Source organism: Streptomyces sp. NPDC027189 (assembly GCF_055566975.1).
On the sequence record NZ_JBVHRI010000015.1, the window covers coordinates 111,058 to 165,810 of the forward strand.

53 protein-coding genes and 3 pseudogenes (1 of these 56 only partly in view) are annotated in these 54,753 nt (G+C 70.3%); 22 read left to right on the forward strand and 34 right to left on the reverse strand.

Annotation, left to right across the window (positions count from 1 at the left end):
* Together ACZ4RZ_RS31025 and ACZ4RZ_RS31030 are read right to left on the reverse strand one after the other, a co-directional pair.
* Positions 1 to 2,562, reverse strand: the 5' portion of a protein-coding gene (locus ACZ4RZ_RS31025) for an FtsK/SpoIIIE domain-containing protein (protein WP_467749581.1). The gene continues 1,902 nt to the left of window position 1, outside the view; only the first 2,562 of its 4,464 coding nucleotides appear in the window; it begins with the start codon at positions 2,560 to 2,562; its stop codon lies beyond the left edge, outside the window.
* Positions 2,563 to 2,606: 44 nt separating this feature from the next.
* Positions 2,607 to 3,059: a hypothetical protein gene (locus tag ACZ4RZ_RS31030; RefSeq protein WP_467749583.1), complete on the reverse strand. Its 453-nt coding sequence runs from the start codon at positions 3,057 to 3,059 to the stop codon at positions 2,607 to 2,609.
* Positions 3,060 to 3,498: 439 nt separating this feature from the next.
* Between ACZ4RZ_RS31030 and ACZ4RZ_RS31035 the strand changes: the two genes are divergently transcribed.
* On the forward strand, positions 3,499 to 3,684 hold the full coding sequence (locus ACZ4RZ_RS31035; protein WP_467749585.1) for a hypothetical protein: 186 nt from the start codon (positions 3,499 to 3,501) through the stop codon (positions 3,682 to 3,684).
* Here the strand turns inward: ACZ4RZ_RS31035 and ACZ4RZ_RS31040 are convergent.
* A pseudogene (locus ACZ4RZ_RS31040) lies at positions 3,663 to 3,890 on the reverse strand (transposase); the annotation flags it as partial. The gene ACZ4RZ_RS31035 and the pseudogene ACZ4RZ_RS31040 overlap by 22 nt on opposite strands.
* A 211-nt stretch (positions 3,891 to 4,101) precedes the next feature.
* On the opposite strand from ACZ4RZ_RS31040, the gene ACZ4RZ_RS31045 reads away from it, so the two are divergent.
* Positions 4,102 to 5,103 (forward strand): DUF8017 domain-containing protein, encoded by a 1,002-nt coding sequence (locus ACZ4RZ_RS31045; RefSeq protein WP_467749586.1) that lies wholly within the window; start codon positions 4,102 to 4,104, stop codon positions 5,101 to 5,103.
* A gap of 38 nt (positions 5,104 to 5,141) precedes the next feature.
* Here ACZ4RZ_RS31045 and ACZ4RZ_RS31050 read toward each other — a convergent pair whose 3' ends face one another.
* Both ACZ4RZ_RS31050 and ACZ4RZ_RS31055 read right to left on the reverse strand, forming a co-directional pair.
* The gene (locus tag ACZ4RZ_RS31050) at positions 5,142 to 6,971 is read right to left on the reverse strand and encodes a serine/threonine-protein kinase (RefSeq protein WP_467749801.1); all 1,830 of its coding nucleotides are present in this window, start codon (positions 6,969 to 6,971) and stop codon (positions 5,142 to 5,144) included.
* A gap of 107 nt (positions 6,972 to 7,078) precedes the next feature.
* Positions 7,079 to 7,927, reverse strand: coding sequence for a menaquinone biosynthetic enzyme MqnA/MqnD family protein (locus tag ACZ4RZ_RS31055; RefSeq protein ID WP_467749588.1), 849 nt, complete (start codon positions 7,925 to 7,927; stop codon positions 7,079 to 7,081).
* A gap of 332 nt (positions 7,928 to 8,259) precedes the next feature.
* Between ACZ4RZ_RS31055 and ACZ4RZ_RS31060 the strand changes: the two genes are divergently transcribed.
* The gene (locus ACZ4RZ_RS31060; protein ID WP_010986243.1) at positions 8,260 to 8,463 is read left to right on the forward strand and encodes a cold-shock protein; all 204 of its coding nucleotides are present in this window, start codon (positions 8,260 to 8,262) and stop codon (positions 8,461 to 8,463) included.
* Positions 8,464 to 8,559: 96 nt separating this feature from the next.
* Here ACZ4RZ_RS31060 and ACZ4RZ_RS31065 read toward each other — a convergent pair whose 3' ends face one another.
* Positions 8,560 to 9,135, reverse strand: coding sequence for a helix-turn-helix domain-containing protein (locus ACZ4RZ_RS31065; protein ID WP_467749590.1), 576 nt, complete (start codon positions 9,133 to 9,135; stop codon positions 8,560 to 8,562).
* 68 nt (positions 9,136 to 9,203) lie between these two features.
* On the opposite strand from ACZ4RZ_RS31065, the gene ACZ4RZ_RS31070 reads away from it, so the two are divergent.
* From ACZ4RZ_RS31070 to ACZ4RZ_RS31080, 3 genes are all read left to right on the forward strand, one after another.
* A complete protein-coding gene (locus ACZ4RZ_RS31070; protein WP_467749591.1) occupies positions 9,204 to 9,884 on the forward strand; it encodes an AzlC family ABC transporter permease in 681 nt (226 codons plus the stop codon).
* Positions 9,881 to 10,195 carry an AzlD domain-containing protein gene (locus tag ACZ4RZ_RS31075; protein ID WP_467749593.1) on the forward strand — a complete coding sequence of 105 codons (315 nt, stop codon included), beginning with the start codon at positions 9,881 to 9,883 and terminating at the stop codon, positions 10,193 to 10,195. Before ACZ4RZ_RS31070 ends, ACZ4RZ_RS31075 begins: the two co-directional genes overlap by 4 nt.
* Positions 10,196 to 10,348: 153 nt before the next feature.
* Complete coding sequence (locus tag ACZ4RZ_RS31080) at positions 10,349 to 10,753, forward strand: DUF397 domain-containing protein (protein ID WP_467749803.1); 405 nt, start codon at positions 10,349 to 10,351, stop codon at positions 10,751 to 10,753.
* Here the strand turns inward: ACZ4RZ_RS31080 and ACZ4RZ_RS31085 are convergent.
* The 3 genes from ACZ4RZ_RS31085 to ACZ4RZ_RS31095 all read right to left on the reverse strand — a co-directional run bounded on the left by ACZ4RZ_RS31085 (position 10,730) and on the right by ACZ4RZ_RS31095 (position 14,977).
* Entirely contained in the window at positions 10,730 to 11,935 is a 1,206-nt protein-coding gene (locus tag ACZ4RZ_RS31085) for a cytochrome P450 (protein ID WP_467749594.1), read from the reverse strand. The genes ACZ4RZ_RS31080 and ACZ4RZ_RS31085 overlap by 24 nt on opposite strands.
* Complete coding sequence (locus ACZ4RZ_RS31090) at positions 11,935 to 12,933, reverse strand: DUF1259 domain-containing protein (RefSeq protein WP_467749596.1); 999 nt, start codon at positions 12,931 to 12,933, stop codon at positions 11,935 to 11,937. Before ACZ4RZ_RS31090 ends, ACZ4RZ_RS31085 begins: the two co-directional genes overlap by 1 nt.
* 94 nt (positions 12,934 to 13,027) lie before the next feature.
* Positions 13,028 to 14,977: an AMP-dependent synthetase/ligase gene (locus tag ACZ4RZ_RS31095; RefSeq protein ID WP_467749598.1), complete on the reverse strand. Its 1,950-nt coding sequence runs from the start codon at positions 14,975 to 14,977 to the stop codon at positions 13,028 to 13,030.
* Between the two features lie 390 nt (positions 14,978 to 15,367).
* Between ACZ4RZ_RS31095 and ACZ4RZ_RS31100 the strand changes: the two genes are divergently transcribed.
* The 4 genes from ACZ4RZ_RS31100 to ACZ4RZ_RS31115 all read left to right on the forward strand — a co-directional run bounded on the left by ACZ4RZ_RS31100 (position 15,368) and on the right by ACZ4RZ_RS31115 (position 19,451).
* A complete protein-coding gene (locus ACZ4RZ_RS31100; protein WP_467749599.1) occupies positions 15,368 to 16,678 on the forward strand; it encodes a 3-oxoacyl-ACP reductase in 1,311 nt (436 codons plus the stop codon).
* Positions 16,678 to 17,526 carry a MaoC family dehydratase gene (locus ACZ4RZ_RS31105; protein ID WP_467749601.1) on the forward strand — a complete coding sequence of 283 codons (849 nt, stop codon included), beginning with the start codon at positions 16,678 to 16,680 and terminating at the stop codon, positions 17,524 to 17,526. Before ACZ4RZ_RS31100 ends, ACZ4RZ_RS31105 begins: the two co-directional genes overlap by 1 nt.
* Positions 17,527 to 17,740: 214 nt before the next feature.
* Positions 17,741 to 19,033 carry a DUF6716 putative glycosyltransferase gene (locus ACZ4RZ_RS31110; protein WP_467749602.1) on the forward strand — a complete coding sequence of 431 codons (1,293 nt, stop codon included), beginning with the start codon at positions 17,741 to 17,743 and terminating at the stop codon, positions 19,031 to 19,033.
* Positions 19,034 to 19,280: 247 nt separating this feature from the next.
* Positions 19,281 to 19,451 carry a hypothetical protein gene (locus ACZ4RZ_RS31115; protein ID WP_467749604.1) on the forward strand — a complete coding sequence of 57 codons (171 nt, stop codon included), beginning with the start codon at positions 19,281 to 19,283 and terminating at the stop codon, positions 19,449 to 19,451.
* Here the strand turns inward: ACZ4RZ_RS31115 and ACZ4RZ_RS31120 are convergent.
* The 8 genes from ACZ4RZ_RS31120 to ACZ4RZ_RS31155 all read right to left on the reverse strand — a co-directional run bounded on the left by ACZ4RZ_RS31120 (position 19,399) and on the right by ACZ4RZ_RS31155 (position 26,037).
* Positions 19,399 to 20,058: a TetR/AcrR family transcriptional regulator gene (locus ACZ4RZ_RS31120; RefSeq protein ID WP_467749605.1), complete on the reverse strand. Its 660-nt coding sequence runs from the start codon at positions 20,056 to 20,058 to the stop codon at positions 19,399 to 19,401. The two genes, ACZ4RZ_RS31115 and ACZ4RZ_RS31120, sit on opposite strands and share 53 nt — an antisense overlap.
* A gap of 69 nt (positions 20,059 to 20,127) precedes the next feature.
* The gene (locus ACZ4RZ_RS31125) at positions 20,128 to 20,439 is read right to left on the reverse strand and encodes a DUF4229 domain-containing protein (RefSeq protein WP_467749607.1); all 312 of its coding nucleotides are present in this window, start codon (positions 20,437 to 20,439) and stop codon (positions 20,128 to 20,130) included.
* Between the two features lie 99 nt (positions 20,440 to 20,538).
* Positions 20,539 to 21,096 (reverse strand): GNAT family N-acetyltransferase, encoded by a 558-nt coding sequence (locus ACZ4RZ_RS31130; RefSeq protein WP_467749609.1) that lies wholly within the window; start codon positions 21,094 to 21,096, stop codon positions 20,539 to 20,541.
* Between the two features lie 64 nt (positions 21,097 to 21,160).
* Complete coding sequence (gene mqnE / locus ACZ4RZ_RS31135; protein WP_467749610.1) at positions 21,161 to 22,324, reverse strand: aminofutalosine synthase MqnE; 1,164 nt, start codon at positions 22,322 to 22,324, stop codon at positions 21,161 to 21,163.
* Between the two features lie 85 nt (positions 22,325 to 22,409).
* Positions 22,410 to 22,865, reverse strand: coding sequence for an Lrp/AsnC family transcriptional regulator (locus ACZ4RZ_RS31140; RefSeq protein ID WP_467749611.1), 456 nt, complete (start codon positions 22,863 to 22,865; stop codon positions 22,410 to 22,412).
* A 100-nt stretch (positions 22,866 to 22,965) separates the two neighbouring features.
* Complete coding sequence (locus tag ACZ4RZ_RS31145) at positions 22,966 to 23,655, reverse strand: UbiX family flavin prenyltransferase (RefSeq protein WP_467749612.1); 690 nt, start codon at positions 23,653 to 23,655, stop codon at positions 22,966 to 22,968.
* Positions 23,656 to 23,686: 31 nt separating this feature from the next.
* On the reverse strand, positions 23,687 to 24,589 hold the full coding sequence (mqnP, locus tag ACZ4RZ_RS31150; RefSeq protein WP_467749614.1) for a menaquinone biosynthesis prenyltransferase MqnP: 903 nt from the start codon (positions 24,587 to 24,589) through the stop codon (positions 23,687 to 23,689).
* Positions 24,586 to 26,037, reverse strand: coding sequence for a menaquinone biosynthesis decarboxylase (locus ACZ4RZ_RS31155; RefSeq protein WP_467749616.1), 1,452 nt, complete (start codon positions 26,035 to 26,037; stop codon positions 24,586 to 24,588). The genes mqnP and ACZ4RZ_RS31155 overlap by 4 nt, the downstream gene beginning before the upstream one ends.
* A gap of 87 nt (positions 26,038 to 26,124) precedes the next feature.
* On the opposite strand from ACZ4RZ_RS31155, the gene ACZ4RZ_RS31160 reads away from it, so the two are divergent.
* Both ACZ4RZ_RS31160 and ACZ4RZ_RS31165 read left to right on the forward strand, forming a co-directional pair.
* Positions 26,125 to 26,517, forward strand: coding sequence for a PLD nuclease N-terminal domain-containing protein (locus tag ACZ4RZ_RS31160; protein WP_467749618.1), 393 nt, complete (start codon positions 26,125 to 26,127; stop codon positions 26,515 to 26,517).
* Positions 26,517 to 27,404, forward strand: a pseudogene (locus tag ACZ4RZ_RS31165) (LysR family transcriptional regulator); the annotation flags it as partial. The gene ACZ4RZ_RS31160 and the pseudogene ACZ4RZ_RS31165, both read left to right, overlap by 1 nt.
* On the opposite strand, the gene ACZ4RZ_RS31170 reads toward ACZ4RZ_RS31165, so the two are convergent.
* A complete protein-coding gene (locus tag ACZ4RZ_RS31170) occupies positions 27,301 to 28,284 on the reverse strand; it encodes a DMT family transporter (RefSeq protein ID WP_467749805.1) in 984 nt (327 codons plus the stop codon). The pseudogene ACZ4RZ_RS31165 and the gene ACZ4RZ_RS31170 sit on opposite strands and share 104 nt — an antisense overlap.
* 202 nt (positions 28,285 to 28,486) lie before the next feature.
* Here ACZ4RZ_RS31170 and ACZ4RZ_RS31175 point away from each other — a divergent pair, with 202 nt between their 5' ends.
* A complete protein-coding gene (locus tag ACZ4RZ_RS31175) occupies positions 28,487 to 29,875 on the forward strand; it encodes a purine-cytosine permease family protein (protein ID WP_467749620.1) in 1,389 nt (462 codons plus the stop codon).
* Between the two features lie 28 nt (positions 29,876 to 29,903).
* Here the strand turns inward: ACZ4RZ_RS31175 and ACZ4RZ_RS31180 are convergent, their stop codons facing one another.
* On the reverse strand, positions 29,904 to 31,688 hold the full coding sequence (locus ACZ4RZ_RS31180; protein ID WP_467749621.1) for a serine/threonine-protein kinase: 1,785 nt from the start codon (positions 31,686 to 31,688) through the stop codon (positions 29,904 to 29,906).
* Positions 31,689 to 31,804: 116 nt separating this feature from the next.
* Here ACZ4RZ_RS31180 and ACZ4RZ_RS31185 point away from each other — a divergent pair, with 116 nt between their 5' ends.
* Complete coding sequence (locus tag ACZ4RZ_RS31185; RefSeq protein ID WP_467749623.1) at positions 31,805 to 32,407, forward strand: TetR/AcrR family transcriptional regulator; 603 nt, start codon at positions 31,805 to 31,807, stop codon at positions 32,405 to 32,407.
* Here ACZ4RZ_RS31185 and ACZ4RZ_RS31190 read toward each other — a convergent pair.
* Both ACZ4RZ_RS31190 and ACZ4RZ_RS31195 read right to left on the reverse strand, forming a co-directional pair.
* Positions 32,388 to 32,510, reverse strand: a complete 123-nt coding sequence (locus ACZ4RZ_RS31190) for a DUF397 domain-containing protein (protein ID WP_467749807.1) — start codon at positions 32,508 to 32,510, stop codon at positions 32,388 to 32,390. The genes ACZ4RZ_RS31185 and ACZ4RZ_RS31190 overlap by 20 nt on opposite strands.
* Positions 32,464 to 33,414, reverse strand: a complete 951-nt coding sequence (locus ACZ4RZ_RS31195) for a helix-turn-helix domain-containing protein (RefSeq protein WP_467749625.1) — start codon at positions 33,412 to 33,414, stop codon at positions 32,464 to 32,466. Before ACZ4RZ_RS31195 ends, ACZ4RZ_RS31190 begins: the two co-directional genes overlap by 47 nt.
* A 112-nt stretch (positions 33,415 to 33,526) precedes the next feature.
* Here ACZ4RZ_RS31195 and ACZ4RZ_RS31200 point away from each other — a divergent pair, with 112 nt between their 5' ends.
* Complete coding sequence (locus ACZ4RZ_RS31200; RefSeq protein ID WP_467749627.1) at positions 33,527 to 33,745, forward strand: hypothetical protein; 219 nt, start codon at positions 33,527 to 33,529, stop codon at positions 33,743 to 33,745.
* Between the two features lie 2 nt (positions 33,746 to 33,747).
* A complete protein-coding gene (locus ACZ4RZ_RS31205) occupies positions 33,748 to 34,158 on the forward strand; it encodes a DUF7848 domain-containing protein (protein ID WP_467749628.1) in 411 nt (136 codons plus the stop codon).
* Here ACZ4RZ_RS31205 and ACZ4RZ_RS31210 read toward each other — a convergent pair.
* Positions 34,131 to 34,487 (reverse strand): ArsR/SmtB family transcription factor, encoded by a 357-nt coding sequence (locus ACZ4RZ_RS31210; protein ID WP_467749629.1) that lies wholly within the window; start codon positions 34,485 to 34,487, stop codon positions 34,131 to 34,133. The two genes, ACZ4RZ_RS31205 and ACZ4RZ_RS31210, sit on opposite strands and share 28 nt — an antisense overlap.
* 119 nt (positions 34,488 to 34,606) lie before the next feature.
* Here ACZ4RZ_RS31210 and ACZ4RZ_RS31215 point away from each other — a divergent pair, with 119 nt between their 5' ends.
* Entirely contained in the window at positions 34,607 to 35,578 is a 972-nt protein-coding gene (locus ACZ4RZ_RS31215) for a quinone oxidoreductase family protein (RefSeq protein ID WP_467749631.1), read from the forward strand.
* Between the two features lie 80 nt (positions 35,579 to 35,658).
* On the opposite strand, the pseudogene ACZ4RZ_RS31220 reads toward ACZ4RZ_RS31215, so the two are convergent.
* A pseudogene (locus ACZ4RZ_RS31220) lies at positions 35,659 to 36,267 on the reverse strand (alpha/beta fold hydrolase); the annotation flags it as partial.
* A 204-nt stretch (positions 36,268 to 36,471) separates the two neighbouring features.
* Between ACZ4RZ_RS31220 and ACZ4RZ_RS31225 the strand changes: the two are divergent.
* Entirely contained in the window at positions 36,472 to 37,563 is a 1,092-nt protein-coding gene (locus tag ACZ4RZ_RS31225; RefSeq protein WP_467749633.1) for an abortive phage infection protein, read from the forward strand.
* 6 nt (positions 37,564 to 37,569) lie between these two features.
* Here the strand turns inward: ACZ4RZ_RS31225 and ACZ4RZ_RS31230 are convergent, their stop codons facing one another.
* A complete protein-coding gene (locus ACZ4RZ_RS31230) occupies positions 37,570 to 39,099 on the reverse strand; it encodes a PucR family transcriptional regulator (RefSeq protein ID WP_467749635.1) in 1,530 nt (509 codons plus the stop codon).
* Between the two features lie 119 nt (positions 39,100 to 39,218).
* Between ACZ4RZ_RS31230 and ACZ4RZ_RS31235 the strand changes: the two genes are divergently transcribed.
* From ACZ4RZ_RS31235 to ACZ4RZ_RS31250, 4 genes are all read left to right on the forward strand, one after another.
* On the forward strand, positions 39,219 to 39,677 hold the full coding sequence (locus tag ACZ4RZ_RS31235) for a nucleoside deaminase (RefSeq protein WP_467749637.1): 459 nt from the start codon (positions 39,219 to 39,221) through the stop codon (positions 39,675 to 39,677).
* An 88-nt stretch (positions 39,678 to 39,765) separates the two neighbouring features.
* A complete protein-coding gene (locus ACZ4RZ_RS31240) occupies positions 39,766 to 40,716 on the forward strand; it encodes an isopenicillin N synthase family dioxygenase (protein WP_467749809.1) in 951 nt (316 codons plus the stop codon).
* A 127-nt stretch (positions 40,717 to 40,843) separates the two neighbouring features.
* Positions 40,844 to 42,979, forward strand: coding sequence for a hypothetical protein (locus ACZ4RZ_RS31245; RefSeq protein WP_467749639.1), 2,136 nt, complete (start codon positions 40,844 to 40,846; stop codon positions 42,977 to 42,979).
* 63 nt (positions 42,980 to 43,042) lie between these two features.
* Complete coding sequence (locus ACZ4RZ_RS31250) at positions 43,043 to 44,587, forward strand: ABC transporter substrate-binding protein (protein ID WP_467749641.1); 1,545 nt, start codon at positions 43,043 to 43,045, stop codon at positions 44,585 to 44,587.
* 38 nt (positions 44,588 to 44,625) lie between these two features.
* On the opposite strand, the gene ACZ4RZ_RS31255 is transcribed toward ACZ4RZ_RS31250, so the two are convergent.
* The 10 genes from ACZ4RZ_RS31255 to hemL all read right to left on the reverse strand — a co-directional run bounded on the left by ACZ4RZ_RS31255 (position 44,626) and on the right by hemL (position 54,604).
* Entirely contained in the window at positions 44,626 to 45,033 is a 408-nt protein-coding gene (locus ACZ4RZ_RS31255) for an SRPBCC domain-containing protein (RefSeq protein WP_467749643.1), read from the reverse strand.
* 67 nt (positions 45,034 to 45,100) lie between these two features.
* Positions 45,101 to 46,048 carry a CU044_5270 family protein gene (locus ACZ4RZ_RS31260; protein WP_467749645.1) on the reverse strand — a complete coding sequence of 316 codons (948 nt, stop codon included), beginning with the start codon at positions 46,046 to 46,048 and terminating at the stop codon, positions 45,101 to 45,103.
* On the reverse strand, positions 46,045 to 46,656 hold the full coding sequence (locus ACZ4RZ_RS31265; protein WP_467749647.1) for an RNA polymerase sigma factor: 612 nt from the start codon (positions 46,654 to 46,656) through the stop codon (positions 46,045 to 46,047). Before ACZ4RZ_RS31265 ends, ACZ4RZ_RS31260 begins: the two co-directional genes overlap by 4 nt.
* Positions 46,657 to 46,760: 104 nt before the next feature.
* Complete coding sequence (ccsB, locus tag ACZ4RZ_RS31270) at positions 46,761 to 47,837, reverse strand: c-type cytochrome biogenesis protein CcsB (RefSeq protein ID WP_467749649.1); 1,077 nt, start codon at positions 47,835 to 47,837, stop codon at positions 46,761 to 46,763.
* Complete coding sequence (gene resB, locus ACZ4RZ_RS31275) at positions 47,834 to 49,666, reverse strand: cytochrome c biogenesis protein ResB (protein ID WP_467749651.1); 1,833 nt, start codon at positions 49,664 to 49,666, stop codon at positions 47,834 to 47,836. Before resB ends, ccsB begins: the two co-directional genes overlap by 4 nt.
* A 3-nt stretch (positions 49,667 to 49,669) precedes the next feature.
* Positions 49,670 to 50,431, reverse strand: a complete 762-nt coding sequence (locus tag ACZ4RZ_RS31280; protein ID WP_467749811.1) for a cytochrome c biogenesis CcdA family protein — start codon at positions 50,429 to 50,431, stop codon at positions 49,670 to 49,672.
* Positions 50,432 to 50,452: 21 nt separating this feature from the next.
* Complete coding sequence (locus ACZ4RZ_RS31285) at positions 50,453 to 51,076, reverse strand: TlpA family protein disulfide reductase (RefSeq protein ID WP_467749653.1); 624 nt, start codon at positions 51,074 to 51,076, stop codon at positions 50,453 to 50,455.
* A gap of 66 nt (positions 51,077 to 51,142) precedes the next feature.
* A complete protein-coding gene (locus ACZ4RZ_RS31290) occupies positions 51,143 to 52,390 on the reverse strand; it encodes a polysaccharide deacetylase family protein (protein ID WP_467749655.1) in 1,248 nt (415 codons plus the stop codon).
* Between the two features lie 208 nt (positions 52,391 to 52,598).
* Complete coding sequence (locus ACZ4RZ_RS31295; protein WP_467749657.1) at positions 52,599 to 53,291, reverse strand: histidine phosphatase family protein; 693 nt, start codon at positions 53,289 to 53,291, stop codon at positions 52,599 to 52,601.
* Positions 53,288 to 54,604 carry a glutamate-1-semialdehyde 2,1-aminomutase gene (gene hemL, locus ACZ4RZ_RS31300; protein WP_467749659.1) on the reverse strand — a complete coding sequence of 439 codons (1,317 nt, stop codon included), beginning with the start codon at positions 54,602 to 54,604 and terminating at the stop codon, positions 53,288 to 53,290. Before hemL ends, ACZ4RZ_RS31295 begins: the two co-directional genes overlap by 4 nt.
* Positions 54,605 to 54,753 lie beyond the last annotated feature (149 nt).

A 54,753-nucleotide genomic window follows, 5' to 3' on the forward strand; every position in this document is an offset into this window, starting at 1 on the left:
GCGGGACTCCTCGCCGTTGGTGACACGCAGCGCGATGCGGAGGTTGGTGTTGGCGCGGATGTCCGCGCTGACGACACCGGCGGGGCGCTGGGTGGCGAGCATCAGGTGCACGCCGAGGGAGCGGCCTCGCCGGGCGATGTCGACAAGGCCCGCGATGAAGTCCGGGAGCTCGGCGACCAGCGAGGCGAACTCGTCGATGACGAGCATGAGCCGCGGCATGGGCTCCAGTTCGGGGCGGAGCCTGCGGGCGTCGTTGTAGTCCTCGATGTCCTTGGTTTCGGCCTCGAAGAGGATCTCCTCGCGGCGCCTGAGCTCCGCGGCGAGCGAGGCGAGGGCGCGCTCCGTCAGATGGGCGTCGAGGTCGCTGACCATGCCTACGGTGTGCGGGAGCCGCGCACAGTCCAGGAACGCGGAACCGCCCTTGTAGTCAATGAGGACGAAGTTCAGCGCGTCCGGGGTGTTGCCGACCGCGAGCGACGTAATGATCGTCTGCAGCAGCTCCGACTTACCGGCACCGGTGGTACCGGCGATCAGGGCGTGCGGCCCGTCGCGCCGGATGTCCAGGACGAACGGACCGTCGGCGGCGATGCCGATCGGCGCCGCCGTGGTCGATCCGCCGCGCTGCCAGATCCGGGCGATGTCCACGCCCGTCGGGTTCGGCATCTCCAGGAGGTTGAGCAGCCGGGCGGCCGTAGGCAGCGCGCTGTCGGCGTCGTCGCGGCTCACATCGCGTACGGGGGCCAGGGCCCGGGACATGTGTTCGCACCAGGCGGTGGAGACCTGGTCGGCGAGGATCTGACCGACCGCCTCGTATCCGTATCCCCGCAGGTGGACACGGGTCGGTGAGTCCGGGGTCCAGCAGATGGCGGTGCGGCACTCCTCGGGCAGCAGCCGCTCGTCGTCGTCCACGCACAGCGCGAAGATGCCGACCGCCGGGCCCTCCTGGAGCAGCTGCGGGACGCCGGGCACCCGGCGCAGCAGCCGCGCCCCGTCGAGGATGAGCAGCACCTGGGAGCCGGGCCGCAGTGCGTTGAAGCCGCCGTGCTCCTTGGCCATCGCCTGGCGGCGCTGGAGTTCGTTGAGGAGCTCGGTGACGCGGCGGGAGATCGACTCGGCGTCAGTGCCGATCAACGCCACACAGTTCTGTCCCTGTTGGGGGCTGGTGTGCGGGAGCCACTGGGTCCAGCTCCAGTGTTCCGCTGCGTCCGGAGCGGAGGAGAGGACCACCAAGGAGAGGTCGCGAGGACTGTGCAGGACCGCGGCCTGGGCGGCCAGCCACCGAGTGGTGGAGACAGCGCGCGCCCGGTCGCCGGCGATGCCGACGACGCCGAGCTCGGCGAAGGGCAGCGTCAGCGGGACGTTGGTGACGACCGGAGGCTGCGGCTCTTCCTCGTCCCCGACGTATCCGCGGGCGAAGGCCAAATCGATCTCGGCGCGCAGGTCGCCGAAGCCCACCCTCAAGTGCATCGCGTCGGGGTCGGTGATGCGGCGCTCCCACAGGCGGCGCCGCGGGCCGGTGGCGAACAGGAGGAGCTGACCGGGGTCGGGAAACGCCTCGCGGCGGCGGCGCTGGTCGACCTCGCCGAGCCGCTCCACCTCGGCCTCATGGTCGGCCAGAGCCTTCTTGTACTCCTTGAGCGCGGCCCCGTACTTCTTCTTGCCGTGCCGCCGGTCGCTGAACCACTGGCCGAGCATCATGACCGGCGACATCAGACAGAAGAGGAGGAAGTAGGCCGACTGCATCATGAAGTACATGCCCACTCCGAAAAAGAGCGGCAGGATCATCGAGAGCAGCTGGAAGCGCTGCGCCTCGTCCTTCTTCGGCTCCACGGGGACGATCAGCCGGGGGTTGGCTCGCGGCGACGTCAGCCGCGGCGGGCGGTTGTAGGCGAGGCCGCCCTCACCCGCGGGCGACAAGTGGGCGTCGGGCAGGCCGACTTCGGAGAGGCTGAAGAGCGATTCGCCGGACTTCAGGAGGACGCCGGGCTGCCACTCCCGCGGCCCGGTCACGGGCTCGTCGTCGAGCGTGAGCGTGACGCCGTCGTACGGGGTGATCTCCACCCGGCCCTTGACGTCGACGGTCACACGAGCGGCGTACTGCGCCAGGTATGGGTCCTCGACCGCGAGGGTCGAGTTGGGCAGCGAGCCGATGGTGCTGACCCCGGCGTTCAGGCGGGCCACGCGGCCCGCGCCGGCGCCACCGCTGACCGTGATCTCGAACCGTCCGGCGGGCTCGCCGCCGGCCATGAAGGGCCCGATGGCGTGGTCGGTGGTGAGCCGCACGCCGTCGCGCAGCGCCCCGCCGATCTGCGCCTGCGGCTCCCAGAGCCTGCCGTCGACCCAGAGGCCGGTGCCGCCGGGGGACTCCTGGGCCTGCCACGGAGGCGCCTGCCCGGGGAACGGAATCACCACCTGCGAGACCTGGAACGGCAGGGACGCCGCGGGGCTGCCGAGCCGGTCCACCGCCGCCGCCACTTCGGCCGCGGTGGTGCCGTCGTCGATGTTGATCAACGTTTCCTGTGGCGCGGCTCCTCCCCGGACCACGGTCGCCCGCACTCGCATCGGTACGCGCCCCTCCCGTTCAGCTCTTGTCGCGGCAGCGACAACTAGGCCTTGGATACTTCCTCTACCGGAACCCCCGGGGCAAATGCCCCGACCGCCTCGGCGAGACGGCCCCGGTCAAGGGACCACAGGTTGATGTGCCTGCTCGCCAGGAAGACCTCGTGGTCGACGTGGGGGGCGAGGCGGGTGGTCTGCACCGGGTCCAAGCCGGCGTTCTGCCCCGGAAGCGGAGGGGCCCCGGCCCGGCGGCGCAGACCCACATAGTTCATGGTCGGTGCCCCCGCGGTGAGGTGCTGCTGCCACAGGACCACCGACTGGATGTCCTGCCACGGCACGAAGGCGGTCTGCCGCTGGTACTTCGCGGGAGCACCGCCGAGCGTCACGCCCTGTTCGTCTACGCGGAAGGCGACGAGCCGTTTGGTCCACGCACCGCTCAGGACCTGGAACGGCGTCCAGGTGAAGCGGGCCTCGTACACCGGAGGGAAGTTCGCAGGCATGGGCGGATCGTAATCCGGCCGCTGCTTGCTCATGGCCTGGCCCCTCCCCGTTCGCACTCACGAATACATTAGCCACCGGCGGTGCGGGAGTGGGAAGAGAGTAAGGACATTCTGGGGAGATGGGGAGGTGTCACTGGTGAGCGAGGGCTGTCACACTCGCGAAAGCCGCGTCCTAGGATCCTCCCGACTCCGGATCCTGAGATGTGCATTCCAGCCGTTTGCCCGCCTTCAGGAGCAGATGCACCGTATGAACGGCGTGCGAACACTGCGTTGCCGCTCTTGGCGGTGGCCTTGCCGCGCCAGGTGCCTACGTAGGACGCGGTACGCCGTTTCCGGCACCGTCGCCGGGGGTGTGGACTCGTCCGTGGGGGCCGCCGATGTCGCCCCCGAGGGCCGGGCACCCGCCGAATTGTCTCCGTCGCCGCCTCCGGAGAGGAGGTTGAAGACCAAGACCGAGCCCACCGTCACCGCGGCCAGTGCTCCCGCCACCGCCAGGGCCACCGCGCAACTCAGCCTGCGTCTCAGTTCGTTGGGGGCCGCGGGGATCGAAGTCGCCGCCACCGAGACGGAGCGATTGCCGCGGGTGCGTCCGAAGGGGCGGGGGAACAGCAAGCTGATGCGGTAGCGGGCGATGCGGAGGAGGGCTTGTGCGGGTCTTTCCACGGGCCCGGCATTGTCGTAGTAGGTGCGGGAGGCGGGATCGTGCAGGGCGGCGAACGCGGACAGGAACATCGCGCGTTTCAGCTGCCGGTTACCGCCCCTGGGTGCGTGTTCGCCGTGGATCGAGGTCCCCGACGACTTGGTGGTCGGGGCGAGGCCAGCGTAGGAGGCCCGGAGGCCAGCACTCCTCTTTCAGGACCGCGAAGAAGATAGCGGGGAAGGAACACTGTGGCCTGATTGGCCGCCAACTCGCTACCACCCCCTGCTCCCGGCCGGTTCCGGGACCGTGCACGGGATCCTCGGCCTACCACTACCGCAGACCACGCCGTGGGACCGCATGCCGAAAACGTGTCAGCGGTAGGCCGTATTAGGGTTACGGCTCATGTGGCCAGGACAGCAGCAGCCCGGGGGCGGGCAGAACCCGCAGGACCAGAACCCTTACCAGCATCCAGGGTTCCAGCAGCCGAACCCGTACCAGCAGCCGGGCTATCAGCAGTCGAATCCCTATCAGCAGCCGGGGCAGCAACAATGGGACTCGCCCTCTCCCATAGGGGCGCCGCAGCCGCCGAACGGCGGGAGCGGTGGGAAGCGGACGAAGATTGTCGCGATCGGCGTGGCCGCGGCCGTGGTCGTGGCCGCCGGCGTCACCGGCTTCCTGGTCCTGGGCAACAAGGACGACAACTTCGATGGCGGCAAGGACGTCAACGCGTCGGCCAGTGCGTCGCAGAGCGCCACGGCTTCCGCATCCGGGTCGGACGACAGCCCGCGCGGCACCGAGACCGAGAAGCCGACCGTCCCGGGCTGGAAGGTCGTCGTCAATCCCAAATGGGGGATCGCCTTCGACGTGCCGACAGACTGGGAGGTGCAGTCCCAGGCCTCCGCCGTCGGCTTCACCGACGACAAGACGGACAAGCCCATCGCCTACATGGCGGGCATTGCCGAGTACAAGTCGAAGTGGTGCACGTCCGACGACAACAAGAACGGGCAGACGGAGGACACGGCGCTGGCCACCGTCGGCACCAAGGGTGCCGGCGGCGCCAAGAACACCGCCCAGGTGGCGGTGAACACGGTGGGTTGGTGGGTCTACGCCGCCTATACCCAGCCGGACAAGAAGAGCTTCACGATCGACGAGAAGGCCCAGCCGTACACGACCAAAGCGGGAGTCAAAGGCAGCATTGCCTGGGCCCGGTCGACCAACACCCCCCAGACAGGCAAGTGCGCGAGCGACGGCAAGGCGCTCACGTTCGGCTTCACGAACTCGGCTGACGACTTCGTGGCATGGAGCTTCTTCGGCGCCAAGGGTGTTCACGACGAGGTCCCCAACGCGACCATCATGAAGATCCTCAGCACGGTCCGGCTGCACGGCGACCCAACGGCATCCTGAACCGCACGAGGGCTCCGGCATTTCCGCCCAGTCTGCGGTCAACCGACCTTCGACATCCGGGCCACCGGGTCCCCGGCGTCCGCGTTGTCCGTCTCGTACTTCAAGTCCGTTCCGACGGGGGTCAGTCGGACGACGTGCTCGCCCTTGGTGCACACGTCGCGGTTGGACTTCTTGGCGATGCTCGTGGCGACGAGCTGCTTCTTCGTCACCCTCTTCAGGATGAGTACGTCGTCGCAGATGCCGCCGATCTGGTCGGTCTGGCGGAAGGTGCCCAACTCCTTGCCCACGGTGGCCCGGTGGACGGTGACGCGGAAGGTGCCCATGGGGAGGGCACCACCGAGGGCGAGGCCGTCGCCCTCCCAGGTCCCCAGGTAGGAGGCGGGGATCGCGGACGGCTGCTCCCCGGCACCGGGGGCGCTCTCGCTCACCGTGGCCGAGGGGTGCGCGCCGCCCGCGTCGCTGCCGGCGTCGTTCGATCCACCGCCGCCCGGCAGCAGGTCGAACAGGAACGCCGAGCCCACCGTCGCCGCCGCCAGCGCTCCCGCGACGGCAAGGGCGACCGTGCAACTCAGCCTGCGGCCACGGCCGTTCGCTCCGGGTACGGAGGTCGCGGCCACGCTGACGGAGACCTTGCCCGGGTGGCTGGGGGGCTGTGGCACCACGTCCTGCGGCTGCCGCTGATCCGGTACGCCCGCTGCCTGCGCGGGCATCACGGGCGGCGGCCCGAACACCCCGCCGGACACCGGCACCTCGGTCCCGGCTCCGGTGCCTGCTCCTGTCCCGGTTCCGATCCCCGCTCCTGTCCCGGTTCCGATCCCCGCTCCCGTCCCGGCTCCGATCCCCGCTCCCGTCCCGGCTCCGATCCCCGCTCCCGTCCCGGCTCCGGTCCCTCCCCCTGCCACGGCACCCGCCCCTGAACCCGCCTCCACCGAAGGGCTGCTGAAGCCCACCGGCCCGGAAGGCGCCGCCTCGGTCGCCTCAAGGTTCAGCAGCTGTACGGCACTTCGGCTCACCTGTTCCACCAGGGATCCCGGCAGCCATCCCGCCGTCACCAGCCGCGCCGCGCCCTGCGGAGCCAGCCGGACCGCCACCTCGTCGGGAGTCGGACGCGCCCCCGGGTCCTTCGCCAGGCAGGCCGACACCAGCTCGCGCAACTCCCCTTCCATGGCGCCCAGTCGGGGCTCCTCGTGCACCACCTTGTAGAGGAGAGCGGCGGAGGAGTCCCCGGGAAAGGGCGACTCGCCCGTTGCCGCGTACACCAGGACCGCGCCGAGGGAGAAGACGTCCGCCGCCCCCGCGACGCCCTTGCCGAGGATCTGCTCGGGCGACATGTAGCCGGGGGAGCCGACCGAGACGCCCGTCGAGGTCAGCGACGCCGTGCCGTCCGTGGCGCGTGCGATGCCGAAGTCGATGAGCAACGGGCCGTCGAGGGTGAGCAGCACGTTCGACGGTTTGACGTCGCGGTGGACGAGACCCAGCGTGTGGACCGCCGAGAGCGCCTCGGCGAGGCCTGCGCCGAGGACTCGTACCGAATGCACCGGAAGGGGACCGCCGTCCGCGACGGCGGCGGCGAGCGAGGGACCGGCTGCGTACCCCGTGGCGACCCAGGGGACCGACGCCTCCGGGTCCGCGTCCAGGACCGGGGCCGTCCACGCGCCGCCCACCCGCCGGGCGGCCTCGACCTCACGGCGGAAGCGGGCGCGGAACTCCTCGTCGAGCGCGAAGTGCGGGTGCACGATCTTGACGGCGACCGTACGGCCGCCCGCGCTGCGGCCCAGATAGACGCGGCCCATGCCGCCGGAGCCCAGCCGGCCGAGCAGCCGGTAGGGCCCCACGACCGTGGGTTCGTCGACTCCGAGCGGCTGCATGGCGCTCACGGCTCATCCCTCCCCCGTACGCACCGGACGCACTGCCCAGCAGCGTAGTGCCGTATGCGCCGCCGCAAGCGCCCCGAGCCTCAGGACCCGAAAGACCCTCAGGACTCCAGCAGTCGTACGTTCACGTCCGCCGGGAACCCCGTCGTCGCGCCGACCCGGCGCGCGAACTCCCGTACCGCTTCCAGCTGCGGGCGGCCGAAGCGGAAGTCGAGCGTCGTGAAGTACTGCGCCAGGACCTGCTCGTCGAAGGCCTCCCAGCGCGCCGCCTGCTCGGCGACCTTGCCGACCTCGTCGAGGGAGAGGTCCCGGGACGCCAGGAACGCCTCGTGCACCTTGCGGGTGACGGCCGGCTCGCGCTCCAGGTAGTCGCGCCGGGCGGCCCAGACGGCGAAGACGAACGGAAGGCCCGTCCACTCCTTCCACAGGGAGCCGAGGTCGTGCACCTGCAGACCGAACTTCGGCCCGTCGAGCAGATTGGCCCGCAGCGCCGCGTCACCGATGAGTACGGCGGCGTCGGCCTCCTGCATCATCAGGCTGAGGTCGGGCGGGCACGTGTAGTACGACGGCCGGACGCCGATCTTCTCGGCCAGCAGCAGCTGCGCGAGCCGAACGGACGTCCGCGAGGTCGAGCCGAGCGCGACCCGGGCGCCGTCCAGCTGGTCCAGCGGGACCTGCGAGACGATCACGCAGGACATCACCGGTCCGTCGCAGCCCACGGCGATGTCCGGGAAGGCGACCAGCTCGTCGGCGTGCTTGAGGAACTCGACGAGCGTGATCGGCCCGATGTCGAGTTCGCCCTGCACCAGCTTCTCGCTGAGCTTCTCCGGGGTGTCCTTGGTGAGCTCGAAATCGAGGAGCGTGCCCGTTCTCGCGAGCCCCCAGTACAGGGGCAGGCAGTTCAGGAACTGGATGTGGCCGACGCGCGGCCGGGTGCGAGGATTGTCCACATCGCGAGGCTAGACCCCGTGGGGTACGGTGCAGGCTTCAGGGTCCCGGAGTGGTTCTGGAAACTATCTCGACCCCTTGTGTCAACCCTTGCGACACCGCGACGTCAACCCATCCCCGAGCGGGGTCAAACATTCGGGTGACGTGATCTTGCCCTCTATTGCTTTCGGCTGCCTGCGTGCTAGGCTCGCCGCAAGTTGCAGTTTGGTTTCCCTTGCAGTACAGAGCCTGCGGAGCATGTGACCGCGGGCTCTCGTCGTTTTCAGACGTATGCAGTTGTTTACACAATCGCAGGTTCTGGAGCAGGGCAACCCTTTGGGCCCAAGGAGGGCTTATGGCTACCGGAACCGTGAAGTGGTTCAACGCCGAAAAGGGCTTTGGTTTCATCGCCCAGGAAGGCGGCGGCCCGGACGTCTTCGTCCACTACTCCGCGATCAACGCGAGCGGTTTCCGCTCTCTCGAAGAGAACCAGTCGGTTTCCTTCGACGTCACGCAGGGTCCGAAGGGCCCGCAGGCGGAGAACGTCACCCCGCTCTAAGCCTTCGGCTCCATGAGCCCAATGCTTTGATCCGGAACGGATAGCAGTACCCAAGGAGCCCCGCGCCAGCCGGTCGCGGGGCTCCTGCCTTTGTGTTCACACGTGCTGCATCACGAGCACGAATGTCGTCCCGGGCTCCAGCGCCTCGTACGCGTGCGGTACGTCGCCGCGGTACGACATGTAGTCGCCGGGCCCCAGCTCCACCGCATCCCCGGCGGGCCCCGCCTTCACCCTCCCCGTGCTCACGATCAGGTGCTCCACCGTGCCCGGGATGTGCGGCTCCGACTCCCGGGCCGCGCCCGGCTCCGCCCGCAGGTGGTAGATGTCCCGGCGGGCGCCGGGCGGGCTGGCCGACAGCAGGGTCGCGACATAGTTGGCCTGCTCCGAGGCGACAGCGGGCCCCCGACCGGCGCGGATCACCTGGACCGCCGGAGCCGGCGGCTCGACCAGCGCGCTGAACGGCACCCCCAGCGCCACCCCCAGCGCCCAGATCGTCTCCATGCTCGGATTGCCGCTCGCCGCCTCCAGCTGGGACAGCGTGGACTTCGCGATGCCGGCGCGTTTGGCCAGTTCGGAGAGGGAGAGCCCGGCGCGGGTGCGCTCGCGGCGCAGCGAGGCGGCGATCCAGTCGAGGGGGAGGAGGGACGGGGGCCCACCGTCTGCGTCAGTCACTTCGTTCGCTCCATCGGTACGATCGTTCTCCTTGACGAACAGGGCACGCACTGTTCATTGTAGAAAACATGCGTTCGCCACTCCGAACACCCATGACCGACGACGACCGGGAACTGCTCAGGGACGTCGCCCTCGTCTGTCTCGCCGGCGGGGTCGTCGGCGTGTCGTTCGGGGCCATCGCCGTCGCCGGCGGGCTGCCCGTATGGGTGCCGGTGGTGATGTCGCTGGTGGTCTACGCGGGCTCGGCGCAGTTCAGCGCGGTGGGGATTCTGCTGGCCGGGGGCGGGCCGTTCGCGGCGGCGGCGACGGGGCTGCTGCTCAACACACGTACGGCGGCGTACAGCCTGGCGGTGGCCGATGTACTGGGCCGGGGCCGGGCGACCCGGCTGCTCGGCGCCCACCTGGTCACCGACGAGACGGTCGCCTTCGCGCTGGCCCAGCCCGACTTCGCCAGGCGCCGGGCCGCCTTCTGGATCTCGGGGCTCGGCCTGTTCGCGGTCTGGAACGTGTGCGTGGTGGGCGGCGCCCTGGCCGGGAGCGCGCTGGGCGACACCGGGACGTACGGACTCGACGCGGCGTTCCCCGCCGTACTGGTGGCGCTGGTACTGCGCACACTGCGGGAGGACGCGGACGTACGCCGCGCCGCGCTCGCCGGAGCGGCGGTGGCACTGGCGGTGACGCCCGTCGTCCCCCCGGGAGTTCCGGTGCTGCTGGCCCTGACGGGACTCCTGGCTCGGAGGCCGTCGTGAGCCCGGCGGTGACGGCGATCCTGGCGCTCGCGGTCGGGACGTACGCCTTCCGGCTGGTCGGGCCGGTGCTCCAGGAGCGGGTGGAACTTCCCGTACAGGTACAGCAGTTGCTGTCGGCCGGGGCGGTGGTGCTGCTCGTGGCGCTGCTGGCCACGGGGGCGTTCACGGAGGCTCGGGGGTTCGCGGGGTGGGCGCGGCCGGCGGGGGTGCTGGTGGGCGGCGTACTGGCGTGGCGGCGGGCGCCGTTCGCGGTGGTGGTACTCGGGGCGGCGGGAGCCACGGCGGTGCTGCGGGCTGCCGGGGTGGCGTGAACGGGCGGCTGTCAGTGGCACCGTCCGCCCGCAGCCCCCGCGCCCCCGAGGGCCTGAGGGCCTGAGGGCCTGAGGGCCTGAGGGCCTGAGGGCCTGAGGGCCTGAGGGCCTGAGGGCCTGAGGGACAGCGCGGCCCATACCGTCTTGCCCACCTTGCGCTCCGCGACTCCCCAGGTACGGGCTGATCACCGATACGGAGAAGGTCCGGAAGATCGCCGACCGCCATGGAATCACGCGCGCACTGGCACTCAACCCCATGGAGTCCCGGGCCCTGATCGAAAAGAAGCTGGAGGATCCTTCAGCGCCGAGAGGCTCGACTGGTTCAAGTCCAGCCACAGCAGCGGCGAAGGGCGGCGACTGCCTCGAAGTCGCCTGCACCTGGCGGAAGTCCAGCTACAGCTACGGCGAGGGCGAGGGCGGCGACTGTCTCGAAGTCGCGCCCTGCGGCCCCACACCATCCGCATCCGCGACTCCAAGCACCTCACCGGCCCTCACCTCACCCTCTCTCCCGAGGCCTGGTCGGCCTTTCCCTCTCTACCAAGCCACCGGCAGCTCTAGCGGAAAGCGCCGGATCGTCTCCGTGTCCCACCGCACTTCCTCCGGCGGCACCGCAAGACGCAGCCCGGGGAAGCGCTGCAAGAGGCGCCCGATCGCCGCTTCCAGCTCCGCCATGGCCAAGGGCACTGCGATGCACCGGTGTCCGCCCCAGCCGAACGTCATGTGCGGCTGGTACGGCCGGTCGGGGTCGAGGACGTGCGAGTCCGGGAAGCGCTCGGAGTCACGGTTGGCCGTCAGGTAGGACACATGGACGAAGTCGCCCGCCCGGATCCGTACGCCGCCCAGCTCCACGTCCTCAAGGGCCACCCGGGGGATACCGACCCCCTTGCGGAACGGGATGTGACGGAGCATCTCCTGCAGGACGTCAGTCAGGGTCTCCGGTCGGCGCCTGAGGTGTTCCATCAGCTCGGGACGCGTCAGAAGCAGGTACGCGATGTTGCTGATCTGGCACGTCGCCGTGTCCTGGCCGCTGAGTGTCAGCGTCAGTGCCATGACCGCCAGTTCCCTGTCGTCAAGCTGGTCCTCGCCGTCCCGCGCTTCGGCCATCACGCTGATGAGGTCCTTGCCGGGTGTGTTCCGGCGCTGCTCGACGAGTTTGGCGAAGTAGGCCGTCAGATCGGCCTTGGCGCTCGCCGCGGCTTCCTTGTTGTCCGCGCCGACGACGAGCAGCCGGCGCACGGACTCCTGCATCTGGGGCCATTCCTCCCGTTCGACGCCGAGGAGGTCCAGGATGGTGTGCTGGGGAAGCGGGTCGGAGAGGTGCTGAACCAGGTCCGCCGACGGGCCCGCCTCCTCCATCTCGTCCAGCAGGACGTCCGCGAGCCAGGTGATCCGGCTCCGCATCCCGTCGACCTGCTGATTGGTGAAGGCCTGCGAGGCCAGTTGGCGGACGCGGCTGCTTTGCGGCGGGTCCATCACGTTGATCGACTCGGGCGAGACGATGGGCTCCGGAGTCAGCCGGGGGTAGTCGTGGCCGATGATGGCGGCCCGGCTGAGCCGGTGGTCGGTGGTCACCTGCTTGACGGAGTCGAAGTCGGTGACCAGCCAGGCGTCGGCGTCGCCGTAGGGGAGCCGGATCCGGGTGGGGGAATCGCGGTGCATGAGGTCCGCGAGCACGGGGTCGAAATCCAGGGCTTTGCTGAAGTCGAAAGGGCAGGTGATCGTCTCATTCTCACCGGTCATCAGCCGGCTCCTCCAGGCATAGGTACGACGTTGGTGGCGTCCACGGCGCGGCGAAGAGCCTCGGCGAGCTGCACGGCGTCGCCGACGGCCCAGACGTGGACGAAGAACAGGCGCGGTTCGTCGGTCAGGTTGTGGTGGTGCACCTCGACGAGTTCGACCCCGCCGCGCCGCAGCGCCACGAGGACGGGCTGGACCTCCTCCGCGATCATCACGAGGTCGCCGCTGATCGCGGCCCGGCCGTCACCGAGCGGCTGGAAGATGAGCGCGGTGGTGGAGCCCAGTCCCGGAGGCAGGATCACATGGCCGTCGGTGACGGTCTCGCGGCGGACGAAGGTGCACTTGTAGATCCCATCTTCGGTGGCGCCCTTGACGCCCATCGCGGCGTCGATGGCGGCGGTGTCCAGGTCGACGGGCGGCGAGGGGGCCGGCGGCTCGGCGGGCGGGGTGGCGGTGCGGTCGAGCGCGGCACGCAGACCACGGGCGACGGCGACCGGGTCGTGGCCGTGGGCGTGCAGATGGACCCACCAGACGTCCGGCGTGTGGGCGAGCAGGTGCTTGTGGATGGCGGTCTGCTGGATCCCCCGCTCCTGCAGGGCGTCGCTGAAGCACTGCAGTTCGTGCTCGGTGACCACGACGTCGCCCATCAGCAGCGTGCTGCCGTCGGCGTACCGGACAAAGGACACGTGCGTGCCCAGGGCGAGCGATGGGCGGATCCGGATGCCTCGGGAGAACACCATGAGGTCCCGGCGCGGCAGGCCCGTGTGGTACATGAACCGCCTCATGTCGCCCGGTCCACCAAGGGCCTCGCCCACGTCCGCCCAGTCCGCCAGCTTGGTCATCACCGGCTTGACCAGCGCACGGTTCTTCGATCTGGTGGACAGGGCGTGGGCGTCGGTCGGGGCCCCGGTGAGTAAGGGAGCCAGGGCGGCCGCGGCCAACACACGGCGCCGGGACGCGGCGAGGTTGGAGCGGGTGTCCTGCTGTCGGTCGTCAGCCATGTCATAAGCCTCCTGGCGCGATGGAAGCACGCGAGGACGCGCGGACCGGTGATCTGCACCGTCACATGCGGCCAGGTGGGCTAACAGGGCCTCCCTACCGCATGTACAGCTCCTCCACCTGCGTCGCGAAGTCCCCCATGATCGCCTCCCGCCGTAGCTTCATCGACGGGGTCAGATGGCCCGCCTCCTCCGTGAAGTCCACGGGCAGGATGGCGAAGCGGCGGATGGATTCCGGGCGGGAGACAAGTTTGTTGGCCTCGTCCACCGCCCGCTGGAGGACCGCTCGCAACTCGGCGTCGTCCACGAGGAGTTCCGCGGGGACAGGGTGCTTGCCGTTCATCTGGCGCCAGTGGGTGATGCCGTCGAGGTCGAGGGTGAACAGGGCGGTGACGTAGGGGCGGGCGTCGCCCAGGACCATGCACTGGGAGATCAGCGGGTGGGAGCGGAGCCAGTTCTCCAGGGGTGCCGGGGCCACGCTCTTGCCGCCTGCCGTGATCAGGAGTTCCTTTTTGCGGCCGGTGATGGTGAGGTAGCCCTCGTCGTCCAGGGCTCCGATGTCGCCGGTGGCGAGCCAGCCGTCGGGGGCCGCGGGGACCACACCGCCCGCCTGGGGGTCCCAGTAGCCGCGCAGCACGTTGTCGCCGGAGAGCAGGATCTCGCCGTCGGCGGCGATACGGACCCGGGTGCCGGGCAGTGGCCAGCCGACCGTGCCGAGGCGGGGTTTGAGAGGGGGCGTGACCGTGGCGGCGCCCGTTGTCTCGGTCAGACCGTAGCCCTCGTAGATCTCGATGCCCGCGCCCGCGTAGAAGGCCGCCAGCCGCCGGCCGAGTGGGGAGCCGCCGCAGATCGCGTTCCGTACCCGGCCGCCCATGGCGTTGCGGATGCGGCGGTAGACGAGGGGGTCGTAGAAGGCGCGGGTGGTTTTCAGGGCCCGGTTGGGTCCGGGACCTGAGCCGGTCTGCCGTGCCTCCATGGCCTCGCCGTACCGGATGGCCACAGAAGCCGCGCGGTCGAAGGACGACACCCGGCCGCCCGCCTCGGCACGGGCTCGGGCGCTGTTGAAGATCTTCTCCAGCATGTACGGGATGGCCAACAGGCACGTCGGACGGAAGCTCGCGAGGTCCGGCAGCAGTTCGTCCGCCTTCAGGCTCGGCGCGTGGCCGAGACGTACCCGCGCGCGGACGCAGGCGATGGCGACCATGCGCCCGAAGACGTGCGACATGGGCAGAAACAACAGGACCGACACCTCGTCGCCCGACTTCGCCTTGAAGACCGGGTAGAGGAGTTCGATCGCGTTGTCGACCTCGGCGAGGAAGTTGCCGTGGGTGAGCGCGCAGCCCTTGGGGCGGCCCGTCGTGCCCGAGGTGTAGATGAGGGTGGCCAGGGTGTCCGGGATCAACATGCCCCGGCGGATGTCCACTTCCTGGTCCGGGACCTGCTCGCCCAGCTCCGCCAGCCGGTCCAGGTGCCCCTTCTCGACGACCCACATGTGCCGCAGGTCGGGCAGTCGCTCGCGCTCCGGGCCGAGGGCCGCGGCCTCGGCCAAGGACTCGGTGACCAGGGCCACCGCACCCGAGTCCTGGACGATCCAGCGGACCTGGTAGACGGATGAGGTGGGGTAGACGGGGACCGTCACCAGGCCCGCGGCCCAGGCGGCGAAGTCCAGGAGCGTCCACTCGTACGTCGTACGCGCCATGATGGCGATCCGGTCTCCCGGCACCAGCCCCTCGGCGATCAGCCCCTTCGCCAGTGCCAGCACCTGACCCGCGAACTCGGCGGCGGTCACGTCGGTCCAGCGGCCGTCCGTCCCCTTTCGACTGAGAACCACCTGGGCGGGGGCCGTGTTCGCGTTGTCGAAGGGCAGGTCGGCCAGCGAACCGTGGATCGCCGGTGCGGCGAACAGCGGCACGGACGCCTCTCGTGCCACCCCGTCCAGCCGCCGTATCTCCGGCTCCACGAGTACGGGTCCGCCGTCGTAGTCGAGGTCGAAGCCGGAGTCGGAGTTGATGCCGGGTGAGGGTGAGGACGCGTGAGGGACGGACATGGGGCGGCTCCTGGGGCGTGCAGCTGCGGACTGCTCTGCTGCATGAGGTACGCGCGGCGCGTACTGAGGCGTTCACCAGCGGTGCACGCGCAGGGTGTTACCGCTGGTTAGGTCGGAGATCGTACGGCTCCCACGTGTGGGGTTCGTGCGGGTTCGGGGTTGGTCCGGGGCCGGGCCTGTGCAGCCTCGGCAGCCCCATGAGGCTGCACCGGTTCCAGATCAATCTCCCCAATTTACCGGGGGGTTGAGACAGACCTAAGGTGAGGAAATTTCACGTCCGCTGCAGGATTGCCGTCACCCCCTGCCCCCCTGCCGCGGACATACGTCGACGCAGGCTTACCTACGGTAACCTTACTCCAGAGTAAGCATCCGAGGGGCAGGGAGCTGGACATGGCCGACCGCTATCTGAGCTTCGCCGGCACCGCGCCCGGCCGGTTCCTGACACGGCGCCTCGGGCTGCCGCAGCCGACGGCTCTCCGACGCTGGTCGCCCCAGCATCCTTCACTGACAGGCGACTTGCTGCACCTCACCGCCGGCAAGTCGGACCTCGACGAGACGCTCGTTCCGGCCCGCACGGGGCTGCGCACGAGCACCGGCTCGCAGAAGCCCGCCGCCGTCGTCCTCGACGCCACCGGTGCGCGTGACGTCGACACCCTCGCCGAGGTGCACGCGGCGCTCCACCCCGTCGTGCGGTCGGTCGCGGCGAGCGGGCGGATCGTGGTGCTGGGCGCGCCCCTGGACCCCGCCGATCACCACCAGTCGGCCGTTCAGCAGGCCCTTGAGGGCTTCGTGCGCTCCCTCGGCAAGGAGATCGGGCGCGGGCGGACCGTGAACCTCGTACGGCTCACCGACGCGACCGCCGCCGAGTCGACCATCGGCTTCCTGCTCTCCCCCAAGTCCGCCTACGTCAGCGGCCAGGTGATCGACGTCGGCGCGCCCCAGGAGGTCACCCGACCCGACGACTGGGACCACCCCCTCGCCGGACGTACCGCCCTGGTCACCGGGGCCGCGCGCGGCATCGGTGAGGCCGTCGCCGAGACCCTCGCCCGGGACGGCGCCCGGGTCGTCGTACTCGATGTGCCGTCGGCACGGCAGGACGCCGAACGCGTCGCCGAACGGCTCGGCGGCACCGCCCTCGCGCTCGACATCACGGCCGCCGACGCCGGTGAGCGCGTCTCCGCCGCGCTGCCCGACGGCCTCGACGTGCTGGTCCACAACGCGGGCATCACCCGGGACCGCAGACTCGTCAACATGCCCGCCGAACGCTGGAGTTCGGTGCTCGACGTGAATCTGGCGAGCGTGCTGCGCACCACGGACGCGCTGCTCGCGGGCGGGACTCTGCGCCCCGGCGGCCGGATCGTGGCCACCGCGTCGATCGCGGGCCTCGCCGGGAACGCGGGCCAGACGAACTATGGGGCGAGCAAGGCGGGCGTGGCCGGCCTGGTCCGCTCCCTCGCCCCGCGCGCCCTGGCCGAGCACGGGGTCACGGTCAACGCGGTCGCGCCCGGTTTCATCGAGACGAGGATGACGGCCGCCGTCCCCCTCCTCATCCGCGAGGCGGGCCGCCGGATGAACTCCCTCGCCCAGGGCGGGCTGCCCGCCGACGTCGCCGAGACGACGGCCTGGCTCGCCCACCCGGCCTCCGGCGCGGTCAACGGCCAGGTCGTACGGGTCTGCGGCCAGAGTCTGCTGGGGGCGTAGTGTCCGACACCCTCACCACCTCCCCCGCGCTCGGGCCGCTCCTCGCCCGCGGTGCCCTGCTCTCCCCGCTCAAGCGTCCCCGCCCCGACGCCGCCGTGCCCGCGACCCGGCTCGTCCTTCCCGGCGTGCGCCTCGACCTCGCGCGGCTCGCCGCCTACGAGCGGGTGTGCGGCTTCGCGACGGGGGCGGACGCGCTGCCCGTCACCTACCCGCACGTCCTCGGATTCCCGCTGGCCATGCGGATCATGGCGGGCCGTACCTTCCCGCTGCCGCTGCTCGGACTGGTGCACACCTCGATCGAGATCACCCAGCGAAGAGAGCTCGCGGCCACGGCGGCGTACGAACTCGCCGTGCACGTGGCGGGCTTGGCGCCGCACCGGCGGGGCACCGAGGCGACCGTCGTGACCGAGGCACGGTCCGAGGGCAGCCTCGTATGGGAGTCGCGCAGTACGTACCTCGCGCGGCACCGGACCGAAGGCCGCCCGGCCTCGGAGGCGCCCGAGGCGGAGCGGAAGCCGCTGCCCGCGCTCACCGAGTGGCGCCTCGCCGGAGACGTCGGGCGGCGGTACGGGGCCGCATCCGGGGACCGGAACCCCATCCACCTGTATCCGATCACCGCCCGCCTCTTCGGCTTCCCCCGGGCCATCGCCCACGGCATGTGGACCGTCGCCCGCTGTCTCGCCGCGTACGGGCCGCGGGACGCGGTGACCGTGCGCGCCGCGTTCACATCGCCGGTGCTGCTGCCGGGCACCGTCACCTACGCCGCCGAGGGCCCCGACTTCGAACTCCGGAGTGCCGAGCGCGTGCACCTCACCGGCGAAGTACGGCCCGTCCGTACGGAAAACTGATGAACAAAGAGCGAACACTTCATGGCGCGGGCAACCGCGTCGGCCGCATTGTCATCGACAACCCGCTGGTCAGACAGACCGGTTGAAAATTCCCTCACAGTCCGCGCCCAGCACCCCAAGGCCCTTTCAAGCCATCGCTCATCCCATCCTCAGACACCCTTCCTAGCCTCGGCTCACTCTCTGCCGGACCCACGCCAGGAAGGGCTCCTGAGCCATGCCCCCCAGACGTATCGCCGTACTCGCCGACTCGGACACCCGCTGGAAGTGGGGCGCATCGGTCGCACGGCAGATCGCCCCCGAGCACGCGCTCGACGCCGTGTTCCTGCGCACCCGGGCCACCCCGACGGAGCGCCAGCTGGCGGAGATCGGGATCGTGCCCGACACCCGGCGCGAGGTCTCGGCGGCCGAGCTCGTGGACGACGAGGAGCTGGCCGGGGCCGATGTCGTCGTCATGGCGACCGCCGGCGGTACGACGCTGGCGCTCACCCACAGCCTGGGGATCGCGTGGGAGGCGCGGGAGCGGCGGCCCGTCACCGTCACCGGATACGTCGGAGTCGTCTACGAGAAGATGGTCGACGGGCTCCTCACCCGCGCCGGCACCGATGTCGTCCTCGCCAACAGCGCGTACGACGCCGACCGGTTCCGCGGCGCCTTCGCCGGCGTCGGGGTGGATCCGGACTCCGTCGTGGAGTGCGCGCTACCGTTCCTCGGCGGCGACCCGTACGCACCCTCCGCCGACCGCCCGTTCACCCTCACCTTCGCGGTCCAGCCCTCCGTGCCCAAGGGCCGGGAGTCCCGGCTCAAGCTGCTGGAGCGAGCGGCCGCGCACGCCCGGCTCCATCCCGACCGGCTCGTCCTGATGAAGCTGCGCAGCCTTCCCGGGGAGAACACGACGCACGTCGAGGCCAACCCGTACCAGATCCTCATCGAGGAGCTGGCCCAGCCCGCGCCCGCCAACCTCCAGCTCGTCTACGGCAACATGGGCGAAGTCCTCGACCGTACCGACCTGTTGGTGACCGTGAGCTCCACGGCGGCGCTGGAGTCGATGCACCGGGACATCCCGACCGCGATCCTCACCGACTTCGGTGTCCGCGAGGCGCACGGCAACCACTACTTCGTGCACTCCGGCTGCCTCGTCTCCTGGGACAACCTGGACGCGGGAGCGCTGCCGCGCGTCGACCCGGTGTGGGCGGCGCGCCAGGGCATCGGCAGGAGCGACCCGTACGCCGCCGCCCGTGCCCGGCTCGCCGCGCTGCGCGCCTGCGGATCGTTGCCGCCGCTGCGGCCCTACTACTCGCCGCAGCGGGCCGGGGCCTATCTGGGCGGCATCCTGGAGCGCAACGGTTTCGACGAGAAGGGCAGGCCGCTGCCGGTTTCCCTGGGCGGAGGCGGCGCGGGTCCCCTCAGGGCGGTCGTCCGCCGGGCCGCCCGCAACGGCGCCAAGTCCCTCTACCGCGTAGGCCGCGAGAAGGTCGCACCCACCCTCAGTCGCTGGGGACAGGCATGACCGGGCGGCACCGCTCGGGAGCGAGACCGCGAGCCGCACCCTCGCCCTCGTCGAGAGCCGCGCCAGCTCCTCAACCTCCTGGAGTGGGTGCTCGGCGAGCGCGACGGAGCCCCGGATCCCGCGTGGTGCGAGGCCGCCGTTCTCCTCCCCCGCGACCGGGCCACCCGCCCGCCCCGAGGCCGACCGGCTGCTGCGCGCTCCCGTGTTCGTCCTCTCGCCGCCGCGCTCGGGCTCGACACTCCTGCGGGTGCTGCTGAACAGCCACTCGCTGACAAGATCAAGAGCGGCACCGTACAGCCGGGGCGCCCGGTTCCGCGCCCCGACGAAGTCCCCGAGGGGCTGCGACCACTGGCGTGCGCATGGGGCTACTCGGGCTGAGCCTCCGCGACGGGCGGCGACCAGGGCCGTCCCTCCATGAGGTCGCCCAGGCCCGCCCAGGCGAAGTTCATCAGGGTCGCGGCGGCCTGCTTGGCGGAGACACCCGGGGTGGCGTTGGCCCAGGCGGCGAGGGACTCGGCGGCGCCGACCAGGGCCTCGGCGAGACCGGCGACCTCGCGTTCGGGGAGGGACGGGTCGCGGTGGGCCTCACGGGCGGCCACGACGATCAACTGCGTGACGAACACGACGAGTTCCTCGCGCATCGCGGCGACCTCGGCCGCGAACGGCTCGCCGTGCGTACGAGCCTGCAGATGCAGAACCGCCCAGCCGTCCGGGTTCTCGGCGGTGTGCGTGAAGAACGCCCGCAGCCCTTCCCAGAGTTGACGGTCGGCGGGCAGACCGGGCCGCACGCCCGCGCGGACGGCTTCGGTGAGCGCCTTGACCTCACGCCGGATGCACGCGGTGAAGAGGTCTTCCTTCGAGTTGAGGTACAGGTACACCAACGGCTTGGACACGCCCGCCAGTTCGGCGATCTCGTCCATCGAGGCGGCCCGGTATCCCCGCTGCCCGAAGGTCGACACGGCGGCGTCCAGCATCTGCTGTTCACGCACTGCACGCGGCATCCGCTTGTTCTTCACAGCACCCATGCGGGCAAGCGTACGATCGCCCGCCCCCGGGCCGGCACGGTGAGGAGCGGTGTGCAGGGGTATGGCGTGTTACGAGGTCTGGCCCTGCGCCCCACGCGTCGCGTCGTCCGCGACGTCCGCTACGTCCTCCTGGCTGCGGTTGCTGTCCAGATTGGCCTTGATGCGGTCCACACGTGCGACGACCTGGGCCGAGGCACGGTCTCGCTCCTTGCGCAGCACGACGAAGCTGATGGGTGCGGAGATCACCAGGGCGAGCAGGACGACCCACATGTAGTTGGAGTCGCCGAGCCCGCGCGGGGCGATACCGGAGTAGACGAGGCCCCAGACGACCACGAGGCAGCCCGCGAAGATACCAAGGCGCATCAGTGTGTAGCGGCCCATGTCAATCCACTCTTCCGTATCGAATGTTCCCAAAGGGCACCGTCCAGTGAAGCACGCCGGGACGGCGATCTTGCACGGGGGCCCGATCGGCGGGCGGTATCAGCGCAGTGGAAGCCACATCATGATGTCGTCGCGGTAGTCGTCCGCCGAGACCCGCAGTCCCCCGGGCACCCGGCCCACCTCCTGGTAGCCGCAGGAGGCGTAGAAGTGCTCCAGGCCCATCCCGCCCCGGCACGTCAGCTTGAGGGCCTCCAGACCCAGTGTCCGGGCGTGCTCCTCGGCGGCGGCCAGCAGCGCCCTGCCGTGGCCGCCGCCCTGCAGCGCGGGGTCCACCATGACCGTGGTCACCCAGGCGAAGTGGTCCTGGAGCCGATGCGTGTTGAAGCCGAGGAAGGCCGTGGCGCGCAGCCGTCCCGCGCCGTCGAACCCGGCCAGCAGCCGGTGCCGGCCCTCGGCGACGGTCCGCGCGTAGCGGTCGGTGTCGTGGCGTACCTCGTCGTACGTCACCCGGCCGGGGAAGCCGACCGCGCCGCCCGCGTTGCTGACGTCGGCCCACAGCCGGGTCAGCTCGTCGAGGAGGCCGGCCGTGAGCTCAAGGTCGAGCCGGAAGTCCAGAACGGTGGCCGGCTCCGAGCGCGGCTTCGTGCACAACTCCATGGTCATTGAGCCTAAGCTCCGCGATCCGGGCCGCTGAGACCGGGTCGCCCGCCCCCTTGGGGACTCAGACCCGCATCGGCTGCGGCGACTCCCGGCGCGCCGGGTCGGGGCCGTCGTACTCGCGGATGATCTCGTACCGCGTGTTCCGCTCCACCGGCTGGAAGCCCGCGTCGCGGATCAGGTCGAGCAGGTCCTCGCGCGTCAGCTTGTTCGGCGTGCCGTAGTTGTCCGCGTCGTGCGTGATCTTGTACTCGACGACCGAGCCGTCCATGTCGTCGGCGCCGTGCTGGAGCGCGAGCTGCGCGGTCTGTACGCCGTGCATGACCCAGAAGACCTTGACGTGCGGGACGTTGTCGAAGAGGAGACGGGACACCGCGAAGGTCTTCAGGGCCTCCGCGCCCGTCGCCATCTGCGTGCGTGCCTGCAGCCGGTTGCGGACCTTTCCGTCCTTCATGTCCACGAAGTCGTGCTGGTAGCGCAGCGGGATGAAGACCTGGAAGCCGCCGGTCTCGTCCTGGAGCTCACGCAGCCGCAGCACGTGGTCGACGCGGTGGCGGGGCTCCTCGATGTGGCCGTACAGCATCGTGCACGGGGTCTTCAGACCCTTCTCGTGCGCGAGGCGGTGGATGCGCGACCAGTCCTCCCAGTGGGTGCGGTGGTCGACGATGTGCTGGCGGACCTCCCAGTCGAAGATCTCGGCGCCACCGCCGGTCAGCGACTCCAGACCCGCGTCGATCAGCTCGTCGAGGATCTCGGAGGCGGACAGCCCGGAGATCGTCTCGAAGTGGTGGATCTCCGTCGCCGTGAAGGCCTTCAGGGAGACGTTCGGCAGGGCCTTCTTCAGCTCGCTGAGCGAACGGGGGTAGTACCGCCAGGGCAGGTTGGGGTGCAGGCCGTTGACGATGTGCAGCTCGGTGAGGTTCTCGTTCTCCATCGCCTTGGCGAGGCGGACGGCCTCCTCGATGCGCATCGTGTACGCGTCCTTCTCGCCCGGCTTGCGCTGGAACGAGCAGTACGCGCAGGACGCGGTGCACACGTTCGTCATGTTGAGGTGACGGTTGACGTTGAAGTGGACCACGTCACCGTTCTTACGGGTGCGCACCTCGTGGGCGAGCCCGCCGAGCCAGGCCAGATCGTCCGACTCGTAGAGCGCGATGCCGTCCTCGCGGGTCAGCCGTTCACCGGCCCGGACCTTGTCCTCCAGCTCGCGCTTGAGCCCGACATCCATGCCTTTACCTCTCCTCGTGACGAACCCTGACAACCGTACTCCCCCGCCCTTCGGCGGGAGGTGCCCCCATCAGGGACTTCGTGCTCTAGCCCTCTTCAGGCAGTTCCCCGACCCGGTTCTCCCACTTCGTGGAGAGCACGATCGTCGTACGGGTCCGGGAGACGCCCTTGGTCCCGGAAAGGCGTCGGATGGTCTTCTCCAGGCCGTCCACGTCACTCGCCCGCACCTTGAGCATGAACGAGTCGTCGCCCGCGATGAACCAGCAGTCCTCGATCTCGCTGAGGTCCCGCAGCCGGCGCGCCACGTCCTCGTGGTCGGCGGCGTCGGAGAGCGAGATGCCGATCAGGGCGGTGACGCCGAGGCCGAGCGAGGCCGAGTCGACCGTCGCACGGTAGCCGGTGATGACGCCCGCGGCCTCCAGCCGGTTGATGCGGTCGGTGACGCTGGGTCCCGACAGACCGACGAGGCGCCCCAGCTCCGCATAGGAGGCCCGGCCGTTCTCCCTCAGGGCCTGGATGAGCTGCCTGTCCACCGCGTCCATGCGATCGAAGCCTTCCACTGAAAAGGTCTGAAGAGTTCCTGAAGTGCCTGAAAGTGCTGAGTAACTGGGTACTGCTCAGTGACTGGGTACTGCTCAGTGCTCAGGTGGTGCTGCCGCGCGAACCGCCGCCCAGCTCGCCCTCCCACCGGCGGTACAGGCCGTGCTCGACACCCGCCGCGTCGAGGACCCGTCCGGCGACGAAGTCCACCAGGTCCTGGATGTGCGTGGCCCCCGCGTAGAACGCCGGCGAGGCCGGCAGCACGGTCGCGCCCGCGTCGTCCAGGGAGACCAGGTGCCGCAGCGTCTGCCCGTTCAGCGGGGTCTCGCGGACGGCGACGACGAGCTTGCGCCCCTCCTTGAGCGTGACGCTCGCGGCGCGCTGCAGCAGGTCCTTCGAGAGCCCGAGGGCGACTCCGGCCACACAAGCCGTCGAGGCGGGCACGATGAGCATGCCCTTCGCGGGGTACGAGCCCGAGGACGGCCCCGCCGCCAAGTCGCCCGCGCTCCAGTGCCGTACGGCGTCCATACGTCCCTCGAAGGCGTCGAAAGTGCCGGGCTTGCCGTCGGCGCCCCGGGCCAGCCACTCCCGCAGGTCGTTCCGCCAGTGGGCGTCGCGGAAGGGCAGGCCGGTCTCGTCGAGCAGGGTGAGCCGGGAAGCGCGCGAGACCACCAGGTCGACGCTCTCCCCCGCCTCGAGAAGCGCACGCAGCACAGCGGCGGCGTACGGCGTACCGGAGGCACCCGACACCCCCACGATCCAAGGCCGGCGCTGCGTCTGTCCTGGCTTCATGATGTCGAGCCTATCCGGCCACTGCCGAGATTCAGACCGTGAGCCCGCGCACCAGCAGATCGAGCAGGGCGCAAGCGAACAGGGCGATGCCGATGAAACCGTTGACGCTGAAGAACGCGCGGTTCAGGCGGGACAGGTCGTGCGGCTTGACGATGGAGTGCTCGTAGAGGAAGGCACCCGCGACGATCACCAGGCCGAGCCAGAAGAAGGCACCGGCGCCGGTGGCCGCCCCGTACCAGACGAAGAGGGCCGTGGTGACGGCGTGACAGCCGCGGGCGGCCCAGATCGCGGCCGGGATACCGAAGCGCGCCGGCACCGACAGCACGCCGATCTCGCGGTCCGTCTCGACGTCCTGGCAGGCGTAGATCAGGTCGAAGCCGCCGATCCAGACGCCCACCGCGAGACCGAGGACGACGGCGTCCCAGGACCACTCGCCGGAGATCGCCAGCCAGCCGCCGACCGGGCCCATCGCCTGGGCGAGCCCGAGGATGGCCTGCGGGAAGTTCGTGAACCGCTTGCCGTACGGGTAGACGACCATCGGGATGACCGCGATGGGGGCCAGCGCGAGACACAGGGGGTTCAGCAGCGCGGCCGCGCCGAGGAAGAAGACCAGGGCGACCAGCGCGCCCGTCCACGCGTGCTTCACCGTCATCGCGCCGGTGACCAGTTCGCGATGGGCCGTACGGGGATTGCGGGCGTCGATCTCGCGGTCGATGATCCGGTTCGCCGCCATGGCGAACGTGCGCAGCCCGACCATCGCGATCGTGACGAGCAGCAGCCGCCCCCAGTGGATGTTCTTGTCCCACTGGAACATCGCGGTGAGCGCGGCGATATACGCGAACGGCAGCGCGAACACCGAGTGCTCGATCATGACGAGGCGCAGGAACGCCTTGGTGCGGCCCGGCTGCGGGAGCGCCGCGGAAGCTGAACTCACAGGCCGTACTCCTTCCAACGGCGGTCGACCTTCGCCGCCGTCTCCGGGTCGGACAGCACCATCTCGGGCCAGCCGCCGTCCCGGGTGTAGCCCTCTTCGGGCCACTTCTTCGTTGCGTCGATGCCTGCCTTGCCGCCCCAGAACTGCTGGTAGGAAGCGTGGTCGAGGTGATCGACCGGCCCTTCCACGACAGTGAGGTCACGGCCGTAGTCGGTGTTCCCCAGTGCCCGCCACGCGACCTCGTGCAGATCGTGCACATCGCAGTCCGAGTCGACGACCACGATGAGTTTCGTCAGGGACATCATGTGTGCGCCCCAGATGGCATGCATCACCTTTTGAGCATGCTTGGGGTACTTCTTGTCGATCGCGACGATCGCGCAGTTGTGGAAGCCGCCCGCCTCGGGGAGGTGGTAGTCCACGATGTCCGGCACGATGATCTTGAGGAGGGGGAGGAAGAACCGCTCCGTCGCCCGACCGAGAGGTCCGTCTTCCGTCGGGGGCCGGCCCACGACGATCGACTGAAGCAACGGCCGCTTCCGCATGGTGACGCAGTCGATCTTGAGGGCCGGGAACGGCTCCTGCGGCGTGTAGAACCCGGTGTGGTCGCCGAACGGCCCCTCGGGCAGCATCTCGCCCGGCTCCAGCCATCCCTCCAGCACGACCTCGGCCTGCGCCGGGACCTGGAGCGGCACCGTCTTGCAGTCCACCATCTCGATCCGCTTGCCCTGGATGAACCCGGCGAAGAGGTACTCGTCGATGTCGCCCGGGAGCGGGGCGGTGGAGGCGTACGTCACGGCAGGCGGGCAGCCGAAGGCGATCGCGACGGGCAGTCGTTCTCCCCGCCTCGCCGCCACCTGGTAGTGGTTCCGGCTGTCCTTGTGGATCTGCCAGTGCATGCCGATGGTGCGCCGGTCGTGGCGCTGGAGGCGGTAGAGCCCGAGATTGCGGATGCCGCTCTCCGGGTCCTTGGTGTGGGTGAGCCCGAGGTTGAAGAAGGAGCCGCCGTCCTGCGGCCAGGTGAAGAGCGCGGGAAGGGTGTCGAGGTCGACATCGTCGCCGCGCAGCACCACTTCCTGGACCGGCGCTTCCTTCACCTTCTTCGGCGGTACGTGGGTCATCGCGCCGAGCTTCCCGAAGGCCTCGCGCACCCCGACGAACCCATGCGGCAGTTCGGGCTTGAGCAGCCCGCCGATCTTCTCGGAGATCTCGCCGTACGACTTCAGCCCGAGCGCCTTCAGCAGCCGCCGGTCGGTCCCGAAGACGTTCATGGCGAGTGGCATCGCGGACCCGCGCACGTTCTCGAAGAGCAGCGCGGGCCCACCGGCCTTCTGCACCCGGTCGACGATCTCCCCGACCTCCAGATACGGGTCCACCTCGGCCTTGATGCGCTTGAGGTCGTCCTCGCGCTCCAGCGCCCGGAGCAGCGAGCGAAGATCGTCGTAAGCCATGTGTCCAAGTATCTGCCACCGGCTACCCTGTGCCCGTCACCGGGGCCTGTGCCGCCCCGCCGTCGCTCACTGGGGGAACGTTCGGCCATGCTCAGGTATCTGCCGTTTCTGCTGGTCCTGGCGCTGTGGATCTACGCCTTCATCGACTGCCTGAACACGCCGGAGGAAGAGGTCCGGGGGCTGCCCAAGGTGGTGTGGGTCATCATCATCCTGCTCTTCGGCGAGGTGCTGGTCGGCCCGATAGCCTGGCTGGTCGCGGGCCGGAACCGGCGGGGTCCGGCGGGCGGTTCCACGCCCTCCGAGTGGCATCGCAACCACCGCACGCAGTACGTCGCGCCCGACGACAACCCCGAGTTCCTCAACTCCCTCAAGGCGGAGAACAAGAAGGACGAGGCACTCTTGAAGGACTGGGAGGCCGACCTGCGGCGCCGCGAGGAGGAGCTGCGGCGGCGCGAGCGGGGTGAGGGGTCCGAGGGCTGATGGAGCTGCGGCTGCTGGTCACGTTCGAAAAGGTCGCGACCGTGCTGAGCTTCACTCAGGCCGCGGCCGAGCTGAAGTACGCGCAGTCCAGCGTGACCAGTCAGATCCGCGCCCTGGAGTCCTCGCTCGGCACGGAGCTCTTCGACCGGCTCGGCAGCCGCATCCGGCTGACGGAGGCGGGTGAACGGCTCCTGCCCTACGCCCGGCAGATCATCGAGCTGAGCGAGGAGGCGCGGGCGGCGGTCGTCGGCGCGGAGGAGCCGGCCGGCGCGCTGGCCGTCGGCACGATGGAGTCGCTGACGTCGTACCGTCTGCCGCCGCTCCTGGAGTTCTTCCACCACCGCTACCCGGGCGTACGCCTCTCGCTGCGCACGACCATCGGCGACGAGACCCGGCAGGCGCTGCGTCAGGGCACGTACGACGTGGGCTTCCTGATGGAGGAGGAGACCGAGCACGTCGGGCTGGAGTCCGAGGTGCTGGCGGTGGAGCCGCTGGCGCTGGTGGCGGCGCCCGGGCACCCGCTGGCCGGGAAACCGGTCGGGACGGCCGATCTCGCACGACAGGCACTGCTGGCGACCGAACCCGGCTGCGCCTACCGGGACTTGTTCGAGCGGGAGCTCAACTCGCTTGCCACGGACCCGGTTTCCTTCATGGAGTTCGGCACCATCGAGGCCACCAAACGCGCGGCGGCGGCCGGCCTCGGGGTCTCGCTGCTGCCCGAGGTGACGGTCGCCACCGAACTCGCGGAGGGTTCTCTGGTACGACTGCGGTGGGAGCCGCCGTTCACGCTTCGGACGCAACTGGCGTGGCGGTCCGGGAAGCGGCTTCCGGGTCATGTGCGGCTGTTCGTGGAGCAGGCGCGGCGGCTGGTGTCCGAGGAATCCGCGGCCCCCTCGGAGCCCTCGGAGCCCTCGGAAGGGTGACCTTCAGGCTCGCCAGCACGATCAGCGGGACGCCAAGCGCCTGGACGAGCCCGATGTGGTGGCCGTACACCGCCCAGTCCATGACCATCGCGACGGCCGGGTAGGTGAAGGCGAGGACGGCGATCTTCGAGGTCGGCAGCTTGGCGTACGCCGCGTACATCAGGACGTACATCAGCCCGGTGTGGATGATCCCGAGCCCGACCAGCCACCCCCAGTCGGCGCCCTCGCCGCGCATCGCGCCGAAGTCGGCGAAGGGGAGCAACAGCGGGATGCCGACGAGGACTTGGACGAGGGCGATGAGGTGCGGGCGGACGCCGGTGATGCGCTTGGTGACGAGGGTGGACAGACCGTAGAGGAGAGCCGCGAGGAGGGCCTGGCCGACGCCGACGACGTACGATCCGCCGCTCGTGAAGTCGCCGGGGGTGACGCCCGAGACGAGGATCAGCCCCGCGAAGGCCACGGCCACCCAGCCGACCTTGGCCGCGCTGAGCCGTTCGCGGAAGAGCAGGGCGCCCAGCAGGACCACGTAGAACGGCTGGGTGTGGTAGACGACCGTCGCGACGGAGATCGATGTGTTCTCGTAGGCCTGGAAGAGGAAGACCCAGTTGAAGACGATGAACACGCCGCCGAGGACGGCCAGGCCCAGGGTGCGCGGGGTGAAGCCGTGGCCGCGCAGCCAGCCGCGGGCGACGACGTACGAGCCCAGCGCCAGGGCGCCGAACAGGACACGGAAGAAGACGACGTTGAAGGGCGAGGCGCCCGACTCGACGACGAAGACGCCGAGGGTGCCGGAGAGCATCATGGCGGTGGTGAGTTGGGCGACGCCCTTGTTCTCTGCGGTCATGGAGGTCATGGCTCGAAGGTAGGAGCGGGGGCGGGGGCCGGGCCACGAGCCAGTGGGGCGTCCTGCCGATGGGCCCATCGGCACGCCCGATGACCCCTGCGAGCGGCCGACAGCCCCCCTACAAGGTGTACGCCGACGAGCCTCCCGAAGCGGACAATGCGCCCCTGGGCCGAGGCGTGCGTGCCCCGGACACTTACGGTGCATGACGACAGCCCCCGCCAGCACCACCGCACCGATCGCCCCCGAGTACGGCGACAAAGTCATCGCCGTCGAGACGGCGGGCTCGGAACCGATCCCCGACACCGAACGGCACGGCAGCCCGCTCCAGTTGCTGTGGACCTGGGCCTCCCCGAACATCGAGTTCGCGACCGTCTACATCGGTGTGATCTCGGTCCTCTTCTTCGGCCTGAACTTCTGGCAGGCCACGGCCGCCATCGTCCTCGGCACGGCGCTCGGCGCGCTCACGCAGGGCGTGCTGTCGCTGGACGGGCCGCGGTTCGGCGTGCCGCAGATGGTGGTCGGCCGGTTCTCCTTCGGCTACTTGGGGAACATCCTGCCGTCCGGGGTCAACGGCCTGGTGGCGGGCGTCGGCTGGTTCGCGGTGAACAGCGTGAGCGCGGCCTTCGCCCTGAACACCCTCACGGGTCTGCGCCCCCTCCCCTCCCTGCTCCTCGTGGTGGTGGCCGAGATCCTGATCGGTTTCATCGGCCACAACTTCGTGCACGTCTTCGAGAAGTACGCGTTCCCGGCGCTCGCGGTGATCTTCCTGCTGGCCGGGGTGTGGACCTTCAAGGACGCGGACCTCGGCGGGGGCGGCGCGGGCGGCGGCATCGGCGGCTTCCTCCTCGCGTTCAGCGCGGCCTGGGGGTACGCGGCGGGCTGGAACCCGTACGCAACGGACTACTCGCGCTATCTGCCGCGCACGGCGAACAAGTTCAGGACCGTCCTCTACCCGGCGGTCGGTCTGTTCGTGTCGGTCGCGGTGGTAGCGATCATCGGCGCGGCCTCGGCGACGATCGCGGCCCCGAAGGACGCCACCCCGACGGCCGCCTTCACCGGCCACCTGCCCGGCCGGCTCGGCGACCTGGTGCTGATCGCCATCATCCTCGGCGCGGTGTCGGCGAACGCCCTCAACGTCTACTCGGGCGCCATCTCGATCACGGCCCTCGGCCTGAAGCTCCCCACCTGGCTGAGCCGCAGCGTGCTGGTCGTGGTGTCCGGGGTCGCCGGTACGGCGGCGGCGTGGGCGTCGCTGTCGGACGCGGGGTCGGCGTACGAGGCGTTCCTGCTGATCATCGCGTACTGGGTGGCGCCCTGGCTGGGGGTCGTACTGGTGGAGCGGTGGCTCCAGTCGCGTACGGCTACGGACGAGGAGCTGGCGCGCCGCCTGGGCGACCGGTCCTACACCAACTGGCCCGGCCTCGCGGCCCTGTTGTTCGGTGTCGCTGTGTCCGTCCCGCTCTTCTCCCACCAGGAGAAGTACGTGGGCTGGGTGCCCGAGCACTACCCGTCCTTCGGTGACAGCACCCCGCTGGTCGGCTTTGTGCTGAGCGCGGGGCTGTACGCGGTGCTGCGCCGGCGTAGCAGCTAGCGAGGTACCAGCCGGCGAGGAGAGCGGCCTACTCCTTCGTCCAGCGCTGCGACGCCTCGCCGGCGCACGTCGTCGTCGCCACACCGGTGCTGTCCGCGTCGAGGCAGCCGCCGTTGTTGACGCTGACGAGGGAACTCCCCGAACCCGTACGCCAGTACATCGACGCGGACTGGTCGCAGCTGTTCACGAAGACTGCCTGGCCGTTCATGCCCGCGGCGGCCAGACAGCTGCCGCTCTGCTTGTTGACGAGCTTGAAACTGCCGTCGGACGCGCTCTGTACGGTCCACAGGGCGGACGAGTCCGAGCAGGATCCGTAGCCGGCGGCGTTGTAGACCTGGGTGAGGCACTTGTTGTTGTCGCCGTTGCGATAGCGGTGGGCTCCGGAGGTGGGGGACGACGTCTCCGTCGACGTACCGGCGGAACCGCTGGATCCGCCGGAGTCCCCGTCGCTTCCCGCACCACCCGGGCTGCTCGAACTCCCCGAGTCGCTACCGCCGTCCCGCGTGCCCGAGCCCGCGCCTCCGGCGACCGTCTGGGATCCCGCGGTCCGCCGGCCCTGGTCCGCCGTCGAGGTCGGCGACTTCCCCGGCTTCGCCGTACCCGACGGGCTCCCGACCGACGCCGACTGCGTGGGAACGAGCGACGCCGCGACGGAGGTGGAGGGCGTGGACCCGGCCTGGCCGTCCGGCGTGGAGGCGTACGGCAGGTACTGGAGGGCGAGTGTCGTACCGGTCACCACCACGATGACGGGGACGACGGCGAACAGGATGCGGGTCCGGCGGCGGTCGCGTCGCTTCGGGGCCGGGTCGCCCCCCGGGCTCGGCTCCGATTCCGCCTTCGGATCCGGCTCGGCGGAGGGCAGGGTCGGGACGGGGGCGGGCGGCTCGTCGACCTCCGGGACCGTCGCGGCGAAGGCGGCCCGCTCGGACAGCCGCTCGGTGATGACCTCCGGCCACAGCGGATCGGCGAACGGCCCGTGCCGCGCGGCAAGTTCGGCGAGCTCGGCGGCGGTGGGGCGGCCCTCGGGATCCTTGTCGAGGCAGGCCGCGACGACCTCGGCAAGTTCAGGATCCAGCGCGCGCAGCGGAGCCAGGTCGGGCTCCTCGTGGACGATGCGGTACAGCACGGCGTGCCCGGAGTCGTCGCCGAAGGGCGGCCGGCCGCACGCCGCGTACGCGGCCATCGACCCCAGGGCGAACACATCGACGGCGCCGCTCAACCGCCGTGCTCCCGAGGCCTGTTCGGGTGACATGTAGGCGGGTGTGCCCACGACCACGCCGGTCCTGGTCAGCTGGCTCTGTTCCGCGGCACGGGCGACACCGAAGTCGATGAGGGTGAGGCCGTCGAGGGTCAGCATGACGTTGGACGGCTTGAGGTCCCGGTGCACCATGTCCAGCGCGTGCACCGCGGCCAGACCCGAGGCCGCCTCCCGCAGCAGCAGCCACAGAGCGTCGGCGGGCAGCGGATGCCCGTGCAGTTCGACGGCCTCTCTCAGGGTGAGCCCGGGAACGTACGCCGTGGCGAACCACGGTGGCCGTGCGCCGCGGTCACTGGCGAGCAGCGGCGCGGTGGCCTCCGCGGGCAGCCGGGAGAGGTTGTCCAGCTCATGTCCGAAGCGCCGCAGGAAGTCCTTGTCCTCGGCGACGACGGAGGGGAGCACCTGCTTGACGGCGGCGTACCGTCCCTCGTGTACGCCGAGGTACACCCGCCCCATACCGCCGGACCCGAGCCGGCCCACCAGCGGGATCGACCCGATCCACCGCGGGTCCTCCGCCTCCAGCGGTTCGGCTCCGCTTCCACTCAGATCTAACACGCCTGCCCCGATTTCCCGTCTTCCCCATGCGTGGTCACTGCCGCAGGGGCAAGTCTGAGGGAGCGGCCACTAGAATTGGAGCAGTTTCTAGAAAATCACTCTAGAAAGAGATTCCGATGAGCCCCAAGCAGCATCGCGGCGAGGTCACCGCCGACCTCCTCCTGGATGCCGCGCTGCGTGTGTTCGCCGCCTCGGGCGAGCAGGGCCTCACCGTCAATGCCGTCACCAAGGCCAGCGGCGTCAGCCTCGGCAGCCTCTACCACCACTTCGGCAGCCTGGACGGCCTCTTCTCTGCACTGACGCACCGCTGGTTGAGTCGGTTGCTGACCGAGCTGGTCACGGCGCTGCAAGGTACCCGCACCGCGCGTACGGGCATCCGTGCCGTCGTACGGGCCTACTTGGCCTTCATCCAGGAACACCGGGACGCGGCCCTGCTCCTGCACTCCTCCATGGCCGACCGCTACGGGATGCGGCACGGCAAGGAGCTCCGCGACGCCCAGGAGGCCCGGCTGTCGCCGTTCGCGGAGTGGGTACGCCCGCACATCGAGGCCGGCGACATCGCCCCGCTCCCGCTGCCGCTTATCGAGTCCCTGGTCCTGGGCCCGGTCATCGGAACCGCCCGCCGCTGGCTGTCCGGCGCGGGCGACGTGGACCTCGACGAGGCCGCGCGGCTCCTGCCGGAGAGGATCTGGCGGTCGGTCAGCGCAGAGCCGACGTGAACGCCGACCAGGCGGAGCGGGTGATCAGCAGGACCGGGCCGTGGGGGTTCTTGCTGTCACGGACGGGGACGACGCCGCCGGGGATACTGAGGGCTATTTCGATGCAGTCGCCGCCGTTGGCGCCGCTGTAGCTGCTCTTGATCCAGTTCGCCGCGCTCAGATCGTGGCTGTTCATGATGCTCGCGCCTCTCCATCAAGTCGCTGATCAGAGCGGAAGATTCGGGGGCTGACAGGGCGTCCGCCCGGAGCACATCATAAGTCCGGCTGTGGCGCTCGAAGACGGCCGGATCGTCGTTGAAATGGCCACGGTCCAGCGACTCCGAGTACACCCACCGGTGCCCGTCGGGCAGCTCGATCAGCGACAGGGAAGTGTCGGGACGGTCGATGTCAGGGCGGTCCAACGGGACGATCTGGATACGGACGTTGGGAAGTCGGCCCACCTTCAGCAGGTGCGCGCACTGGTTCCGCATGACGACAGGGCTCCCCACGACATGGCGCAGACAGATCTCGTCCAGCACGACGAGGTAGAACGGGCCGCCATCGGCGTGGAAGCGCTGTTGTCGGCTCAGGCGTGCCCTGACCCGCTCCGCCACGTCGTCGGGCTTCGCGAGGCGGCGGGCGAACAGCGCGGACGCGTAGTCGGCCGTCTGCAACAACCCCGGCATCACCTGCGTCTGGTACGCGCGTACGGCGACGGCCTCGGCGTCCATCCGAGCCCTGCGGTCGAACCAGTCCGGATGCTCCACCTCCGGATACCAGTCGATCCTCCCCCACAGCCGCGCCAACACCCCACCCGTACGGAGCAGTTCGTCGCACTTCTTCGCGAAGGTGTCCTGCGGAACCCTCGTACCCGCCTCCACGCGCGCCACATGCGAGCGGTCACAAGGGATCTCGCGCGCCAACCCCTCCTGCGTGAACAGCGCCGCCTCGCGGAAGTGCCGCAGCATCTCACCGAACAGCACGGCGTTACTGACCGCCGACCCCCCTTCGGCATTGCGTCGCGTCACAACGTCCCCCTCCGTGCCAATGGGCCAGTCGCACGCGTCGAGCGTTGATACGGACCGTTCCCGCAAGCAACGCTGGATACACCCAGAGTGACGAAGAGTGTGCGGAGTGAGCATGACCGAGCAGTGGGAGACGGGGACGTTGGTCTACGACCCGCAGGTGCGCAAGGTGGGCGAGTACCGGGACAAGGCAGGCCCGTACGCGATGCTGCGTCCCGTGGGCGGCGGCCGGGAGTGGCGGGCGGACCCGGCGCTGATCCGCCCGGCGACGCCGGAGGAGCGGCTCAGCGCCGAGGTGAAGGCGGTCAACCACCGTTCGGGGACGTCACTGTGACGGTGCGTCAGGGTGATGAGGCGAGCCGCCCGCCTGTACCCGTACAGGGCTGCGCGGCGTGCAGGGAACTCGACGTACGGCGTGACGACGCCCGCGCCCGCTGCGACGGCACCGAGGAGACCGACGCGAACGTACTGCTACGCCGTCACCTGAGGGCGGCGCACGGGGGCGCACCGGCCCGCCGCCGGATCTTCCGGTACGTGCCCTACACGATCGTGCAGGACGCGACGGCGGAGCCGGAGTACGAGGCACGGTGCGTCTCGGGGGACGAGGCCGACTGCGGTGCCGGGTCCGGTCCGCGCAGCGATCCGGCGGACGTCGAGGAGTGGCAGCGCAGGCACACCCAGGAAACCCGGCACACCCGTTACCGCCGCAACTTCGCGGACTACGCGGTGATGGAGCCCCCGCGCTGACCGTGCTCCTCGCGGAGCGCGAGCGCGAGCAGCCCCGGGAAGCGGGCGTCGAACTCCTCGCGGCGGAGGCGGTTGACGCGCTTGGCCCCTTCGTCCCGCTGCTCCACGAGCCCCGCCCCGCGCAGCACCGTGAAGTGGTGGCTGAGGGCCGCCTTGCCGACCGGCACATCGAAGCTGCCGCAGCTGCGCGTCCACTCGGGGGATCCCGCCAGCTCCCGTACAAGCGTGATGCGTACAGGATCGGCGAGGGCGGCGAGCGCGGTCTGCACGGGGACGTCGTCGGGGTGGGTGTGCTCGGGTGCCGCCCGATGACTGGTGCGCTCCGCCACGCCCGCCTCCCTGGGTCCCTTGATTCCGCCGTGTCCGCTTGAAGAGTGTTCGATGAAAAGCATACACTCCCGAGTGTTCGCTTTCCATTGAACAGTCGAGCACTCGGTAGGGGTGTGTCATGCGCGCGGTTGAGTTCCTGGAGTACGGCGGTCCTGAGGTCCTCCAGGTCGTGGAGGCCGAGGTCCCCGAGCCCGGCCCGGGGCAGGTGAGCATCGACGTGGCCTACGTCGGCGTGAACTTCGCGGACCTGAAGGCGCGCTCGGAGGGCTATCGCGTACCAAGTCTTCCCTTCCGTCCGGGTCTTGAGGTCTCGGGCCGGATCCGGGCCGTCGGAGCGGACGTCGAAGGCCTGGCGGTCGGCCAGGAGGTCACCGCCCTGACGGAAGGCGGGGCCTACGCGGACGTGACCGTGGCCGACGCGGTGACCGTCTTCCCGCTCCCCGAGGGCGTGGATCTGTGCACCGGCGCCACGCTCCCCACCGTCGTGCCGACTGCGTACGCCCTCCTGCACACCGTGGGCCGACTGCAGCCCGGCGAGACGGTCCTCGTGCAGGGCGCGGCGGGCGGCGTCGGCACGGTGCTGGGGCAGTTGGCGAAGGCGGCGGGGGCCGGGGCGGTGTACGGCGTCGTATCGGCCGAGCCGAAGGCGAAGTACGCCCTCGACCACGGCTACGACGAGGTCTTCGTGGGCTCCTTCGTGGACGAGGTCCGAGCCGCGACGGACAGCCGCGGAGTGAACCTGGCCCTGGACCCGGTCGGCGGCGAGACCCTGCGCGGCAGCCTCGCCTCCCTGGCCCCCTTCGGGCGCCTGGTCTCCTTCGGCAACGCGAGCTCGGCGGAGCCGTGGACGGTCGGGCAGCCGGAGCTCTACCCCACGGGCCTGTCGGTCGCCGGCTTCTCCATCCTCGGGCTGGCCAAGACGGCACCGGGTGAGCTGCGCGCGATCGCCGCGCGGGCGTTCCGGACGGTGGTCGAGGGAGTCGTATCCCTCCCGGTGACGGCGGAGTTCGGCCTTGCGGAGGCGGCGGAGGCGCATCGCCTGATGGGGACCCGGAGCAGCACGGGAAAGCTGCTGCTGCGGGTCGCATAGCCGCCACCACGGCTCCGGTCAGCCACGGTCGCCTGCCGGGGCAAGTCACCCGGCCCAAGGCACGGCGCGCGGGCGGACGTTCATGCTCTGTCGTAGGCCTCGCGCAGCCAGGTCAGGAGTTCGGCATCGGGCATGTGTGTCTGCCCGTCAAGGGTTCGGTGCTGGGCATTGGGCAGGGCTTTCGCGAGCGCCTGCATTGCGTTGCGCATCCAGACAGGGCTCTTCCCGCCGCCCATGACGAGCATGGGCGCCGTGGCGGACATCCAGCGGTCGGCCGGCAGGGGCTTGCCCGACCCGGAGTCGCCCACGATGCTCAGGTCGTAGGGGAGCGTGTGCGCAACCGCCTTGAGCTTGGACCACACCGGCATGAGGGGCATGATCGCGATGAGGAAGGCGGGCGTGCCGACCGTCCTCATGAAGAGCTTGACCGCGTCGCCCCGTCGGCCCGCCGCGACCAGCTCCGATAGCTTCGCCACGATGTCCACCGGGAACGGCGGTCGGCTGTCGTCGACGATGAACGGCGCCTCGTATACCGCAAGCTTCTTGACGGTGACTCCGCGGGCCGCCGCCTCCAGCGCGAGCGCGGCGCCGGAGGAGATCCCGTACACATACGCGGATCCGCCGGCCTCCTTGATGAGCGCCTGGATGTCCTCGACCTCACGGCCGATCTCGTAGGGCGCCGTGTCGGTGCTCTCGCCGCGCGCTAGCCGTACGGCGACCGAGGTTCATACCGGTTCATACCTTCGTCCCCCGTCCGTAGACCATCGGCGGACGGCGGGACGACCCACCGCTTCCCAGACTGGGGCCAGGACGACGACGGCATGGGAGGCGCAATGCAGGGGATCCAGGGGCTCCAGAATGTCCAGGGGATCAGTCGGGCACGGTTCCTTGGGATGGCCGCGGCGTTCGGGGGCGCGGCGCTGCTGCCTCTCGGGGGCGCGGGGCGGGCCGAGGCGATGGCTGGGCGGCCGTACGGGCTGTCGTACCGGGGGGTCGTCTACGAGGTGGCGGAGGGGGAGACGGCCGCCACGGCGTGGAGCGCCGAGCGGATGCGTGGGGACATCCGCGCCATCGCCCGCGATCTGCACGCCGACTCCGTCAAGGTCACCGGGGACGGCGTTGAGCGGCTCACCGCCACGGCCGGTGAGGCGGCGGAGCGCGGGCTGAACGTCTGGCTCGAACCCACCCTGGGGGACGTCCCGGAGCGCGAGATCCTCGACCATCTCGCCCAGACGGGCCGGTTCGCCGAGCGGCTGCGGCGGCAGGGCGCCGGGGTGCACCTCAGCGTCGGCTGCGAGTTCGTGCTGTACGTCCCCGGCATCCTGCCCGGCGCCACCCTGCAGGAGCGCGTCGAGAACCTGCTCAAGGGCAACTTCGATCCCGTACAGATGGTCCGCCGGCTGCGCCGGTTCACCGCGAAGGCCGCGGCGGTCGGCCGGTCCGTCTTCCACGGGCGGCTGACGTACGCCGCCGCGCAGGACGAGGACGTCGACTGGGGGCTCTTCGACCTCGTGGGCATCGACTACTACGGCTACTTCAAGCGGCGCGACGCGTACGTCCGCGACCTCGCCCGGTACCGCCGCTTCGGCAAGCCGGTCGCCATCATGGAGTTCGGCTGCTGCACCTTCAAGGGCGCCCCCGAGATGGGCGGCATGGGCTGGGATGTCGTCGACTACACGAAGGAACCGCCCGAGATCAAGGGCGGCCTGGTACGGAGTGAGCGCACCCAGGCGGCGTATCTGACGGACGTGCTGTCGGTGTTCGAGTCGATGGGGCTGTACTCGGCGATGGCGTACACCTTCGTCAGCCCGGACGCTCCGCACCGCCCCCGCGATCCGCGCCACGACCTCGACATGGCGAGCTACAGCATCGTGAAGGCGATCGAGGACCGGCGGCCCGGCGATCCGGCCGTCTCCGGCCGGCACTGGGAGCCGAAGGAGGCCTTCCACGCGCTGGCCCGGCAGTACGGGCGGGCCCGCTGCTGAGGCCGGTCAGGCCACCGTGCGCAGGCCCTCGCCCGTCGCCGCCCGCGCCCCACGCACGATCCGGTGGGCGCACAGGGCGGTGAGGAGGTCGCCGAGCAGGTCGGGGTCGTCGATCTCCAGGCCCAGCAGGGACTCGATGCGTTCCAGGCGCTGGTAGAGGGACTGGCGGCCGATGTGCAGCAGGGCCGCCGTCCGGGTGGGCGAACAGCCGTGCCGGAGGTGCACCTCCAGGGTCCGGACGAGGTCGCTGGGGTGCGCCGCCTCCCAGGCCAGCAGGGGGCCCAGGGTGTGCTGCACCAGCCGGGCGAGCCGGTCACGGTTGGCGTCGACGCCGCCGCGGGTCAGCTCCCGCTCCAGCGCGAGCGCCCGCGAGGAGGTCACCGACGGGCCCTGCGCGGTCGGCGGCTCGGCGGGCGGCACGGTGAGCGCCAGCTCCAGGGTCGTACGCGCCGCTCGCAGCGTGTCGCTCCAGCGCATCCACCCGCTTCCCACGGCGACCGCGTGCCCGACGGCAATGGTCAGGCCCGGTTCGGCGGCGGCAGCGGCGCGGAACGCGTCCTGCACGGCGCGCACGGGGTCGCGCGCACTTCCCGGACGCGCTCCGGTGCGCGCTCCACCCTGCGCGCCACCCTGCGTGGCGCGAGCACGCCCAACGGCGCGCCCCGCACCTCGCGCGCCCCCACGCGCACCACTCGGCACACCGCCACCCGCCACGTCTGACGCACCCTGCACACCACCGCCAGACGCGCCCGTCGCCCCCAGCGCACGCCCGCCCAACGCACCCCGCGTGCCCCCCGCCGCACCGGCGCACCCGCCCTGCACCACCCCCGTCACCCCTGCCGCTCCCGTCACCCCCGCCATCGCCACCAACGCCAGCACATCCCCCGGAAACACCGCCCGCAGCACCCCCACCCCGCCCAGCGCCCGCGCCGCGCGGTCGATCACGCCCAGGTCGCGCGCGCCGTGCACCGACACCCCGATCAGCCGCGCCCCCGCGCCCGGGTGGAACCCGGCGAGCGCCGCACGGGCCTCCACCTCGGGCTGGTTGAGCGCCTGCCGGTCCGCGAGGTCGGCGAGCAGCGCGGCCGTGTGGTCGTCGCCCCGGGGGCGTACGGCGGAACCGCGCCCGGACAGCCCGCGCGCCACGATCGCCCGGTTCGCCGCCTCGGTGATGCGTACGAAGGGCACCACGCGGTGCAGGGCCAGCAGCGGCAGCCCCAGCCGACGGGCCTCGTCGACGACCTCCTCGGGCATCAGCACCAGCGAACGGCCGACCTCCACCGCCAACCCGGCAGCACCGCGCGCGGCCAGCTCGCGGACGTACCGCCGCCGGGTCCCCTCGTCGGCGTCGGTCAGCCCGAAGCCGTTGGTGAGGAGCAGTTCGCCGCCGTCGAGGAAGTTCGCGCCCTCGTACACCTCACTGGAGTGCACCCACCGCACGGGCCGGTCCAAGGCGCCCTCGCCCGCCAGGAGTTCGGGCTCGGTGGAGCGTACGGGCTCGAGGGCCAGGATCTCGCGGAGGGTCAGTGCGGTCATACGCGTCGTCTCCCGGCGGGTCTGGGGCCTGTCCGGCGGACAGTTCGCCCGGTTGCGGGTTGCCGGGAGGGTACTTTCCGCACGTTGCCCTCGTGTTTCGGCCACAGGAGAGTGGAGTCATGGAGCGTATCGATCGGGCACAGGCACGCGCATGGCTCGCCACCGCCGTCGCGGAGGCCCGCGCCGGGCTCGCCGAGGGCGGCATCCCTGTCGGGGCCGCGCTGTACGGCGCGGACGGCACTCTCCTCGGCCGCGGCCACAACCGCCGCGTCCAGGACGCCGACCCCTCGATGCACGCCGAGACGGCCGCCTTCCGCGCCGCCGGACGGCAACGGACGTATCGCGGTACGACGATGGTGACCACCCTCTCGCCGTGCTGGTACTGCAGCGGCCTGGTCCGCCAGTTCGGCATCTCCCGGGTCGTGATCGGCGAGGCCGAGACCTTCCACGGCGGCCACGACTGGCTCGGCGAGGCCGGTGTGGAGATCCTGCTCCTTGACGACGCCGAGTGCACCGCGATGATGCGCGACTTCATCAAGAACAACCCGGCACTGTGGAACGAGGACATCGGTGAGTGACTCCAAGGCCCCGGCCAGCCCTGCCACCCCCGGAGCGTCCGGAACGTCCGCCGCCCCCGGCACGTCCGGCACGTCCACCACCCCCCGCATCCCCACCATCGACCTACGCCCCTGGCTCTCCGGCGACCCCGACGCCCGCGCCGCCATCGCCCGTACCGTCGACGAGGCCCTCCAGACCGCCGGATTCCTCCTCGTCACCGGGCACGGCGTCGACCCCGACCTGCGCACCCGCATCCGCGAGGCCGCCCGCGCCTTCTTCACCCTCCCCACCGAGACGAAGCAGCCGTACGCCGCCCAGGTCGGCGGCCGCGGCTGGCTCGGTCCGGGGGCCGAGGCGAACGCGTACTCGGAGGGCACGGAGACGCCGCCGGACCTCAAGGAGTCACTGACCTTCGCGACGCACGAGCCGTTCGAGGACCCGGAGATCAACGCGGAGTGGTACGCGCCGAACGTGTGGCCCGCCGAGACCCCGGACCTCCAGAAGCTGTGCGAGGAGTACCTGACGAAGATGGGCGAGCTGGAGAACCACCTCCTCGCACTCCTCGGTGAGGCGCTCGGTCTGGATCCGGACTTCTTCACCCAGCACATGGATCACCCGACGTACGGCTTCAACATCAACTGGTACCCGGGCACCGAGGTCATCGGCGAGCCCGAGCCCGGGCAGTTCCGCATCGGCCCGCACACCGACTTCGGCACGGTCACGATCCTCGACCGGCAGGCCGGCAAGGGTGGGCTACAGGTGTTCACGGATGAGGGAGGGTGGGAGGACGCGCCGTTCGACCCGGACGCCTTCACCATCAACATCGGTGACCTCATGGCCCGTTGGACCGGCGACCGCTGGCGCTCCGGACGCCACCGTGTACTGCCGCCGCCCGCCGACGCGCCCGCCGAGGAGCTGATGTCGCTCGTGTACTTCGGCGAGTGCACGCCGGGGACGGTCGTGGAGTCGGTGCCCGCGCCCGTGGGCCGGGTCGCGTACCCGCCCGTCGACTCTCATGTTTATCTACGCGAGAAGCTGGACTCGATCACCGTCGGCTGAGTGGCGGAAAGTTTCGTAACCCAACGGACACCAGGCGCCCTATCCCGAACCAAGTCCCCCTTTTTACACTGGTGTTGATACACCTCACAGCAGCACATCGGACCGGACCGCGCCAGGGGGAGATGCGGTGCACAGAGGGCTGCACGGCCGGGGAGCGCTGTTCGACACCGATCCGCCCGGGCTCGCGTCACGGCTTGTCGGTCTGCGTCCGTATCAGCTTCGCGCGACGCCCTACGAGCATGCGAGTGAGGTGCCGTTCGTCGTGTTCGCGGGCGGGCGGGGGCTCGGGAAGAGTGCCGTGCTGCGTGAACTGCGCGACGCCTATCGCGGGCACACGCCCGTCGCGCTGATCGACGGGGAGGAGCGGCAGTTCGCCGCTCCGCCGGCCGAGCGGCCGGCGGAGGCCTGGTCGCCGGTGGGGCAGGCGCTCACCACCGTCGCCGAGCAGCTCGCCGAGCCGGTGACGGGCGCCGGGCGGATCGGTTTTCCACGGCTGGCGGCCGGGCTGCTCGCGGTCGCAGCGGGCGGCTGGAGCGACCGTGACGTGCCGCGCATCCGGCAGGAGGCGGAGCGGATCCTGCTGCTGAACGAGACCGGCTCATGGATCTCGGGGTTCGCGGGCCGCTGGGTGGCCAAGATCGTCTCCAAGCTCGTCGCCTCGCTGAGCGGTACGGGCCCCGTGATCGCGCCGATCATCGAGGCCACCCTTGAGGCGTTCGCCGAGGGCATCGGCCCCGCTCCCCGCCGGCTGCGCAGGGCCGCCGCCTGGTACCGGGACTATCCGAACGCGGGCGGCAGCCCCAAGCTCGCGCTGATCCTGCTGTCCCGGCACTTCAGGGCCGGCGGCGACTCGCGCAGGCACGCCGAGCGCTACCTCGTGCGGGCCCTGCTGGCCGACCTCGACGACGCGTACGCGGGGGTCGTGCAGCGCTCGCACCGCCGGGGCCGCCCGGTCGTGCTGATCGACAACGTGCAGGATCCGGCCGGCCTCGGGCTCCTGGAGCCGGTGCTGCGCGACCGCGCCGACGACATCGCCGACCAGGTCGTGTTCTTCGCGGCCCTGCGCGGATACGGCCACGCGGCACTGCGCAACGCGGGGCGCCGCACCCTCCCCGAGGTCGCCCGGGAGGCCGGCTGGGAGCCGGGCACCTCGCCGTCCTCGCGCGCGCTGCTCGTCTCGCTGCCGCCGCTGACGCCCGACGACACGCTGCACATCGTGGACACCGCCTCCGACGGTCTGGCCCTGAGCTCGAGCGGTCCCACTGTGCCGTCACAACTCCCGCACGCCACCCACCGGTTGACGGGTGGCAGCCCGCTCGGCATCATCCTGCTCGCCGAATCCGCCAAGCAGAACCTGCCCCAAGGGGCCGCGTCCCTCGGCGAGTTGCTCACCTCGGACGTCGCCGTCCACGAGGACCACGACGGCCGCCCCGCCTACCAGGAACTCCTGGACCGGCTCGTACCCGGCGGCCGTCTGGACGAGCTGACGGTGCTCGCCGCCGCCCACGACCGCGACTCGGCGTGCGTGCTGGCGGAGGCCCGGCTCCCGGACGACTTCGGCGCGTCGGGCGTCCTCGATCTGGAGGAGCGGCTGGCGGAGGAGGGCTGGGCGACCGCCGACGGGCAGTTCGTCGGCGACCCGTTTCTGCGTTCCCTGCTCCTGCTGCGGCTGCACCACGGCGACCCGGACCACGAGCGGTGGCGAGCCGTGCACCGCACCCTCATCGACCACTACCGGGCCTCCGGCGAAATGGCCCCGCCGGACAGCGCGCGCTACCGGCTGCACCACGAACTCGCCTTGGGCAAGGCCGACTTCGCGGTCGCGCACCTGCGCGACACCTTCCCCCGAACCGACACCCGCGGCTGGCTGTCGTCCCTGGTCTTCATCGCGTCCGCGCCCTACTACCACGCGCACGACCCGGACGGCCGGGACTTCGACGGTCACGACCACCGGGCCTCCGTCGCGCTCGGGCACACGGACGCGGCCCAGCAGCCGCCGGACAGCGTGGACGCCGTACTGCACCTGCGGGTACGCCGGCTGCTGCACGCCGTGTGGCAGCTGACCGACCCGCTGGTGCTTCCCGACTCGACGGTGACCGAGCGGCTGCGCTTCGAGCTGGAGCAGCTGTCGAATCTGCGGCCCGCGGGCAACGCCCTGCTGTGGCGGGCCTCGCGGGACTGGCCGTCGGACGCCCTGGCCGGCCGCCCCTTCCGTATCCCGGGCGACGACGACGAGAACGCGAGCGGGAACGGGGGCCGGTGATGGCGCGGCGTTGCGGAAACGGGGGCCGGTGATGGCGCGGCTGCGTGAGGACGGGGGCCACTGATGGCGCGGGTGTGGACATGGCTGCGCGAGGACGTCTGGGAGATACGTTTCCGCCGGTATGTCGCGCTGAGCCTCGCGGCGGTCCTCGCGGCCCTCGGCGTATGGGGCGGCATGACGGCCACGAAGGAGGACCGCTCCTGCGCCCCGGGAGTCGTCCAGCCGGAGGGCAGCGACGAGTGCGTGGGCGTCTCGTGGACGACGTACGCCTTCGGGCGTCCGCAGTTCGCCGAGACGGTCCAGGCGATCAACCGTGAGAACCACCGTCTGACGCCCGGCAGTTACGTCACCGTCGCGCTGCTCGAACCCTTCACCGCGACCGACGCCGACAACCTGGCCGATGTGCTGCACGAACTCCAGGGCGCCTATCTGGCCCAGTACCAGGCCAACCACGACACCAACGGCCTGAAGCCGAAGATCCGCCTCGTGCTCGCCAACCCCGGTGCCACCGGAGCGCATTGGCGGCAGACCGTCGACCGGTCGGAGCGGATGACGAAGGGACCCGACCGGCTGCGCGCGGTGACCGGAGTCGGCCTGAGCACCGACAACAACAAGAAGGCCGTCGAGGAGCTGACCCGGCGCGGCATCCCGGTGATAGGGAGCTCGATCACCGCCGACGACCTCGCCAACGGCCAGAACGGCAAGGACCCCTTCCCGGGGCTCGCCCGCGTCTCCCCCACCAACACCGACGAGGCCCGCGCCCTCGCCTCGTTCGCCAAGGTGTCGGCCGCCAACGCGTTCCTGGTCTACGACCGCACGGGCGACCCGTACACACGCACCCTGCAGAAATCCTTCGAGAAGATGCTCAAGGGCTCGCGCTACGAGGCCCAGCCGTTCACGCCGCCCGCCGACCGCAGCAAGGAGGGCAGTACCGCCAACGTCTTCGCGCAGATCACCACCATTCTGTGCACCACGCCGAAGAGCACGAACACCATCCTCTTCGCCGGCCGGCACACCCAACTGCGCCAGTTCATCAATGCGTTGGGCGCACGCGGCTGCGTCGACCGCCGCTTCACGGTGCTCACCGGCGACGAGGGCTCGTACCTGGCCGGCGACAAGGACCTCGATCCGCGCGCCCTCAAGGACCCCCTGCTGTCCGTGCGCTACACGGCCCTCGCCCACCCGGACGCCTGGGTGAGCGACACCGCGAAGACCGGCGGCAGCGCGGCCGACGCGCGGGTGCTCCAGGCGCTGCTGGACAGCGCCGGGCGCGAGCCGGTCGGCCCGGTCGGCAAGGTCGCCCTGGACGACGGCCAGCTGATCATCGCGTACGACGCGATGCGGCTCGCCGTGCACGGCATCCGCGGGGCATCGCCGACCGGAAAGATCCCGGCCCTCGCGGACGTCGGGCTCCAGTGGCCGCAGGTGAAGGGCAGGCAGCTGCGGGTCAACGGGGCGAGCGGGTGGATCTGCCTGGACGCCCACGGCAATCCGTACGACAAGGCCGTGCCGATCGTGGAACTGACCCCCGACAGCCGCTCGCGATTCGTGAAGATCGCCTGGCCGGAGGGGAAGCCTCCGGCGCAGGAGTGCCTGCCGCCGTCCTGAGCGGGCTCGGGGGCGTGCCTGAACCACCCCCAGCCCGCTCAGCCCCGCAGGAGGGCCAGGAGCCGCTCGAAGCGTGCACGCCACGGCGGCTCCCGCTCCCCCTCGAACTCATGGGTGAACCGGACCGTGGTCCCGTCCCGCACTCCGCGCTCCAGATGGAACCGCACCCGCCCGCGCCCCTCCAGGGTGTACTCGGCGACCCGCTCCACATCCCAGGCGGTGACGCGCCCGCCGCCCAGCCCGTGCAGGGTGACGGCCCCGCCGAGCCGCGGCTCGAACGCGTCGGCGGGCGCCAGCCACCCCCGCAGTCCCTCGGGGGTGGCCAGTGCCGTCCAGACCTTCTCCACAGGCTGGGGAAGACGCAGCAGGTAGTGCAGGACCCGCGCGTCACCCCGGGTCTCGGTGGCGCCCTCTTCGATGACCGGTCGGTCGATGGGTTGGGTCATGACACCAGCGTGGCCCGTGAGCGCGAGTTCTGCACCCCTTAGGGCATCTGACCTGCCCGTTAGCCGCTCAGGGCCGCTGCCCAGCCTTGTCGACGACGGCCCGGCGCAGGACGACCGTGTTGCTCAGCACCTGCCCCTTCTTGATGCCGGCCTTGGGCAGGTCCCCGATCGCCACCTCACGCTCGCCGAGGAACTCATGGGTCTTCGTGTCGAAGATCCACTCGTCCCGGGTCGGGTTGTCGGGGTCGTTGCGGGCGATCGCGACCCCGTGCCGCCCGGCGCCGTCGACCGCGTCGTTCACGACGTTCACGCCGGGGATCCGCGCGACCGCCCGGTAGAGGGCGGCACTCTGCTCCGGCGGCACGATCGCGTCCCGGATCAGATCGCCGACCAGGACGAACATCGTCTGGTTCGTCTCCTGGCCGCTGTTCTCGGGTGCGGTCTTCCGCAGCCAGTCGTACATCTTGTCCGGGTCGGTGGGCAGCGTGGACAAGTGCTTGTAGTTGGTGGAGACGTCGTAGCCGGTCCTGCCGGGCTGGGGGTCCCGGTCGGTGGACCACTGGCCCCGGCCCGCCTCCCGGATCAGCCCCTTGCGGGTGCCGTCCGCCGAGGTCCAGGTCTCCGCCCGGTGCAGCGGCGGGATGGTGGTCCCCTTCCCCTCCGTCGTCTCCGAGTACGACACTTTGCTGTCCACGTACACGAACTGGTCGTCGTGGACCGTGCCGTAGGAGTCCTCGTGCTCCGCCGCCAGCGCGATGTCCTCCAGCAGCGCGGCCGTCGCCTTGCTCGGCGGCTGGGCGCGCGCCCCGCCGTCGTCGGACGACGGCAGCACGGCGACGGCGGTGGCGGCGACCGCCGCGACGGCCGCCGCGGCGATCGCGGGACGCAGCCACTTGTTGCGTACGCGCGCGGGTGTCTCGTCCCGCCGGGGTACCTGCCGGATCTCGGTCATCAGATGCTCCTTGAGGAGTCGGTGACGGCCCGGCGGAAGGTCTTTCTCGGGAAGTGTGTTCATTGGTTTCCCTCCCTGATGGGCCTGACCGCGGTGGTGCGGTCACCTCTCATCTGTCCGCGCTCCAGGGGCAGTTCCGGGTTTTTCAGATGTTTCGCGAGTTTTGTTCTGGCGCGGGAGAGTCGCGACCGTACGGTGCCGACGGGCACCCCGAGCGCCTCGGCCGCCGCCGCGTAGTCGAGCCCCGACCACACGCACAGGGCCAGCACCTCGCGCTCGGCACGCCGCAGCTTGGCGAGCGCGGTGCGTACGAGTTCCAGCTGGGCGGCGTCGTCGAGGCGCCCGGCGATCTCGTCGGCGAAGTCGCGCTCGACCTCGTCGCGGGGCAGCCGGGCGACCGCGGCGGCGTGTCTTCGCGCCGCCCGGCGGGTGTTGCGCGTGACGTTGGTGGCGATGCCGAGCAGCCAGGGCCGCGGCGAACCGCCCTCCTCGTCCAGCTTGTCGCGCAGGCGCCAGGCGTCCAGGAAGGTCAGCGACACCACGTCCTCGGCCTGCGCCCAGTCCCCGGTCAGGCGGTAGGCATGGTTGTAGACGGAGCGCGCGTACGCGTCGAAGAGTTCGCCGAAGGCGTCGTGGTCCCCCGCGCGGATGCGTTTCCTCAGCGTCCTCATCGTCCTCAGAGTCGTATCCACACCTTCCACCTGTCCGTACGACGAAGGCCGGTTCCGGTGACTCACGTCACAGGAACCGGCCTCGGCCGAGAAGGACTTACCGGCTAGACACCCGCGTAGGAGTGCTTGCCACTCACGAAGATGTTGACGCCGTAGTAGTTGAACAGCCAGCAGCCGAAGGCGATCAGGGCGATGTAGGCCGCCTTGCGGCCCTTCCAGCCGGCGGTCGCGCGAGCGTGCAGATAGCAGGCGTAGGCGACCCAGGTGATGAACGCCCAGGTCTCCTTGGGGTCCCAGCCCCAGTAGCGGCCCCAGGCGTCGCCGGCCCAGATGGCGCCCGCGATGATCGTGAAGGTCCACAGCGGGAAGACGGCCGCGTTCACGCGGTAGGAGAACTTGTCGAGCGAGGCCGAGGCGGGCAGCCGCTCCATGACGGAGGTCGCGAAACGGCCGGGCTGGCCGCCGCTCGCGAGCTTGTTCTCGTAGGAGTCCTTGAAGAGGTAGAGCAGCGTGCCGACGGCGCCCACGTAGAAGACGGCGCCGCAGAGGATCGCGGTCGAGACGTGGATGTACAGCCAGTACGAGTGCAGCGCGGGAACCAATTGGTCACTCGCGGTGTACAAGACAGTGACGGCGAGACCGAGATCGAGGAGGACCGTGGTGACCAGGGGGAGGCCGAGCCAGCGGACGTTCTTCTTCAGCACGAGAAGCACGAGGAACACACCGACGGCCACGGTGGAGAAGGTGATGTTGAACTCGTACATGTTGCCCCACGGCGCCCGCCGCACCGACATAGCGCGGGCGATCACACCGGCCGCCTCGACACCCCAGGCGAGCACGGTGAGGGACACGGCGATACGGCCGTAGAGGTCGCCCTGCTCGTCCCCGCCATGCGCACCGGGCCCATCGGGCACGTCACGGGCGCCGATCGCGGACCGGGTGACGACCTGCGGCCGCTCCAGGACCGTGGTGCCGCCCGCCTTCTTCACGGTGACGGCAGGAGCCGCGGACTTGGTCTTCTCGGTGAGCGCGGCGGCCGTGCGGGCCACCTTGCTCCGGCTGCCGAAGAGCCACTCGGCGATGTACGCGAAGAAGGCCAGGGTGTAGACGGCCATCGCGGAGTAGATCAGCGTGTTGCTGATATTGGCGAGGTGTTCGTTGGTTGCGGTGGCGAGAGTCACTGCTTCTCAGCCCCTTCGGCGGAAGGTACGGCGTGACGGTCGGGGGTGTCCGAATCGGGCTCGGGGGTGTCCGGATCGGGGTCGGGTGCGCTGGGCGCCTGTTCGTGCACGAGCGCGGCCAGGTCGCCGAGTTCCTCGGGGAGCTTCGCGGACTCGCTGCGGCCCAGGCCCGCCATCTCGACGACGGTCACACCGTCGGCGCCGGTGGTGGCCCGCACCCAGACACGGCGGCGCTGGATGAACAGCGAGCCGGCGAGACCGAAGATCGCGGTGAAGGCTCCGGCCAGCGCCCAGTCGCTGCCGGGCTGCTGGGTGACCTGGAAGCCGGCCCACTCCTTGATGTCCTTCTCGAAGGTGATCGAGCCGGCGCCGTTCGGCAGCTTCATGGTCTCGCCGGGCAGCAGCCTCTTCTTGAGGATGTTGCCCTTCGCGTCCTTGAACTGCTTCATGTTGGAGGTGTCGAGTTGGTACACGTTCTGCGGGATGCCCGAGTTGACCCCCAGGCTGCCGTGGAAGCCGGACAGCGCGAGCACGGGGAAGTCGAGCGCGGGGAACTGGGAGAACATGGTGCCCTTGCCCGCTCCCGCGAAGGTCGGCACGAAGAAGGCGGAGAAGCCGAGCTGATCGCTGCGGCCCTGCCCGTTCTTGTAGCCGTCCATGACCTTGATCGCGCCCTGCGAGGTGATGTTCGCGTCGAGCGGCAGCATCGGCACGGCCTCGTGGAAGACCACGTTGCCCTTGCCGTCGCGCACGGTGACGACGGGCGCGTAGCCGTGGCTGACGAGGTAGACCTTCGAGTCGCCGATCTTCAGCGGCTCGTTGACCTGGACGGTGGTCTTCTGCGTCTTGCCGTAGGCGCCCACGCTGTAGGCGATGTCCGCCTGGAAGGTGCGCGGGGTGCCCTTGTTGGGCCCGGTCCGCTCGTATGTGGCGGTGAAGTTCTTGAGGTTGAAGCTGAACGGCGTGAGGTCGTCGTTGCTGAAGAGGTTGCCCGACTTGAAGTCGTCGTACTGCGACAGCGTGTTGGAGAAGCCGCCGCCCTCGACGATCAGCTTGTTGCCCTCGGACTTGAAGAGCTGGCCCCAGGCGAAGGCGACGAGCATCACGATCAGCGCGATGTGGAAGAGCAGGTTGCCGGTCTCGCGCAGATAGCCCTTCTCGGCGGCGACCGCGTCCCCCTCGACATGCGCGCGGAACCGCCGCTGCCTGAGCACCTTGAGCGCGGCCTCGCGGACCTGCTCCGGCTCGGCCTCGGTGCGCCAGGTCGCGTAGACGGGCAGCCGGGTCAGCCGCTTCGGCGCGCCCGGCGGCCGGCCGCGCAGCTGCCCGACGAACTGCCAGGTCCGCGGCACGATGCAGCCGATGAGCGAGACGAAGAGAAGGATGTAGATCGCCGAGAACCACACGGAGCTGTACACGTGGAACAGCCCGAGCTTGTCGTAGACCGGCCCCAGCAGGCTGTGCGCGTCCTTGAAGTCCGCCACCTTCTGGGCGTCGGTGCCGGACTGCGGAATCAGCGACCCGGGAATGGCTCCGAGCGACAGCAGGAAGAGCAGGATCAGCGCGACCCGCATGGACGTCAGCTGCCGCCAGAACCAGCGGGCCCAGCCGATGACCTCACGCCCGGTCCAGGCGATCCATCCCCTGGCGCCGGGTGCCCGCGCCCCGCCGAAGGAGCCGGGCATCGCCGTGTCCACCGGCGCGGTGGACAGCTGGGACCCCGCTGCGCCGAGTTCGCCGTCGGCGGCCACACCGACATGCCGCTTGGCGGCCACGGGATCCGGCGTCTGCTCGGTGTCAGGCGTCTTGCCGGTGTCAGTGGTGCTCATGGGTCAGATCCCTACCGTGAAGCCGTCGGACCAGGTTTGCATCTGCTGCACGATGCTGTCCCACGCACCGGTGAGCAGCAGCAGGCCGGTCGCGATCATCATGCCGCCGCCGATCCGCATCACCCAGGTGTAGTGGCGCTTGACCCAGGCGAAGGCGCCGAGCGCCTTGCGGAAGGCGACCGCGGCGAGGACGAAGGGCACGCCGAGACCGAGGCAGTACGCGACGGTCAGTATGGCCCCACGCCCCGCGCTCGCCTGGTTCGCCGCGAGAATCTGCACGGAGGAGAGGGTCGGGCCCAGGCAAGGGGTCCAGCCGATCGCGAAGAGCGCGCCGAGCAGGGGCGCGCCCGCGAGACCCGCCACCGGCCGCCTGTGGAAACGGAATTCGCGCTGGGTGAGCCAGGGCATCAGACCCATGAAGAAGACGCCCATGAGGATCATGAGCACGCCGAGCACCTTGGACAGGGTGTCCTGGTACTCGTGCAGGGTCGAGCCGAAGTATCCGAAGAGCGCTCCGCCGGAGACGAACACCGCGGTGAAGCCGAGCACGAACAGGGCCGCCCCCGTGGCCATCCGCCCCCGTCTGGCGTCCGCCAGATCCGTGCCGCTGACCCCCGTGACGTACGAGAGATAGCCGGGCACCAGCGGCAGCACGCACGGCGAGAAGAAGGAGACGAGCCCACCGAGTACGGCGATCGGCAGGGCGACCAGCAGGGCACCGCTGTAGACCGTCTCGTTCTTGCCGGTGGCCTCGGCCAGGGTCATGGCGAGAAGGGACACGTCAGGTCACTTCTCCGCGAGGACGGGGTCGAGCATCTTGCGCAGGCTCTCTTCGCTGAGCGCCTGGAGCGTCCGGGCCGCGACCTTGCCGTCCCGGTCGATGATGAGCGTGGAAGGGATCAACTGCGGGTTCAGCGTGCCCTTCGTGAAGCGGAGCATCAGCTTGCCCGTGGGGTCGTACAGGCTCGGGTAGGTGACCCCGAACTCCTTTTCGAACGCCACGGCCGGGCCGGTGCTGGTGTCGCGGGTGTTGATGCCGACGAACTGCACGCCCTGGTCCTTGGTGTCCTGATACACCGTCTCCAGGTTCTTGGCCTCGGCGCGGCAGGGCCCGCACCAGGATCCCCAGACGTTGAGGACGACGACCTTGCCCTTGTAGTCGCGGACGTCGAGCTGCTTGCCGTCGATGGTCTTGCCGGAGAGGTCGGGGATCGCCGCCCGCTCCCCCTTGGCGGCGGTGTCGACACCGTCCTTGCCGGCGACGAAGTTGGTGTTGCCCGCTCCCCCGGAGGTCCCCCCGGAACCACACGCGGACAGGACGAGCGCGGCGACGGCGGCCCCGGCGGTGAGCAGGACGGCGCGGCTACGGGTGCGGTTCGGGCGCTGGTCGGCACGGCTGGCGGCACTCATGTGAAAAGTTTCGCATGCCCGTTTCGGGGATCTTCCGCACCCCCCTTGCGGGCGGAAACCCGCATATCAGGCGGCCTGTCCACCCAGGTAGGACTTCCAGCCACCGGCCGGCTGCTGCCCGACGTCCAGCGACTGGAGCCTGGTCAGCGCCTCGGGCTTCTGCACATCCAGCCAGTCCACGAACTGCCGGAAGGAGACGAGGCGTATGTCCCCGCCCTTCTCCTTCTCGCGCGCGATGTGCTTGAACGCTGCTTCAACGGCATCCATGTAGATACCGCCGTTCCACTCCTCGAAGTGGTTGCCGATGAAGAAGGGTGCGCGATTTGTCTCGTATGCCCGCTTGAACCCGGCGATATAGGAGTTCGTCGCCTGGGTGCGCCAGGCCGGGTAGTTGTAGGAGGGCGCCTTGGTCGAGTTGATCGACTGGTTGGCGAGGATGTTGTAGTCCATCGAGAGCACCTCGAAGGTGTGCCCCGGGAAGGGCATCGCCTGCAGCGGCAGGTCCCACAGGCCCTGGTTCTTCTGCGGCCAGCGCTGACGGCCGCCGGGCGAGGAGGCGTCGTAGCGCCAGCCCAGCTCCTTGGCGGTGGGCAGCAGGTTGTTCTGGCCGAGCAGACACGGAGTGCGGCCGCCGACGAGCTCCTTCTCGTAGTCGAAGGGCAGCGCGGGCAGGTCGGTCCACCCCGTGTTGGTCCGCCACTCCTTGACGAAGGCCTTCGCCTGGTCGATCTCGCTGCGCCACTGCGCGGACGTCCAGTTGGCGACCGTGCCGGATCCCGCGCAGAAGTGGCCGTTGAAGTGCGTGCCGATCTCATGGCCTTCGAGCCAGGCCCGGCGGACCAGCTTCAGCGTCGCCTTGACGTGGTCGTCGGTGAGATAACCGATGTCCGAGGCGCCCCGGGGGTTATTGGGCGGCGAGTACATGCGCTTTTTCGACTCGGGCAGCAGATACAGCCCGGAGAGAAAGAACGTCATGTGCGCGTCGTGGTCTTTGGCGAGTTCGAGAAATCGGTCGAAGAGGCCGGTCCCGACCTCTCCCGCGCCGTCCCAGGAAAAGATCACGAACTGCGGAGGGGTCTCGCCGGGCTCCAGCGGCTCGGGCTTCTTCGGCTGGTTCGGCTGCTTGCCGGTGTAGGCGGTGGAGCCGTCACCGATGGGACGCGCGGGGTGCTTGGGGGCGCCGGGCTGCCCGCTCCTGGAACCGCCGCTCCGGCTCGGGCCGTCTAGCTGTGCGGTACCGCACGCGGCAAGTCCCAACGAGGCCGCGGCACCTGCCCCGAGGCCGATCATTCCCCTCCGGCTGATGTCCCCCATGCGGTCCCCATTTCATCGCGCCCTCTCAGCTGGCTCCCAGCTGGCACCCTTTGAGAGGGCCCGATGAAGACGGGGGTTCCGTCAAACTCGCGCATATTTATCTGTTTTTACGAAGTTACGCTCATATAGCACGAGCCATACGCTTTGTGACGGGGCGTACGCCTTAGGAGAGACGTACGCACTCCCGCATCAGTTCCCGGCGCGGCCGTTACGCGCCGAACGCCTTGTCCTTCCCCTTCACCGGCTTGGCGCCCGCGAGGAGATGGGCCGGGACGAGATCGCGGGCGGGCTCGGTGTAGCCCACGGACACGATCTTGTCGCCCCGGTAGGTGAAGGTCGTCAGGGACGCCAGCGTGCACTGCCGCTTGCGCGGGTCGTGCCACAGCCGCCGCTTCTCCACGAAGGACCGCACGATCCAGATCGGCAACTGGTGGCTGACCAGCACCGCTTCATGCCCGCGGGCGGCGTCCCTGGCGGCGTCCAGCGCCCCCATCATCCGTACGACCTGCTCGACGTACGGCTCGCCCCAGGAGGGCTTGAACGGGTTGACGAGGTGCTTCCAGTTCTCCGGCCGCCGCAACGCGCCGTCCCCCACGCCGAACGTCTTGCCCTGGAAGACGTTGTCGGCCTCGATGAGCCGCCCGTCCGTCGCCAGGTCCAGACCGTGCGCCTTGGCGATCGGGGTGGCCGTCTCCTGGGCCCGCTCCAGCGGCGAGGCGACGACATGCGTGACATCGCGCGACGCGAGGTGCTCGGCGACCCGGTCGGCCATCTGCCGTCCGAGCTCGGACAGGTGGTACCCGGACAGCCGCCCGTACAGCACCCCGTCCGGGTTGGCGACCTCGCCGTGCCGCATCAGGTGTACGACGGTGATGTCGCTGTTGTCGATGTGCTCACTCATGCCGTGGCCTCCGCCGCTGCCCGCGCCGCCGCCGGAAGGGCGTCGGCGATCCGCTGAACCGCCTGCTCGTCGTGGGCCGTCGACACGAACCACGACTCGAAGGAGGACGGCGGCAGATACACGCCCTGCGCCAGCATCGAGTGGAAGAACGCGGTGTACCGGAAGGACTCCTGCCCCTTGGCGTCCTCGTAGTCGCGCACCTGACGCCCGGTGAAGAACACGGAGAACATGTTGGAGGCGTTCTGCAGCCGGTGCGCCACGCCTTCCTTGGTGAGCGCCTCGGCCACCAGCGTCCGGATCCGCTCCGACACCGCGTCGACCTTCTCGTACGCGGCGTCGTCGAGCAGCCGCAGCTGGGCGAGCCCGGCTGCGGTCGCGACGGGGTTACCCGACAGTGTGCCCGCCTGGTACACCGGACCCGCGGGAGCGAGGTGCGCCATGACGTCCTCCCGGCCACCGAAGGCGGCTGCCGGGAAGCCACCGCCCATGACCTTGCCGAAGGTCATGAGATCGGGACGTACCCCATCGATCCCGTACCAACCGGCCTTGCTGGTGCGGAAGCCCGTCATGACCTCGTCGGAGATGAACAGGGCGCCGTTCTTGGCGCAGGCGTCCTTGAGGCCCTGGTTGAACCCGGGCGCAGGAGGCACCACACCCATGTTGCCGGGCGAGGCCTCGGTGATCACACAGGCGATCTCGCCGGGGTGCGCGTGGAAGGCGGCGTTCACGGCTTCGAGATCGTTGTAGGGAAGGACGATGGTGTCGCCGGCCTGGGCTCCGGTGACGCCGGGGGTGTCGGGCAGCGCGAAGGTCGCCACGCCACTGCCCGCCGCGGCGAGCAGCGAGTCCACGTGCCCGTGGTAGCAGCCGGCGAACTTGATCACCTTGGACCGCCGGGTGAACCCGCGGGCGAGACGGATGGCGGACATGGTCGCCTCGGTGCCGCTGGAGACGAGCCGGACCTGCTCGACGGGCTCGACGCGCGCGACGATCTCCTCGGCGAGCGCGACCTCGCCCTCACCGGGCGTACCGAAGGACGTACCGCGGGAGACGGCCTCCTGGACGGCGGCGATGACCTCGGGGTGGGAGTGCCCGAGGATCATCGGCCCCCAGGAACAGACGAGGTCCACGTACTCACGGCCATCAGCGTCGGTCAGGTACGGACCGGTACCGGACACCATGAACCGGGGCGTACCGCCCACGGCGCGGAAGGCGCGCACGGGAGAGTTCACGCCGCCGGGCGTGACGGCCGCCGCACGGTCGAATAGAGACTGCGAGGCTGGGGCTTCGTAGGGATAAGGCAGTTCGGTCATGACCTGCGACGTCTCCGACTCCGGGGGGCTAGTGACCTCCTCAGGGTAGGCCAGCGGCTCCGGGCGGCCGTGAGCGGAAGAGAGCGGGGCCGCGTGACCGGAAGAGCGCGGCACCGGTGAACGTAGGATCGCCGATCGACGTACGGCTC

Coding starts and splice junctions, on each gene's coding strand:
- ACZ4RZ_RS31050 (WP_467749801.1), bottom strand. CDS start 6,971: ATGCAGCCGCTCGGAGTCGACGAACCCACGGTCGTGGGGCCCTACCGG.
- ACZ4RZ_RS31285 (WP_467749653.1), bottom strand. CDS start 51,076: ATGAGTGCCGCCAGCCGTGCCGACCAGCGCCCGAACCGCACCCGTAGC.
- ACZ4RZ_RS31085 (WP_467749594.1), bottom strand. CDS start 11,935: ATGACCGGTGAGAATGAGACGATCACCTGCCCTTTCGACTTCAGCAAA.
- ACZ4RZ_RS31125 (WP_467749607.1), bottom strand. CDS start 20,439: ATGGGCCGCTACACACTGATGCGCCTTGGTATCTTCGCGGGCTGCCTC.
- ACZ4RZ_RS31260 (WP_467749645.1), bottom strand. CDS start 46,048: ATGAACACACTTCCCGAGAAAGACCTTCCGCCGGGCCGTCACCGACTC.
- ACZ4RZ_RS31095 (WP_467749598.1), bottom strand. CDS start 14,977: ATGTCCGTCCCTCACGCGTCCTCACCCTCACCCGGCATCAACTCCGAC.
- ACZ4RZ_RS31215 (WP_467749631.1), top strand. CDS start 34,607: ATGCGCGCGGTTGAGTTCCTGGAGTACGGCGGTCCTGAGGTCCTCCAG.
- mqnE (WP_467749610.1), bottom strand. CDS start 22,324: ATGGATGTCGGGCTCAAGCGCGAGCTGGAGGACAAGGTCCGGGCCGGT.
- hemL (WP_467749659.1), bottom strand. CDS start 54,604: ATGACCGAACTGCCTTATCCCTACGAAGCCCCAGCCTCGCAGTCTCTA.
- ACZ4RZ_RS31030 (WP_467749583.1), bottom strand. CDS start 3,059: ATGCCTGCGAACTTCCCTCCGGTGTACGAGGCCCGCTTCACCTGGACG.
- ACZ4RZ_RS31255 (WP_467749643.1), bottom strand. CDS start 45,033: ATGACCCAACCCATCGACCGACCGGTCATCGAAGAGGGCGCCACCGAG.
- ACZ4RZ_RS31265 (WP_467749647.1), bottom strand. CDS start 46,656: ATGAGGACGCTGAGGAAACGCATCCGCGCGGGGGACCACGACGCCTTC.
- ACZ4RZ_RS31060 (WP_010986243.1), top strand. CDS start 8,260: ATGGCTACCGGAACCGTGAAGTGGTTCAACGCCGAAAAGGGCTTTGGT.
- ACZ4RZ_RS31155 (WP_467749616.1), bottom strand. CDS start 26,037: ATGGCTTACGACGATCTTCGCTCGCTGCTCCGGGCGCTGGAGCGCGAG.
- ACZ4RZ_RS31160 (WP_467749618.1), top strand. CDS start 26,125: ATGCTCAGGTATCTGCCGTTTCTGCTGGTCCTGGCGCTGTGGATCTAC.
- ACZ4RZ_RS31120 (WP_467749605.1), bottom strand. CDS start 20,058: ATGGGTGCTGTGAAGAACAAGCGGATGCCGCGTGCAGTGCGTGAACAG.
- ACZ4RZ_RS31145 (WP_467749612.1), bottom strand. CDS start 23,655: ATGAAGCCAGGACAGACGCAGCGCCGGCCTTGGATCGTGGGGGTGTCG.
- ACZ4RZ_RS31175 (WP_467749620.1), top strand. CDS start 28,487: ATGACGACAGCCCCCGCCAGCACCACCGCACCGATCGCCCCCGAGTAC.
- ACZ4RZ_RS31045 (WP_467749586.1), top strand. CDS start 4,102: ATGTGGCCAGGACAGCAGCAGCCCGGGGGCGGGCAGAACCCGCAGGAC.
- ACZ4RZ_RS31290 (WP_467749655.1), bottom strand. CDS start 52,390: ATGGGGGACATCAGCCGGAGGGGAATGATCGGCCTCGGGGCAGGTGCC.
- ACZ4RZ_RS31100 (WP_467749599.1), top strand. CDS start 15,368: ATGGCCGACCGCTATCTGAGCTTCGCCGGCACCGCGCCCGGCCGGTTC.
- ACZ4RZ_RS31235 (WP_467749637.1), top strand. CDS start 39,219: ATGGAGCGTATCGATCGGGCACAGGCACGCGCATGGCTCGCCACCGCC.
- ACZ4RZ_RS31070 (WP_467749591.1), top strand. CDS start 9,204: ATGCGTTCGCCACTCCGAACACCCATGACCGACGACGACCGGGAACTG.
- ACZ4RZ_RS31200 (WP_467749627.1), top strand. CDS start 33,527: ATGACCGAGCAGTGGGAGACGGGGACGTTGGTCTACGACCCGCAGGTG.
- ACZ4RZ_RS31090 (WP_467749596.1), bottom strand. CDS start 12,933: ATGGCTGACGACCGACAGCAGGACACCCGCTCCAACCTCGCCGCGTCC.
- ACZ4RZ_RS31130 (WP_467749609.1), bottom strand. CDS start 21,096: ATGGAGTTGTGCACGAAGCCGCGCTCGGAGCCGGCCACCGTTCTGGAC.
- ACZ4RZ_RS31140 (WP_467749611.1), bottom strand. CDS start 22,865: ATGGACGCGGTGGACAGGCAGCTCATCCAGGCCCTGAGGGAGAACGGC.
- ACZ4RZ_RS31110 (WP_467749602.1), top strand. CDS start 17,741: ATGCCCCCCAGACGTATCGCCGTACTCGCCGACTCGGACACCCGCTGG.
- ACZ4RZ_RS31250 (WP_467749641.1), top strand. CDS start 43,043: ATGGCGCGGGTGTGGACATGGCTGCGCGAGGACGTCTGGGAGATACGT.
- ACZ4RZ_RS31280 (WP_467749811.1), bottom strand. CDS start 50,431: ATGACCCTGGCCGAGGCCACCGGCAAGAACGAGACGGTCTACAGCGGT.
- ACZ4RZ_RS31185 (WP_467749623.1), top strand. CDS start 31,805: ATGAGCCCCAAGCAGCATCGCGGCGAGGTCACCGCCGACCTCCTCCTG.
- ACZ4RZ_RS31230 (WP_467749635.1), bottom strand. CDS start 39,099: ATGACCGCACTGACCCTCCGCGAGATCCTGGCCCTCGAGCCCGTACGC.
- ACZ4RZ_RS31295 (WP_467749657.1), bottom strand. CDS start 53,291: ATGAGTGAGCACATCGACAACAGCGACATCACCGTCGTACACCTGATG.
- ACZ4RZ_RS31170 (WP_467749805.1), bottom strand. CDS start 28,284: ATGACCGCAGAGAACAAGGGCGTCGCCCAACTCACCACCGCCATGATG.
- resB (WP_467749651.1), bottom strand. CDS start 49,666: ATGAGCACCACTGACACCGGCAAGACGCCTGACACCGAGCAGACGCCG.
- ACZ4RZ_RS31225 (WP_467749633.1), top strand. CDS start 36,472: ATGGCCGCGGCGTTCGGGGGCGCGGCGCTGCTGCCTCTCGGGGGCGCG.